Below are 57034 nucleotides of genomic sequence, written 5' to 3' on the forward strand. Positions count from 1 at the left end.
TCGCTGATCGGCATCGGCCCGGGGTGAAGGGTCGGCGCCACCAGCGTCCCGCCCGCCACGCGTGCCGGCAGGGCTCCCTGTGCCGTACGAGCGCCGAGGTCGACGCGGATCACCAGATCATTGACCTCCACGACGCAGGCGCGGGGTCCGTCGCCGATCGGTGTCATCCGGCCGGTGAGGCGCTCGGTGAACTCGACCTCTATCGGCGCGGGCATGTCTGGTCCAGCGTCGGGTCGGAACGGCTCGCTCCCCCGGTCAGCCCGTTCAGGAACGTCGTGGTGCGCGCGGCCACGGCCGGGCCGATCGGATAGGGCTCGTTGTCCAGCGAATGGCGGGCCTCGGGGCACTGGTAGACCTGGGCGGCGGGGTTCTGGTGGGCCCAGCGGATGACGGAACGCTCCTTGACGTAGAGGTCCTGGCGTTCGTCGGCGGCCAGGACGAGCGTGGGCAGGCCTTGCGGGAGGTCGGTGTGGCGTCCGGCGGCGGCCTCGGCGAGCAGGCGTACGGCGAAGACCGGATTGAGCAGCGGCGCGACGGGCCGGGGCGGACCGGCGACCGCCGGGTGGGGCGGATGGGTGAGGGTCGAGGCGCGGGCGATGCCGTCACCGCCGACGAACGGGAAGACGTCCACGGCCGGTGCGAGCAGGATCAGCCCGCGCACCGGGCGGGTGAAGCCCGCGAGCGCCTTGGGCGTCTGGGCGAGCCGGGTGACGACCAGGCCGCCGAACGACCAGCCCGCCAGGAACAGCGGCCGGTCGGGTCGCGCGACGGTCGTCCGTTCGACGAGCCGGACCAGCTTGTAGAGGTCGTCGAACGACCAGGCGTCGATCGCCTGGACGTGGGTGGACCCGTGTGAGGGCAGGTCGAAGGCAATGACGCGGAAGCCCGCCCGGACCCACGCGCCCATCAGCGCCGCGTGGTTGTCGAGGCGGTCGGCGTGCCCGTGCACGAAGACGATGTCGGCGCGGGGCGAGGGCGGAGCGACCGTGCCCATCCTGACCGTTCCGGGAGCACCGGGCTTGATCGATGCCACGTCCAGCCGGTGCACGACCAGCCCGGCGACCGGTCCCGGCTGGGGCGTCCCACCGGTGGCGGCCGAGCCCGCGGCGGGCTGGGCGGCGGGGGCGGGACGGCCGTAGATCAGGCCGAGGAGGAGCACCGACGCGCAGGCGGCGAGGCCCCATCGGCGGTCCACGGCGGTCATGCGGGACCCCATAGGAGTCCGGGGAGGTCGTCGGCGACGATACGTTCGGCGGCGCGTTCGGCGAGGGCGGCGATGGTCAGGGACGGGTTGGCACCGAGCGAGCCGTCGCAGGTCGAGCCGTCCGCCACGTACAGGCCGGGATGGACCGACCCGCCGGGCCGGTAGACGCGGCCGATGTGGTCGACGACGCCGTCCGCCGCCGAGTCGGCCATCCGGCAGCCGCCGAGGGGATGCACGGTGACGGGCGTTCCGGCGCGGCTTCGTGGGTTGTCGAGCACACGCGCCTTGGAGAGCCGGGCCAGGTGCGCGAAGACGGCGGCGGCTCCGCCGGGAAGGGCCCGGTCGGCGGACGGCCAGTGGACGCGCACGCGGCCCCTGCGATCCAGCCCCAGCTCGCCGAGCGAGTCGTCGTGGCCCACCACGAGCCAGACCGTGGAGCGTTGGAGGCGACGGGCACCGAGCACGGGGTTGAGCCCGAGCGTGACGATGGCGGGCAGCGCGCCGTCCTGGACGACGAAGCCCGCGCCACGCACGGCGCGCAGGTCGGCCATCGCGACGATCGTCGGCCCGGGCCTGCCTGCCGCCATGCGCTCCGTGCCGTCGTAGCCGATGGAGAACGCGTCGCCGTTGCCGGAGAAGCCCGCGCCCAGCGCGGCCGAGAACCGCAGCGGCCCTTCCCTCGCGGAGGTCATCAGGAGGCGCGCGGTGCCGAACGTGCCCGCCGCGACGACCAAGAGCCTGGTGTGGATCCGGACGGTCCGTTCGGTCACCCGCCCGCCGCGCCGCTCCCGGCTGATCGCCTTCAGCAGGTAGCGGTGGCCGGGCTTCGGCGAAGGCGTCACCTGAACGACCTCGACCTGCGCGAAGATCCGGGCGCCTCCGGCGCGGGCGAGCGGCAGGTAGTTGGTGGTCAGGTCGTTCTTGGCGCCCGCGTTGCAGCCGGTCACGCAGTCCCCGCACAGCGTGCACCTGGCCTGCGGGACGCCGTGGGCGTTCGGCTTGCCGTCGTAGCGGGTGAGGTTGACCGCGATCGGCACCTTGCGGAACGACGCGCCGCCGGGCTCCAGGTCGGCGGCGAGCCTGCGCAGCACCTCGACCCGCTTCAAAGGCGGCCGGTCCGCTTCGTCGGAGTACTTCTCGACCGCGAGCATCTGGCGGACCCGCTCGTAGTACGGCGCCAGCGCGGCATGCGTGATCGAGGTGGGCCAGCGTTCGAAGACCTCGGGCAAGGGCTCCAGCGCGACGTTGGCGTAGATCAGGGACCCGCCGCCCAGCCCGTTCGCGACCAGGTGGTCGAGGTCGGGCGAGAAGCCGATGTCGAAGAGCCCCAGCGGGCGGCGCGGCCCGCGCACCTCGTCGATCGCCGCCCGGCCGCCGTCCGGGAAGTCGCCGGGCATGAACTCCCGGCCGCGTTCCAGCACGGCCAGCCCGCCGCGAGGAACGTGCGGGGCCAGCCGCGCCGCCATCACCGCGCCGCCGAACCCGGATCCGACCACGACGCAGTCGAAGGACGCCTCGTCCTCAAGCCGCGCGGTATCGGCGAGCGCCTCCCGTTCGGTCACAGGGCAGCACCTCCGGCCGCTCCGGCCGCTACCGCCGCGTCCCGCAGGATGTCCTCGCTGGCCTTCTCCGCGATCATGTAGACGGCCAGAACGGGGAAGAGCCCGGGGATCGACGGGAACACCGAGGCGTCCACGACGCGCAGGCCCTGGACGCCGTGCACCCGGAACCGCGAGTCCACGACGGCGCGCCGGCTGCCGCGCGAGCCGATCGGGTTGGAGCAGGACGCGTGATGCCCCCACGCCTGCTTGCGGATGAACGCCTTCAACTCGTCCCGGCCGGTCCGCCCGGGTCCCGGGAACACCTCGGTCGCGCGGGCCGCGTCCGTCCAGCGAAGCGACGTCGCCCGCCCGTTGATGCGGCGCGCGAGCTCGACGCCCTCGCAGATCGCGTCCAGGTCGGCGTCCCCGGCCCGCCCGTCGCCGAAGTAGCGGAAGTTGATGTCGGGCACGGCGGCAGGGTCGGCCGAACGCAGCCGTACGGTCCCGAGGTCGTTGTGGGTGTAGCCGCGCAGCACCGCCCAGGTGAAGTAGTCGGGCTCGGCGACTCCCTTGGCCGCGAATCCGGGCGCGTAGCCCTCGAACCGGCTCGGCGACCCGAACACGAACAGCTCGGGATGCGCGCTCCCCCGGCTGAACCGCTTCTTGATCCCCGCGATGATGCCGTTGGAGTCGTAGCTCGGAAACCCGGTGCCGCGCCGCCACTGCCGCAGCAGCGGGTCGCCGGGATGCCCGAACGTCGCACCCTTGACGATCTCGAAGTCGCGGTCGAACCGGCTCACCACCGAGATCTCGTACCGGTCCTGAAGGTTGCCGCCCACGCCGGGCAGGTCGAGCGCCACCGGAACGCGTTTGGACCGCAGGTGGTCGGACGGCCCGATGCCCGACAGCATCAGCAGCTGCGGGCTGTTGAACGCCCCGCCCGCCACGATCACCTCGCGGCGGGCGCGCACCTGCCGCCGCTCCCCCGGGTGGCCGCCGCTCATCGGCGAGGCCTCGTACAGATGCCGGCCGCGCCGCAGCTCGATCCCGGTGGCGCGCAGCGTGCCGTCGTGTCCCCGATCCAGCGTGACGCGCTCGACGAGCGCGTCGGTCTGGAGCGCGAGCCGTCCGGGGTGGCCGGCCGCGACCTGGAGCAGGCGCGTTCTGGTGCTGTAGCGCCGCCCGTCCCGCGTGGACTGCGGGATCATGAACATGCCCTCGTGGAACGCGTCGACGTGGGCCGCGTCGTTCGGGTCGAGATCGAGCCCCGCCACCGCGAACCGGTTGAGGTCCACGCCCTGCCCGAGCCCCCGGGTCACGGTGCCCGTCTCCAGCGCCGCCGCCCCGACCAGCCTGGCCACCGTACGGTCCCGGAGCAGCAGCGCGGGCGGCGCGAACTCGATCGGCAGCCAGGACCGCACCCGCTCGAAGTGGCGCCGCATCGCGAAGCTGTTCCAGCTCGGGTCACCGGTGAGGGCCGCGATGTCGTCCCAGTCCTGGTTCTCCGGATACATCGTCAGCATCGCGTGGTGGGCGGTGCAGCCGCCGAGCGTGCTGGCACGCGGGTACAGGACGCCCTGCCGCTCCTTGACCCAGGTGGTGCCGTGCTGGGCGGTATCGGTGTAGTGCCGGACGTAGAAGTCCCAGCTGAGCGCCGGGTCCGAGGAGGCGAACAGGTGGAACGCCGGGACCGAGTAGGGGATCTCGGCGATCGTCCCGGGGCCCGCTTCGACGACGAGGACCTGGAATCCGCGTTCGGCGAGGTTGGCGGCCACCGGGGCGCCGCCCGCGCCCGACCCGATCACGATGTAGTCGTACTCGCGGCGGTCGGCCGTCGGGTCGGAGTCGGGGACGATCCAGTCCGGCCGTGGTTCGTCCGCGCGGCCGTCCGGTGGGTCGTGGCCGGCGTCGAAGGCCGTCGCGGCGGCCATCCCGGCGACCAGCGCCCCGGCGCCCGCCGAGGCGAGACCGCGCAGCACCTGTCTTCGATCGACGTCGTCGTCAGGCATTCCCGGCCTCCGAGGCGCGCAGCAGCGGGATCAGCCCGTCCTCCTCCAGCTCGGGGCCGGCCTCGGTGTCGGTGTCGTCGGCAAGGCCCCGGTTCCAGTCCCGTGCGACCTTCACCGTGAGGAGACCTGCGGCGACGAGGACCGGGGCCGCGGCCGGCGCGCCCCCACGCCAGAACACCAGCGCGGCCCCGGCCACGATCACCATGAGGAGCACGCCGGTCAGCACGCGGACGGGGTCGCCCCGGGTCGCGCCCCGCGCGGCGACCCGGTAAGCGACCAGTCCGAGCGCGGCCACCGCGAGCAGTGGCGCGACGTTGCCGAGCCCGGGCGGAACGTCGTACAACGCGCCCGCCAGAGCGAAGAACCTCACCACCGAACCGAAGAACACCAGCCGGTCGCCGGGAGAGGTCGGCGTGCTCCACATCAGGATCGCCGTGAACGCCAGCAGCGCGATCCCGGCCGTGAGCGGCGCCCCGGTGTGCTGGAAGCGGTCCTGGACCGCCTCCCAGAGCGGCCGGACGGCCACCAGGCCCAGGACCGCATGCCCGCAGGCCCGGACCGTCCCGCGCGAGGCCGAGATCACGGCGTCCCCGGCCCCGGCCGTTCCCTTCAGAGCGACGGCGACCGCCCAGAGCGCCCCGGCCGCTCCGACGGCCGCGAGGGCGAACAGCAGCTCGCCCGCGCCCGGCGCCAGCGGATAGTGGCCGGGCCTGACGATGTCGTGGACATAGGCGGTCGCGACGGTGACGGTCGCCAGCGTGAGCGCGCCGACGAACGGACGGGACACGGGTCGCCGCAACGCCGCCCAGAAGAGGGCGACCAGCGCCGCCACCGCCGCGACGTAGGGCCGGCCGAACAGGTAGGCCAGGGCCGTCCAGGCGATCACGCCCAGGCAGCTCACGGTCAGCAGCCGGGAGCCGGGCACGGCCAGCGCGAACGCCAGCACCCCGGCGAGCCAGACGAGGACGAGGTCGGGAACGAAGCCCGTCAGCCCCGCGAGCTGCGCTCCGGCGAAGACCACCAAAGCGAACGCCAGCGCGGCCCAGGCGAAGAGGCTGCCCGCCGCCCACGAGCCCTGCGCCGCCGCCCGCGTTCCGGCCAGCAACAGGTAGCAGCAGACCGCCACGAACGCGGCCACGAACAGCCCCGGCGGAATCGTGAACAGCAGGGCGGACACCACCGAGGCCAGCCCCGCCACGATCAGCACGGCGCCCAGATTGACGAGTGTCCCGTACAGGAGAGACCGCCGCTCCCCCGCGTCCTCGGCAGCAGCCTCAGGCGGTGCGGGGCGGCGGGCGCCCAGCGCCCACTGCGCCAGATCGACCGCCTTCATCGCCCCGATGGGGCCCAGCAGGTTGGCGCGCTTGCTCAGCGAGACTCCGTACCTGGACCCCATGCCACCCTCCCCCGGCCCGTCAGCGGGAGACACATGCACATGAACTGGACTCGCTCGCACCCATCACGTAAGGGCGGGGCACCCGGTTCAAGGACATCCCGTTCGGTCGCAGCGCGAGTTCCCCCGGCGCCCGAACGTGACGAACGGCGGGACTTTGGTCCGTTGGCGCCCTCGGCTGCGTACAGGAGCCTGAAACAGGACTCAGCGGGCGCTCGCCGCCCGGTGCGAAAGAGGGAGCGATGACTCTGGCGGACGACGTACGGGAGCATCACCGGCGGTGCGCCCCGCATCTGGCCCGGCTGCGGATCCTCGCGGCCGACGCCCACGGTGCGCGGGGCGCCGCCGAGCTGGTCCGGGAGATCGAGCGGGCGACAGGCGGCGTGCTGAGCGAGGCCGAGGCCGCTCAGCGGGACGTGGTGACCGCGCTGCGGGACGACGAGCGGCGGTCGACGGTCATCAGGTTTCTGTCGGCCCGTCTGATCAGGCTGCGCACCGCGGCCGACGACGTTCAGGCCGCTGCCGCCGAGGGCGACGCGCCCGCGCTCAGGCGGCGCCTGTGGCTGTTCAATTCCCTGACCCAGGCGATGTGGACCGTTCAGGCCAGCTTCTGCGCGACATCACGGACACTGCGCGCGATGGAACACGCCTCGCGGCGTTAGGAAAATTTCCGGCGCCCGGTAACTTTCCGGCGCCGGGAAGATTTCCGGCGGCGGTGAACGCCTCCCACGGCAAGCGCCTTCGCCCCACGTTCTCGCGGGGCGAAGGCGCACAAATGCGACCAGACGAGGTCAGTGAGCCGCGTCGTACTTCTCAATGACGTGGGCGGGAATGCGACCGCGGTCATTGACCTCGATACCGCTCTTGCGAGCCCATTCCCGGATCTCGGCGGAACGCTCACGGTTGCTCGGCGTCCGCACGCCACCGCGCCGCTTGCCCGACCGCGGCGCCTTGCGGGCACCGGTGACGTACGGCTCGATGTTCTTGCGAAGCTTTGCGGCGTTCTTCTTATTCAGGTCGATCTCATAGGCGACGCCGTCAAGTGAGAATCTCACCGTCTCGTCGGCGTTCCCGCCGTCCAGGTCATCGACCAGCAGCACTTCGACCTTCTGCGCCACGTGAGCCTCCTATGTCTCGGGCTTGGCATCCGGGTGATCTTCAATGAACGCGGCATAGATTTCATCGGGGATCTTACCGCGCTCGGGGGCTTCTACACCATTCTGCTTCGCCCATTCTCTCACTTCGGCGTTGGTATAGCCCTTCACCTTCGCCGCGCCGCCGGTTTTGCGACCGCGACCGGCCCGCTTCACCTCGGTGGAGTTCTCGATGAACACCGCGAGCGTCTCCAGCGCTTCGGTGACGCGCTTGTAATTATCATCGTTCAAGTCGATCGTGAACATCCGGTCCAAGATCTCGAAGTCGCGCTTGGCGACATCGCCACCTTCGGAACCGTCGATGTCGTCTACTCGAATGACCTTCTCGGCCATGTGCTCCCCGTCTTCCTTCCTTCAGCCCCCACGGCGCCCCTGACCTTAGCGGATTCCCTGCGGTACGCCGACCGCACACTGCCGGGCCTTGGCCAAACGGCACCCAAACGCCGGACATGGCGCCGACGGTCGGTAGTCAAATATGTGGAATTCCGTAGGGTGAGGGACATGACCGCCTCGGAAGCGTCCGCGGACCCCGATCTCGCGCGGGTCTCCTGGAATCTCGACGATCTCCTCACCGACGGCGGGCACACCGCCGATTCGCCCGCCGATCCGCCCGCCGCGATCGACGCACTCCTGGACGAGGCCTCCCGCCGCGCCGAGGCGTTCGCCGCCTCCCACACCGGAACGGTCGCCGATCTGGACGGGCCCGGCCTGGTCGCCGCGATGCGCGAGCTGGGCGAGATCAGGGACCGCGCGACGCGTGCCGTGACGTTCGCCAACCTGTCGTTCTCGGTCGACACCGCCGACCCGGCGCGCGGCGCGCTCAAGCAGCGCGTCGAGGAGCGCCGCACGGCCATCGACACGACGCTGGTGTTCTTCCAGCTCGAATGGGGCGCTCTGGACGACAAGAAGGCCGAGGACCTGCTAGGCGCCGAGGGCCTCGACTTCGCCCGGCACTACCTGCGGACGCTCCGGCGGCGCCGCCCGCACATGCTGAGCGAGCCCGAGGAACGGATCCTTTCCGAGAAGGCCGTCTCGGGGCGCGCCGCCTGGGTGCGCCTGTTCGAGGAGCAGACGTCGGCGATCCGGGTCGACCTGGACGACACGGCCGGGACGGTCTCGCTGGAGACCGCGCTCTCCCGCCTCCAGTCGCCGGACCGCGATGTGCGCAGCCGTGCGGCCGAACGCGTGTCGGCGGCCCTGGAGCCGGGTCTGCGTACGCGCGCCTACGCGTTCAACATGCTGCTGGCCGACAAGGCGACCGACGACCGGCTGCGCTCGTATCCGCACTGGCTGGCCTCCCGCAACGTCGCCAACGAGGCCCCCGACGACTCGGTGCGGGCGCTCATCGAGGCCGTGCGGGGGCGCTACGAGCTGCCCCGCCGCTGGTACCGGCTCAAGGCCCGGCGCCTCGGGCTGGAGAGGCTCGCCGACTACGACCGCATGGCCGCGGTCACCCAGGACCAGGAGACGGTGCCCTGGCGCGAGGCTCGCGACCTGGTGACCGAGACCTACACCGACTTCTCGCCTGAGCTGGGCTCGATCGTGACCCGCTTCCACGACGAACGCTGGATCGACGGGCCCGTACGGCCTGGGAAGCGCGGCGGCGCGTTCTGCTCCTACGCCACGCCCAGCGTGCATCCCTACCTGTTCCTCAACTACACCCACCAGCGCCGGGACGTGCTGACGCTCGCGCACGAGCTCGGCCACGGCGTGCACGCCTCGCTCGGGGCGGGCCAGGGCATCTTCCACATGGCGACGCCGCTGACCCTCGCCGAGACCGCTTCGGTCTTCGGCGAGACGCTGGTCTTCGGGCGGCTGCTGGAACGCGCGGCGACGCCCGAGTCGCGGCTGTCCCTGCTGGCGGCGTCGATCGAGGGTTCGATCATGACGGTGTTCCGGCAGGTCGCGATGAACCGCTTCGAGCACCTCGTGCACACCCATCGGCGCGAGGAGGGCGAGCTGTCGACCGGCCGGTTCGGCGAGCTGTGGGCCGATTCGCAGGCGGAGATGTTCGGCGACTCGGTCGAGGTCACCGACGGCTATCGGACCTGGTGGTCGTACGTGCCGCACTTCATCGGCACGCCCGGCTACGTGTACGCCTACGCCTACGGGCAGCTGCTCGCGCTGGCCGTCTACGCGCGCTATGAGCAGGAGGGCGCGGCGTTCGTGCCGCGCTACCTCGACCTGCTGCGCGCGGGCGGTTCGCGCGGTCCGGAGGAGCTCGGCGCGATCGTGGGCGTCGACCTCGCCGACCCCGGATTCTGGGATCGCGGCCTGGATCTGGTCGAGCGCAAGCTCGACGCGGCCGAGGCCGCGGTCCATGACGCGGGCGGCCTCACCCCCGGAAATTGACGCGACATTTGACCCGTTTTGGGTGTTCAGTGGGCAGCCGGATGCGTCCGCCCACGGACGCTCACTTACGGTGGTAGATATGAGTGATCTTGAGATCCGTTCGGTTCCGGAGTCCGAGCTGGAGCGCATGCTCGACATCACCGACCTGGTGTTCCACGTGCGCATCGAGGACGACGTGCGCGACCGGTTCCGCTGGGTGCCGCGGCGCGCCGAGCGGATCGGCGCCTACTCCGGCGGCACCCTGGTCGGGCAGCTGGCCGCGCTGCCGATGCGGCTCTCGGTACCCGGCGCGCTGCTGGACTGCTCGGCGGTCACGATGGTCGGCGTGCTGCCGACGCACCGGCGCCGCGGCGTGCTCACCGCGATGATCGAGCGCATGCACGCCGACGCGGTCGAGGCGGGCCGCCCGGTGGCCGCGCTGTGGGCCTCACAGGCGGGGATCTACGGCCGGTACGGGTTCGGCCAGGCCGATCGTTCCATCACGCTCGAGGTCGACACCTCACGGCCGCTGGGCCTGCGCGTCGAGCCCGACACGCGCCCGCTGCGCCTGATCGAACGGGACGAGATCCCTACGGTGCTCGGCCCGCTGCACGAACGGGCGATCGCGCGCCGGCCGGGCGGGCTGGCCAGGGACGACGAGTGGTGGACCGAGGGGATCGCGCCGCGCGTCGACCACTGGCACGACGAGTACTCCGAGGTCCGGATCGTCGTCCTAGAGGGCGATCCCGGCGGTTACGCGATCTACCGGACCCGAGGCGAGAACGAGGACACCCGTGCGCCCGGCATCGTGCGGCTGCAGGAGCTCGAGGCCGATGACACGGCGGTCGAGGCGGCGCTCTGGCGATATCTGGCCGAGATCGACCTCACCGGCAAGATCCAGGCGGCCGGCCGCCCGGTGGACGACCTGCTCCCGCTGCTGGCGTCCGACCCCGACCAGGTCACGATCGAGGGCGACTGGGGCGCGCTGTGGGTGCGTCTGGTGGACGTTCCGTTCGCGCTGCGGAAGCGTTCATGGGCGGGCGAGGACAGCCTGGTGATCGAGGTCAAGGACCGCAGGCTGCCCTCCAACGAGGAACGCTGGCGGTTGACCACGGGTGGCGACCCGCGCTGCGAGGCGACCGCCGACGCACCCGACCTCACCATGGACGTCGCCGAGCTCGGATCGGTCTACCTGGGCGGCACGCAGGTGCGCCGCCTGGTGCGCGCCGGGCTGGTCACCGAGCACACGCCCGGCGCCGCCGCACGGCTGGACAGGGCCTTGGAGGTCCCGCTGACCCCGCACACTAACGACGACTTCTAGAAAGCCTGGAGAGTTCAAGAGGCCTGGAGAACGGCCCGGGCCGCGTTGTGGCCCGGGATACCGCTGACGCCGCCGCCCCGCCGGGCGCCTGCACCGCAGAGCAGGATCCGGCGGTGCTCGGTCTCCACGCCCCACCGGCCGCGGTCGCCGGGATCCTCGGCGTACGGCCAGGACAGGTCGCGGTGGAAGATGTGCCCGCCCGGCAGCCCGGCGTCGTTCTCCAGGTCAACGGGAGACTTGGCCTCCAGGCAGAGAGCGCCGTCGGGCGTGCGCAGGAGACAGTCCTCGATGGGCTCGTCCAGCACCGAGTTCATCGAGGCGAGCGTGGCGCGCACCGCCTCCTCGCGCGCCCGGTCCGGATCCGAACGGAAGAGCCGCGCGGGCATGTGCAGGCCGAAGAGTGTCAGGGTCTGCGCTCCCGCCGCTCGCAGATCGGGTCCGAGGATCGACGGGTCGGTGAGCGAGTGGCAGTAGATCTCGGCCGGCGGAAGCGACGGGATTCTGCCCGAACTCGCCTCAGCATAGGCGGCGGCGAGTTTGTCCCGACCCTCGTTGATGTGGAACGTCCCGCCGAAGGCCTCGTCGGGCCGAATCGACGAATCGCGCAGCCGGGGCAGGCGCGACAGGACCATGTTGATTTTCAGCTGCGCGCCTTCTGGTCCTGGATCAAGACCCTGCCCGGGAAGGTTCTGCAGGATCCATTCCCCGCTCACCGCGTGCTCGGCGCCGCCGGAGTCGCGGAACGTCACCTCGCCGGACGGATCAATGTTCAGCACGTCCATTTCGGTGTGCAGTTCGGCGCCCGCCGCGCGCGCCGCGTCGGCCAGTGCCCGCGTCACGGCGCCCATTCCGCCGACGGGCACATTCCAGTCTCCTGTACCGTTCCCGATCACATGGTAGAGAAAGCACCGATTGGCGAGCATTGAAACGTCCGCCGGATCCGTGAACGTTCCAATCAGGGCGTCGGTGAGGACGACTCCGCGCACCTCGTCATCGGAGAATCGCTCGTCCACGACCGCGCCGATCGGGGTTTCGAAGAAATCGCGCCACGCCTCGTCGTCACCAACGATCCCGCGAAGCTCCCCGGCGTCACGGAGAGGCTCCAGCAGAGTGGGCGCCACCGTCCGTGCGATGTGCCCCGCCTGCCCGTAGAACCGGTTCCACGCCTCGAAATCCTTGTCGTTCCCGGTTATGGCGGCGAAAGAGGCCGCCGTGCGCGCGGAATCCTCGTCGTCGACCAGCAGACCGGCCGCGCCCACGGGCGTGTAGGAGGCGAATCGCCGGGGCCGGAGTTCGATCGGCAGGTTCAGATCCGTGATGACCCGCGTGGGCAGCAGGCTCACCAGATACGAGTAGCGCGACAAACGCGCGTCCACGCCGGGGAAGACCCGTTCCGATACCGCGAGGCCGCCGAGATGGTCCTGCCGTTCCAAAAGCAGGACGTTACGGCCGGCCTTGGCGAGATAGGCGGCGGCCACCAGGCCGTTGTGCCCTCCGCCCGCGATGACGACGTCGTACTTCATGCCTGCCACGTTACGCAGCGCGTTCAGCGCTCCTGCCGGGAGGTGGCCGCCAGGGAGCCGAGCAGCGTGAGGGCCTCGCTGCTCTGCGAGCCCGGCTCGGCGTGGTAGACGACGAGCTCCTGGCCGGGGCTGGAGCGGACGTCGAAGGTCTGCATGGTCAGCGTCAGGGGTCCGACCGCGTGGTGCTCGAAGCGCTTGCTCTCCAGGGCCTTTCCCCTGGCGTCGTGGTGGGACCAGAGCTCGGCGAACTCCGGGCTCAGGTCCAGGAGCTCGCGCAGGGTCTGGCGTACGCGCGGATCGTCGGGAGCCTGGCCGTGGCCGAGCCGGAATCCGGCCACCGAGTTGCGCGCCACCTCGTGCCAGTCCTTATAGAACGAACGGGCGGCGGGGTCGGTGAAGACGACGTGCATCAGGTTGCGCGAGTGCGACCAGTCGTGGAAGAGCGCGTCGGCCAGGGCGTTGGAGGCCAGCACGTCGTAGGCGCGGTTGTAGACGATCGCGGGGTTGTTCGGCCAGGCGTCCATCAGCTGCAGCAGGCTCGGATCGACGCGGCCGGGCACGGCGGCGGGGGCGAGCCGTGGGCTGAGACCGGCCAGGCGGAACAGGTGCCCGCGGCCGTCCTCGTCCAAGCGCAGCGCCGCCGAGAGCGCGTCCACGACCTGAGCCGACGGCGTGCGTTCGCGGCCCTGCTCCAGGCGCACGTAGTAGTCGGCGCTGACCCCGGCCAGCATCGCCACCTCCTCGCGCCGCAGGCCCGGGACCCGCCGGTGGCCCGTGCTGCGCAGGCCCACCTCGTCCGGGGTGACCTGCGCCCGCCGGGCACTGAGGTAAGCGCCGAGGTCAGAGCGTGTCATGTGGCCATCGTAGGTCGGCCGGCCAAGGGCTTCCTGGGTGCAGTACTCCCAGGAAGATCTCGCCCTGCCCCATCCCGCCGTGAGCGGCCAGTGTCGATGGCATGCAGACGAACGAGAGCAAGATCGTCCTCGTGACCGGCGCCAGCAGCGGCATCGGCGCGGCGGTCGCCGAGGGGCTGGCGAACGAGGGTCATCAGGTGGTCGCGGGGGCCCGCCGGATCGACCGTCTCCAGGAGCTGGCCGGGCGTACGGCCGGTGCCGTCCACCCGGTCCGCCTGGACGTCGCCGACCGCGCCTCGGTCGAGGCCTTCGTGAAGGACGCCCGGGAACGCTTCGGCCGCGTGGACGCCCTGATCAACAACGCCGGGGTGATGCCGCTGTCCCGCCTGGACTCCCTGCTGGTCGAGGAGTGGGACCGGATGATCGACGTCAACGTCCGGGGGCTCCTGCACGGGATCGCCGCCGCCCTCCCCCATTTCACCGCGCAGGGCGGCGGGCACTTCGTCACGATCGCGAGCGTCGGCGCGCACCAGGTCGTGCCGACCGGCGCCGTCTACTGCGCCACCAAGTACGCCGCGTGGGCGATCACCGAGGGCCTCCGGCAGGAGTCCGACCCCTCGATCCGCGTCACGACCATCTCGCCGGGCGTGGTCACCTCCGAGCTCGCCGACTCCATCACCGAGCCCGGCGCCACCGAGGCCATGCGCACCTACCGCGCGAACGCCATCGAGCCGTCCGCCATCGCGGACGCCGTCTCCTACGCCCTGTCCCAACCGGCCGACGTCGATGTCAACGAGATCGTCGTCCGCCCCGCCCGTCAGCGCTGAGCACCACCGGAAGGAACACTCCAATGAACACCAGCTGGGACCTCAACGGCCGGGTCGCCGTCGTCACCGGCGCCGCCCGCGGCATCGGCCTCGCCACCGCCGGGCTGCTGCGCGAACGCGGCGCCCGGCTCGTCGTCACCGACCGTTCCGACGCCGTCGAGAAGCTCGCCGCCGGCGACCCGGGCAACGTGGCCGCGCTCGTCGGCGACGTCGCCGACGAGGAGCTCGCCCGGGCGACCATGCGCCTGGCCACCGAACGCTTCGGGCGCCTGGACATCCTGGTCAACAACGCGGGCCGCACGCTGAACAAGCCCGTCACCGAGACCAGCGTCGAGGACTTCGAGTCCATCCTGCGCGTCAACGCGCGCGGCAACTTCGTCCAGGCGCGCGAGGCCTTCCGGGTGATGGAGGCCGCCGGTGGCGGCTCGATCGTCTCGGTGGCCTCGGTCTCCTCGGTCGCCGCGTTCGCGACCCAGACCGCCTACGCCGCGTCCAAGGGCGCCCTGGCCCAGATCACGCGCGTGCTGGCCATCGAGGGCGGCCCGAAGGGCATCCGTTCCAACGCCGTGCTCCCCGGCGTCATCGACACCGACATCATGGAGGGCGTCGTCGACAACGGCCGCGAGATGCTCGCCTCGTTCGGCGACGCCCACCCGATCGGGCGGATCGGGCGGCCGGAAGAGGTCGCCGAGGCGATCGCGTTCCTGGCCTCCGACGCAGCGAGCTTCATCACCGGCGCGCTCGTCGCGGTCGACGGCGGGTGGACGGCTCAATAGCCCCGGGCGCGGCGTCGCCGGAGTCCACACCGCGTACCGGTACCGTCACTCTGCGTGAATGTTCCGCTTCTCTTGGTAGACGGCAACAACCTGGTGTTCCGCGCCGCGCACGGGTTCCCGACGCCGATCCTCTCCCGCGACCAGACCCGCGACCTCACCGGAGTGTTCGGGTTCTTCGCGATCCTGCGCGCGGCCGTCCGCGACGAGCTGGGGGCCGCGCCCGAGGTGGTCGTGGTCTTCGACGGCCGGAACGGGTCGGCCGCGCGCAGGGCGGCCGACCCGGACTACAAGGCGAACCGGCCGGACGACGAGGAGGCGCGCAGGCCACTGCTCGCGCTCCCGGACGTCAAGCAGGGCCTGGAGCTGTACGGGCTCGACTGGATCGAGATCGACGACGCCGAGGCCGACGACGTGATCGCGACGCTGGTGCACGCGGCCGCCGGCCGGGACCGGCTGATCATGTCGATGGACAAGGACTTCTACCAGTTCCTCGACCTGCCGGGCGTGCGCGTGCTGAACACCGCGCGGCGGCCGGGCGAGCGCGTCATCGGCCCCGAGCAGGTGCGGGCGCGGCACGGTGTCGATCCCGCCCAGTGGGTGTGCTTCCGCGCACTGTCGGGCGACCCGTCCGACAACATCCCCGGCGTCATGGGCATCGGCCCGAAGACGGCGGCCAAGCTGCTCGCGGGCGGCCTGAGCGTCCACGATCTGCCGGCGTCCGGCCGCCTCACCGGGGCCAAGGGCCGCCGCGTTCAGGAGGACTTCGAGCAACTCCTGGCGTGGCGCGCGCTGATCGAGGCCCGCATCGACGTGCCGCTCCCGCGCGTGCTGACCGGCCTGCCGAGTCCCACACTGCCCTCCCCTGCGGAGATCATCGACAAGCTGGACCTGTGGTGACCCGCGGGTCACGCCGACGCCGGGGACGGGTGTGACCCCTGGGGCCATCCTTACTGGTCACCTGATGATCGCAGTCAGGACGAGGTCTGTTGATCTTGCCTGACCGCGCAGAAATCCCCAACGCGGGGGCTTGGCCGGGGATTTACCCACCTTGTCAAGAGTCAGGAAATTAATCCCTTGTTTGGTGTAGCAAGCTGCGCGCGGACGGGTGATCCTGGTGTCATAGGCCCCGGAACACGGCATGGAGAGGCCGGAGAGGAGCCCGGATGAGCATGGTCGGCTTGCGTGCGCATGCCGCATTCGACGTGGAGGCGCTGCGCGCGGACTTCCCGACCATCACTCCCGACCAGATCTATCTCGACAGCGTCGCCTCCTCGCTGACGCCGATCCCGGTCGTCGAGGCGATGAGCGAGTACTACCTGAAGTTCCGCGCCAACATCCACCGCGGGACCTATGACCTGTCGATGCGCGCCTCGGAGCGGTTCGACGAGGCGGTGCGCGCGGTCGCCGGCTTCCTCGGCGCCGCCCCCGAGGAGATCGTGTTCACGCAGAACACGACGCACTCGATCAACCTCGTCGCGCACACCCTGGACTTCGAGCCCGGCGACGAGATCATCCTGTCCAACCTCGAGCACACCTCCAACATGGCCCCCTGGGTGCACCTGGCCAAGGAGAAGGGCCTGGAGCTGCGCTGGTACGCGGCCGACCGGGACGGGTCGTTCGACGTCGAGGAGTTCGCGCGGCTGTTCTCGCCCCGGACCAAGCTGGTCACGCTGACCTACATCTCCAACGTGCTGGGCACCGTGGTCCCGGTCGAGGAGGTCGGCCGGCTCTGCCGCGAGCACGGGGTGCTGTTCCTGGTGGACGCCGCGCAGGCGGTCCCCCACATTCCCATCGACGTACGCCGGCTGGACTGCGACTTCCTGGCGTTCTCGGGCCACAAGATGCTCGGCCCGACCGGCATCGGCGTGCTCTACATCAAGCTGAAGCACGCGGTCGAGATGACGCCGGGCATGCTCGGCGGCGGGACGATCGACACGGCCAACTGCGAGTGCCCCTCCCTGGAGGAGTGCAGCATCGACTACTGCTCGTTCACCGACCTGCCGCACAAGTGGCAGGCGGGCACGCCGCCGATCGCCGAGGCGCTCGGCCTGCAGGCCGCCATCGGCTACCTGCAGGAGGTCGGGCTGGACCGGCTGGCCGCCTACGAGCACGGCCTCATGCAACGGCTGCTGCAGGGGCTGACCGAGATCCGCGGGGTCGACCTCTACGGACCGGCGGACGCCGACCAGCGGATCGGGATCGTCTCGTTCAACGTCGGCACGATCCCGCCCGAGGAGATCGGCCGCATCCTGAACGAACGCCACGGCATCGCGGTCCGCGCGGGGCAGCACTGCGCGGTCAACTACTTCAACTTCGACGACGTGCAGGGCGTCGGCCACGCGGCCGGCAACGTGCGCGCCGGGCTCTATCTCTACAACACCACCGCCGAGATCGAACGATTCCTGGAGGCCGTCGACGAGGTCGCCTCCGTTCTGGTCAGGTGACCCGCTCCCACGACAGAGGAGAGTTCATGCCGCGTCTCATCCAGTTCTTCGACCGCCCCTGCTGCGGAACCTCCAGCGCCCAGGCGCTGGCGGACTTCCTCAGTGCGCGACTGGACGACGAGGCCGAGATCCATTTCCACGATCTGAACGAGCCCGGAACGGCCTCGATCAGCGTGCCGACCGCATTGATCACACATCTGACGTCCGCGCCCGCCGGGCCCCTGCCGGTCATGCTCGTGGACGGCGAGCTGGTCGCGGCGGGGATGATGCCCAACTACTTCGACGCCCTTGAGTACGCCACGGGAGACAAGCCCCCCGCGCCCGTGCGTCTCCCGATGGCGGGGGCCGACGATCGGGGCGGCGGTAACGCCTGCTGCCCCTGAGCCTTCCGGTGACGGGCGATCTTGTGGGAGACCCCCATGACCCTGACCATCTATGTGGCCGACCCCGACCATGAGCAGCCGGCCCGCGGCGTCATCCGCGTCTACCAGGAGACCGCGCCCGACGACGTCAGCGCCGCACCCGGCGAGGTGGTGACCGTCGGCCGTTCCACGGGCGCTCAGGTCGAGCTTCCCGCGACGGTCTTGCAGGTCATGGTGCTGAAGGGCGCCCAGACCTTCCCCCTGACGCTGGTCGACGGCCAGCCGGTGAAGAGCGGGACGCTCCCCGAGCCGCAGGAGCTGGCGAGCTGGGTGACCGAGGGGGTCGAGGGCCCGGCCGTGCTGGTCACCGACGCCGACAGCGCGGTCGACTTCCCGACCGCGATGCGGGCCCACATCAGCCTCGACGTGGTCGATGTCGACGTGGCCCTGCCGTTCTACATGGTGCTGTTCGGCACCAGGCCGCTGAAGCGGCGCGACGACTACATCAAGTTCGAGCTGGAGGAGCCCCCGCTCAACCTGACGCTGAACCAGCACGACACGGCCTCGGCCTCCAGCGGGCACTACGGCATCCAGGTGAAGTCCAGCCGCGCTGTCGCGCAGGCCAAGGACCGGCTGGTCACGGCCGGGTTCGTCATCACCGAGGAGACCGAGACCGCCTGCTGCTACGCGGTGCAGACCAAGATCTGGGCCGCCGACCCCGACGGCAACCGCTGGGAGATCTTCGTGGTGACCGAGGAGGAGGCGGACGAGGGCTGCGGCCCTGACTGCATCTGCTATCAGGAGATGGAACGCAGCTTCATCTCCGGCGGCGCCGCCGCCAGCGCGACGGCGGTGGGCCAGTGACCAACGAGGCCGCCTTCGTCCAGCTGACCTACGACCAGCTGGCGCAGCTGGGCCGGAGCGATCTGTGCTGCTCCCCCTCCGACCTGTACGGCCCGGAAGAGCTGGCCGCGCTCCCCAAGGGCGTGCTGAGCCTGTCGTCGGGCTGCGGGCACCCCGTGGAGGGCGCCGACGTCCGTCCCGGCGAGACGGTGGTGGACATCGGCTCGGGCGCGGGCGCGGACTGCTTCCTCGCCGGACGGCTCACCGGCCCGGCCGGGCGCGTCGTGGGTGTCGACCCCTCCCCCGCCATGCGAGCCCGTGCCGAAGGCCACCGCGACGAGGTGGACATGCGGTGGGTGAGCTTCGTCGCGGGCGACGCGTCCTCGCTGCCGCTCCCCGACATGTTCACCGACGTCGTCATCAGCAACTGCGTCCTGTCGCTCGCTGTCGACGCCGCCGCCGCGTGGCGCGAGATCGCCCGTGTGCTGAAGCCCGGCGGGCGCTTCGTCGTCTCCGACATCGTGGGTGGCGACCCGGCCGCGCCCCCGGAGGAGCATCTGGCCGCCAAGGCCCGGTGCGAGAGCGGGCTGACCTGGGACGAGTACCGCACGATCCTGCGCGGCTGCGGCCTGCACGGCCTGCGCCTGATCCGGGTCGGCACGGCCACGTTCCGCGACGGCCACCGCGCGCAGAGTGTGACGATCGCGGGCGGCGACCGCACCGCCGGGGTACACTCCGTCGTCCTGCACCATCCCGGCCACGGCGACGCCGCGGCCGAGCTGGCCGGCCTGGTCGCGGCCGCCTGCCGGGACCTGGACCTCCGCCACACCGGCTACGCGCACTCGCGGGAGACCGCCTGGAGCGGCCGGCTCATCGAACTGCTCGGCGGCGCGGGCGACGCCGAGGATCTCACCCTGGTGCTGAACGGTGCCATCGCCCTCACCGCACACGCCACGCGTCTTCCCCCGCCTCAGTCGATCAAGGAGATCGTGACAGAGATGAGCGCTCGATGATCAAGTTCGTCACGCTCGGCGGCTTCCTCGGAGCCGGCAAGACCACCACGATGATCGCCGCCGCCCGGATGCTGGAGGAGGGTGGCCGCAGGGTCGCCGTCGTCACCAACGACCAGGGCACCGAACTGATCGACACCCGGCTCGTGCGCTCCCATCTGGACAGCGTTGGCGAGGTGACGGGCGGCTGTTTCTGCTGCCGCTTCGAGGACCTGATGACCGTCACCTCGCGCCTGCTGGCGAGCGGTGACGTCGACACCGTGATGGCCGAGGCGGTCGGCTCGTGCACCGACCTGCAGGCCACCGTGATCCGCCCGCTGCGCGCCTACTACCAGGACGACTTCTCTCCGGCGCCCCTCACCGTCATCGTTGACCCGCGTCGCTTCGCCGAGCTGAACTCCGCGCTGCCCTTCTTCGACCGCGACAACGACATGGCCTACCTGTTCGGCCACCAGCTGGCCGAGGCCGACATCATCGCGGTCAACAAGGCCGATCTGCTGAGCGACGAGGACCGCGAGAAGATCATCGCTGATCTGACCGCGAACCATCCGCACGCCACCGTGCTGGCCTATTCGGCCAAGACCGGTGAGGGGCTGGCCGAGCTTGTCGCCGCCTGGGACACCTCGCCGCCCCCGGCGCCGCACGTCGACATCGACTACGACCGGTACGCCGCCGCCGAGGCCGAGCTCGCCTGGTTCAACCAGACGGCCACGGTCACCGCGGACGAGCCGGGCTTCTCACCCGAGCAATGGGCGCGTACGGCCTTGGCGCACCTGTCGGAGGCGGCGCTGCGCAACGGCTGGGTGGTGGGCCATCTCAAGGTCGGCGTCGAGACGGCCTCGGGACTCACCAAGGCGAGCGTGACGAGCGCCGGTGAGGCGCCCGAGATGGACAGCGTCGTCGCCGAGCCCGCGCTGTCGGGAACGGTGAACATCAACGCGCGCGTCGCGTGCGCGCCCGAGGTCATGGACGCCGCGGCGGACGCGGCCCGTGCCGCCGCCGACGCGGACACCGGCGCGGCCAGCACCCCCGACACCGAGACGGCCATCGCGTTCCGGCCCGGCTATCCTCGGCCGATCCACCGCATCACCGACCCGGTCGGCTGACGCCGGCTCGTCGGCTAGAGGGTGTCCGGTGGGGTGGTGGGCAGCTCGCACCAGACGGCCTTGCCCCCGACCAGTGGGCGGGCGCCCCAGCGGCCGGCGAGCGTCTTGATCATGTTGAGCCCGCGGCCGTCCTCGGCCAGCGGCCCTGGCGTGCGTGCGACCGGCAGCGCCGTGGAGCGGTCGGCGACCTCGCACAGCAGCGCGTTGCCGCGCAGCAGCCGGATCTGGATCGGGCCCGTGCCGTGCTGGATCGCGTTGGCGACCATCTCGCCGACCAGCAGCTCGGCGGTCCAGCCCAGGTCCTGCAGGTCCCACCCGGTCAGCGTCTCGCGGACGAACCGCCGCGCGGCCCCCGCCGACGGCGCCGCGGCCTCCAGTTCGAGCATCGCGATGCTGTCGCCGCCGAGCGTGTGCACGCGGGCCAGCAGCAGCGCGATGTCGTCGCGGTCGTGGTTCGGCCGGAGCGCGTGGATGGCCCCTTCGCAGATGTCCTCCAGCTCGCGCACCGGACCGGACAGGTTCTCGCGCAGCGCCGCGATCCCCTCGTCGATGTCGCGGCCCCGGCTCTCCACCAGGCCGTCGGTGAGCAGCACGAGGGTGTCGCCGTCGGCGAGGACTGCCTCGCTGGTCTGGAAGAGCTCGCCGCCGATGCCGAGCGGCAGGCCCGGCGGCACCTCCAGGACCTCGGTCGTGCCGTCGGGGCGCAGGATGATCGGCGGGATGTGCCCGGCGCGGGAGACGACCACCGCCCGGTCGACCGGATCGTAGGTGGCGTAGAGACACGTCGCGTTCTGCATGCCGCCCATGTCCTGGATCATCTGGTCCAGGCGGTAGAGCACGTCCTCGGGCGGCAGGTCCAGGCCCGCGAGCGTGCGGACGGCCGTGCGGAGCTGGCCCATCGTCGCCGCGGCGGCGGTGCCGTGGCCCATCACGTCGCCGACCACCAGCGCGACCCGGCCGCCGGGCAGCGGGATGACGTCGTACCAGTCGCCGCCGACGCCGGTGAGGTCGCTGGCGGGCAGGTAGCGGTGCGCGATCTCCAGCCCGATCGGCCGCCGCAGCCCGGTCGGGAGCAGGCTGCTCTGCAGCGTCAGCGCGGTACGGCGCTCGCGGTTGTAGAGGCGGGCGTTGTCTATGCAGACGGCCGCCCGCGCCGCCAGCTCCTCGGCCAGCGTCACGTCCTGGTGGTCGAACGCGGGCCTGCCGGGTCCGCGCATCATCGCCACACAGCCCAGCACGTTGCCGCGGGCGCGCAGCGGCACCACCAGGCAGGAGCACGGGCGCTTGCCGAACGTGACGGGCTTGCCGGTCGCCATGCACTCGGCGTACGAGCTGGTGGCGGGGTAGACGACGAGCTTCTCCAGCTCGAACTCGGCGTTCCAGTCGTCCACCACCGGGCCGGTCACCCCGGAGGCGATGCCCCGGACCACGGCCTCGCCGTCGGTCGGCCGGTCGGGGAACTCGTCCTCGGCGAGCAGGCGCTCCTGCACGAGGATGCCGGCGGCGTCGGCCAGGCGTGGCACGGCGACGTCCATCAGCTCCGAGCCGGTCTGGCGCAGGTCGAGCGTGCTGCCGATCCGCATGCTCGCCTCGCTGAGCAGCGCCAGCCTGACACGCCCCGCGTCGGCCGTGCCGGCGTCGCCGAGGTCTGCGGTCGGGTTGGCGACCACCGCGACCAGCGGCTCGCGGCCCTCGACGATGAGCGGGTCCCAGCTGAGCTCGATGTCGCAGGCGGAATTGTTGCAACACATCAGCGCGACCACGCCGCGCCAGCGGCGGCCGGTGGCGACTTCGGCGAGCGCGGTCTTGATCTGCTCGTGCTCGTCGGCGCGGACCAGGTCGGTGATGGCCTTTCCGATGGCGCGCTCGGCGGAATACCCGAACAACTCGTCGGCGGCCGAACCCCACTGGACGATTGAGCCTTCAAGGTCGATGGCGAAGGTGGCAGGCGTGACGGGCCGGATCAGCCCGTCGTAGCACGTGCTGGCCGGGCCCTTGACCAGGAGCAGAGGCTTCACGTCACATCGTCCTCCGAGGCGGGGGTTCACTTCGCAAGCAAGAGGATCTCACCTCACGGTGCAAAGTAACCGCCTTCTCGGGAGGAATGTGAGGATTTACCACCTGGCGACGATGACGAGTACCTTAACTTCTGAGGCGCTGCCTGCATAGCTGCACTGTTTCTCGGTAGTCCCTATGTGCCCGTAAGGACGTCCGATGAATCAAAGAGTCATGTCCGATATGACGGATAGTCTCGAAATTTCGTCAAGCGCTCTCCCCTCGTTCATCGCCGTTCATCGCCGTTCGCGACAGGAGAGGCGCCACTAGCCGAGCAGTTGCGCCGCCAGAGTATCGGCCACCCACCGCTCGAACTTGTCGACACCCCAGCCCGATTCGTCGACGAGCTCGCGGTACACGCCGGGGGCGGCCAGCGCGCGGTAGAGCGCCTGGGCCTCGTCCACCGGCACCCGCAGGTGGCCCTCCAACGAGGCGATCATCGCGTCCATCACCTCGTTGCGGCCCGCCAGCTTCGAACGCAGCAGCGCACGCGTCTCGGGGCTCTCGTCGGTCGCCGCCTCGAAGATCAGGACCACGTCGAAGCCCGCCTCGTACAGCGTGCGCAGCCAGCGCGCGGCGCCGCGCAGGCGCGCCTCCGGGTCGTCCTCGGCGAACACCTTCTGCGCGTTCTCCATGGCGCCCGCCTCGGCCAGCCAGCGCTCGCAGATCAGCGACAGGATCTCCCGCTTGGTGCCGAACGCCGAGTAGACCGTGCGGGCGGCCACCCCGGCCTCGGCGGCGATGGCGTCGATGCTGGTCGAGCCGTAGCCGCCCGCGGCGAACAGCCGCCGCGCGGCGTCGGCGATGCGCTCCCGCGTCTTCTCGGCCTGAAGCTGCCGGTAGTTGGACGGGGTCTTGACAGGACGAGCCACCAGAGCACAGTATCAGTGCGCTGAATGCAGTAGTACTGCACCGAGTGCACCAAGACTGCACTCGGACGGATCCAAGGGGGATTCTCATGACCGCTCAGCCCGACACCGACCCTTCGGCCGCCTACAAGGCGATGCGGCGCATCTTCGACGAGGGCTTCGCCACCGGGGGCACCGCCGTGGTGGACGAGGTCTGCTCGCCCGACCTCGTCGAGCACCAGTTCGGCCTGGCCGGGACGGGCGCCGAGGCCATCGAGCACGTCAAGGCCGCGATCGCGAACGTGCACACCCTCGTCCCCGACGCGAAGATCACCATCGAGGACTCGGTCGAGAGCGGGGACACGATCTGGGTGCGCGTCCATGTTCAAGGGACGGCGACCGGCCCGTACTTCGGACCGCCGAGCGGCCGGCCGATCGACATCACCGTGATCGACATCGCCCGGGTCGTCGAGGGCCGCATCGTCGAGCACTGGGGTGTCCCGGACCGGTTCGCGATCCTCGCCCAGACCGGAGCCCTGGAACGGCTCGCGTAAAGCCCGACGAAGTCGGCCGGGGGGTGTGGGGGGTCGTCCCCCTCGAGCGATACGACCCCACGTGTTGCAGGATGGAGGGGATGCGCGCGCTACCGATCTCTCCCGAACACCTCGTCGAGGAACTGTCCAAGCGGATGGCGGCGACGCCCGATGACCGGTGGCTGCGGGTCGCCGTCGACGGCCCTCCCCCGGCGTTGCCGGGGGAGCTCGCCGACGCGCTGGTCGATCCATTGCGCGTACGGGGCCGGGACGTCGTGCGCGTCGCGGCGGCGGGATTCCTGCGCCCGGCCTCGCTGAGGCTGGAATTCGGGCGCGACGACCCCGACGTCTTCTACGACGAATGGCTCGACGAGGGCGGGCTGGTCCGCGAGGTCCTCGCGCCGCTCGCCCCGGGCGGCAGTGGCAAGGTGCTGCCGAGCCTGTGGGACAGCGTCCGCGACCGGGCGACGCGCGCCCAGTACCGGCAGGTCGCCGAGGGCGGCGTGCTGGTACTGGACGGCGCGCTGCTGCTCGGCCGCGGCCTCCCGTTCGATCTGACCGTTCACCTGAGCATGTCGAGCGGCGCCCTCGCGCGGCGGACGCCCGGTGACGAGGCCTGGACCCTGCCCGCGTACGCCAGGTACGAGGCTGAGGTCCGGCCGGTCGCCGCCGCGGACGTCGCCGTCAAGGTGGACGACCCGCGTCACCCGGCGCTGATCACCGGGTGACGCGGACGGATCAGATCAGCGGGCGCTGGGCCTTGCGGTCCTCCTCGTAGCGGGCGCGGGCGCCGGTGGTGGACTCCAGAGCCGAGACCTCGGCGACCGGGACGTCCCACCAGGCCTCGCTGTCGGGCGCCCCCACGGAGATGTCGGTCTCCACGTGCACGACCGTCGTGTTGTCGCTGTCGCGTGCCTTGATCAGCGCCGTGCGGAACTCCTCGGCGGTCGCCGCGCGCAGCACGTCGGCGCCGAGCGCGGCGGCGTTGGCGGCCAGGTCGGCGGGCAGGTCGAACCGCGTGCCGAGCCGTTCGGAGCCGACCGACTCCGACAGGTTGCCGATCGAGGCGAAGCCATGGTTCTGCACCAGGACGACGATCAGTTTGATCCCGTCGGCGACGGCGGTGACGAGCTCCTGCGCCATCATCAGGTACGAGCCGTCGCCGACCATGACGAAGACCTCGCGGTCGGGCGCCGCGAGCTTCACGCCGAGTCCTCCGGCGATCTCGTAGCCCATGCAGGAGTAGCCGTACTCCACGTGGTAGCCCTTGGGGTCGCGGGTGCGCCACAGCTTGTGCAGGTCGCCCGGCATCGATCCGGCGGCGCACACCACGACGTCGCGCGGGCCGCTGACCTCGTTGACGATGCCGATGACCTCCGGCTGGCCCGGGAGCCCGCCGTCGCCGGGCGCGTAGGCCCGGTCGACGGCCTCGTTCCAGCGGGCGGCGCGTTCGGCGATCTCGGCGCGGTAGGACGCGGCGACGGCGTGGCCGGTCATCGCCGACCGGAGCGCCACCAGACCTGCGTGCGCGTCGGCGGTCAGCGGCAGGCCCGCATGCTTGACGGCGTCCGGCACCGCGACGTTGAGGTTGACGAAACGGACACCCGGCCGGGCGAACACGCTGCGCGAGGCGGTGGTGAAGTCGCTGTAGCGGGTGCCGATGCCCAGCACGACGTCGGCCTCGCGTGCCAGGGCGTTGGCGGCGGTGGTCCCGGTCGCGCCGATCGCGCCCACCGAGCTCGGGTGGTCCCAGACCAGCGCGCCCTTGCCCGCCTGGGTCTCGGCCACCGGGATGCCGGTGGCCTCGGCGAACGCGCGCAGCGCCTCGGTCGCGCGCGAGTAGATCACGCCGCCGCCCGCCACGATGAGGGGACGCTCGGCGTTGCGCAGCAGCGCGGCGGCCTCCTCAATGAGGGCGGGCTCGGGCACCTGCCGGGCGATCCGCCAGACCCGTTCGGCGAACAGCTCCGCCGGCCAGTCGTAGGCCTCGGCCTGCACGTCCTGCGGCAGCGCGAGGGTGACCGCGCCGGTCTCGGCCGGGTCGGTGAGCACGCGCATCGCGGCCAGCAGCGCGCTCGGCAGTTGCTCGGGCCGGTTGATCCGGTCCCAGAACCGCGACACCGGCTTGAAGCAGTCGTTCACCGACACGTCGTAGGAACGCGGGTCCTCCAGCTCCTGCAGAACGGGGTTGGCCACGCGGGTGGCGAAGACGTCGCCGGGCAGGAGCAGCACCGGGATGCGGTTGATGGTCGCGAGGGCGGCGCCGGTGACCATGTTGGTCGCGCCCGGGCCGACCGAGGTCGTGCAGGCGTACGCGCGGAGCCGGTCGTGCGTGCGCGCGTAGCCGACCGCCGCGTGCACCATCGCCTGCTCGTTGCGGGCCGCGCGGTAGGGCAGCTCGTCGCCGTACTCCAGCAGCGCCTGCCCGAGACCCGCCACGTTGCCGTGGCCGAAGATGCCGAAGCAGCCCGCGAAGAAGCGCTGCCGCTCGCCGTCCCGCTCGGTCCACTGGCTGGCCAGGAAGCGGACGACCGCCTGCCCGACGGTCAGCCGCACGGTCTCGGTCATCGGTCCCCCTCGGGTCCGGCCGCCGAGCTCATCGGCAGCCTCGGGTCGGCCGGCAGGTCCGGCCAGGTGCTGCGGATCCAGGTGTGCGCCGGGTCGTCGCAGATCTTCCAGGCGCGTTCCTCGCCGGGTCCCGCCATCACGTTCAGGTAGTAGAGGTCGTGGCCGGGCGCCGCCATCGACGGGCCGTGCCAGCCGTGCGGGATCAGCACGGTGTCGCCGGTGCGGACCTCGGCCAGCACGTCGGTGCTGCCGTAGACCCGCTGGTAGCCCATGCCCGCACCACCGTGCGGCGCGTCGGCGACCTCGAAGTAGTAGATCTCCTCGAGCACCGACTCGTTCTCGGTGTGCTCGTCGTGCTTGTGCGGCGGGTAGGACGACCAGTTGCCGCCCGGCGTCAGCACCTCGCACGCGATCAGCTTGTCGGCCTCGAACGCCTCGGGCGTGCAGAAGTTGTTCACCTGGCGGCTCATCTGCCCGGCGCCGCGCAGCTCGACCGGCACCTTCTCGGCGGGCCCGTAGCGGGGCGGCAGCCGCCGCTCGCAGCGCGCGGCGGGCAGCGCGAACCGCCCGCCCTCGCGGGAGGACAGCACGATGGAAGAGTCGCGCGGCGCGTAGGCGAAGTCGGTCACGCGGGAGAAGACGTCGGGGCGGCCCTGGAGCTCGAACGTCACGGCGATCTCGTCGGCGGGGACGCCGATCGTCGCCACGCACGCTCCGGCCAGCGGCAGCACGAGCGTCTCCGACGCCCCGGTCTCCAGCGTGACCTCCTCCCCCGGGCCGAGGGTCACCACGCGCAGGCCCGAGTACGCCCAGCCCGCGCTCTCCGGTGTGATCTCCATGGGAACCTCTCCGTTCACAGCAGCTCCACGTTCACAGCAGCTCCACCGCGGCGTCGATGGCGCCCGCGACGTCGTCGCCGGGCGGGTACAGCACCGACCGGCCGACGATCAGGCCGCGCACGGTCGGCAGGTCGAGCGCGGCCTTCCAGCCGGCCAGGGCCGCCTCGGGGTCGTCGGGCACCTCGCCGCCCAGCAGCAGCGCGGGCAGCGTCGAGGCCTCCATGACCTCCTCCATCCGGTCGACGACGGGCACCTTCAGCCAGGTGTGCGCGGACGTGGCGCCGAGCCCGGAGGCGATCGAGATGACCTTGATCATCGCCTCCGGGGTGAGCACGTTCGCGATCTTCCCATCGTCGCGCCGGACGGACAGGAACGGCTCGACCATCGCCGGCAGGTCGTGCGCGGCGAGTTCGGTGACCGCGTTCCCGCAGGCCTCCAGCGTCGGGGCCGTCGCCGGGTCGCCCAGGTCGACGCGCAGCAGCATCTTGCCGCCGTCCAGGCCCGCGGCGGCGATGGCGGCCGCGGTGTAGGCGGTGAACCGGTCGTCGATCTCGAACGACGCCCCGGCCAGGCCGCCCCGGTTCATCGACCCGATCGCGAACCTGCCCTCCAGCTCACCGAGCAGGAGCAGGTCCTCCATGATGTCCGGGGTGGCCAGCACGCCGTGCACGCCCGGCCGGGCGAGCCCGGCGCAGATCCGCTCCAGCAGGTCGCGGCGGTTGCCCATGGCCTGCGGGTCGGCCCCGGCACGCAGCGCCCCGCGCGCGGGATGGTCGGCCGCGATGATCATCAGCCGGCCGGCGGCGCCGAGCGGGATGCCGGGCCGGGCGCGGCGGGCGGCGGCCTCGGCGATCGCGCCGGGCCGGGCCGCCCGCGTCTCGACCAGCTCCGCGTAGCGTTCGGCGAACGTGCCGGTGCTCAAACCGTCGTCTCCTTGTTGGTCGTATCAGCGGTTCCAGCGGTCTCGGCGAGCAGGCGTTCGACCTCGCCGGAGTCGGGCATCGCATCGGCGCAGGCGAGCCGGGAGGCGACGATCGCCCCGGCGGCCCCGGCGAAGCGGACGATCCGCTCCAGGTCCCAGCCGTTCAGCAGGCCGTGGCAGACGGCGCCGCCGAACGCGTCGCCCGCGCCCAGGCCGTTCACCACCTCCACCGGCGTCGGCGGGACCTCGACGATCCCGTCCGCCGAGGCGGCGAGCGTGCCGCGCGGCCCCTGCTTGACGATCGCGACGGACACGCCGCGGTCCAGGAGCGCGCGGGCGGCGGCGTGCGGCTCGCGCTCGCCGACCGCGACCTCGCACTCCTCCAGGTTGCCGACCGCGACGGTCGCGTTCTCCAGCGCGCGGGCGATCAGGTCCTTGGCCGCCTCGGGCGACTCCCAGAACATCGGCCGCCAGTCCAGATCCAGAACGGTCGTCCCTGGGTGCGCGGCGAGCGCGGTCAGCGTCGCCTCCCGGCTCGGCTCCTGGGACAGGCCGGTCACCGTCGCCCAGAAGATCCGGGCCTCGGCGATGGCCTCCAGATCGAGCTCCTCCGGGTAGATCTCCAGGTCGGGTGCCTTCGGGTAGCGGTAGAAGTAGAGCGGGAAGTCGTCGGGCGGGAAGATCTCGCAGAACGCCAGCGGCGTCGGCAGCCCCGGGACGTCGGTGACGAACCGGTCGTCCACCCCGTACTCCCCGAGCTTGCGGTGGATGAACCGGCCGAACGGGTCCGCGCCGGTCCTGGTGATCACCGCGGTCCGGTTGCCGTGCCGGGCCGCGGCGACCGCGACGTTGGTCGGGCTGCCGCCCAGGTACTTGCCGAACGACTCGACGTCCTCCAGCGCCACGCCGATCTGGAGCGGGTACACATCGACGCTCACCCGCCCCATCGTGATGAGGTCGAAGGTCACGGCGTCCTCCCGAGGAAGGCCAGGCTCGTGCGCACGTCGCCGCGCGGGCCCGCGTCCGGTGCGGGCTCAGAACCCAGGATGGTGTCCTGCTCCAGGACGTACCAGCCCCGGTAGCCCGCTCCTTCGAGCGAGCCGATGATGCCCGCGATGTCGATGTCGCCGTGACCGAGCGGCCGGTAGATGCCGTCGCGGACCGCATCGGTGTAGGTCGTGCGCCCGGCCTGGACGCTCTCGGCGAGCGCCGCGTCGACGTCCTTGAGGTGCACGTGCGAGATCCGGGTGGCGGCCGAGTGGGCCAGCTCCAGCGGGTCGGTGCCGCCGATCAGCAGGTGGCCGGTGTCCAGGCAGAGCGGGACGTCCGATCCGGCCAGCACCTGGTCGACCTCCTCGCGCCGCTCGACGACCGTGCCGACGTGCGGGTGCAGCGTGGCGCGGTGGCCGCGTTCGGCGGCGTAGGCGGCGGCGCGGTCGAGGTTGAAGAACAGTGTCTTCCAGTTCTCGGCGTTCAGCACGGGCCGCTCGTCGTAGCCGTCCAGGCCGGTGACGGCGGCCAGCACGGCGGTGGCGCCGGGGTCGCCGAACGAGTCGAGCGCGCGGGCCAGCTCCGGCATCGGGTCGCGGCCGGGCTCGTGCAGCACGAGCGGGACGAAGCCGCCGACCGGAGCCAGCCCGTACGTGCCGAGCAGCTCGGACCGGCCGCGGGGGTCGGCGGGCAGGAAGCCGTCCGGGCCGAACTCGGTGGCGCTGATGCCGAGGTCGCGCATCTCGGAGAGCACGCGGCCGGGCTCCATCTGGTGGCCCCAGCCGGGGACCTCGCAGACTCCCCACGAGATGGGGGCGGCGGCGACGCGTTCGGCGGCGATCGCGGTGTCGATGCTCATCGGCGTACCTCCTCGATGGCTACGGTGCGCCGCTCGCGGCGGGAGATCTCGCAGGCCTCGGCCACGTAGAACGCCTCCAGGCTCTCCTCGGGCGGGCACGGGCTCGCGGTGCCGCGCGCGACCATGTCGACGAAGGCGCGCAGCTCGGCCGCGTAGGCCTCGGCGAACCGTTCGAGGAACCCGCCGTGCGCCGGGCCGGACGGGGTGTAGCCGTCGCCGGCGGGGTGCAGCGGGGTCCGGTCGTCCAGCCCGGCGACGACGCCGTCGCGCGAGCCGAGGACCTCCAGCCGGACGTCGTAGCCGGCCGCGTTGTAGCGGGTCGCGGAGACGACGGCGATCGTTCCGTCGTCGAGCGCGAGCATGGCCGAGCCGGTGTCGACGTCGCCGGACCGCGCGAACGCCCCGGGCCCGTGGTTGGCGCCGGTGGCGGTCACCTCGGTGATCGAGCGGCCGGTGACGAACCGTACGGCGTCGAAGTCGTGGACCGAGCAGTCCCGGAAGAGACCGCCGGAGGTCGGGATGTACGCGTCCGGCGGCGGGACGCGGTCGAGGGTCAGCGAGCGCACGGTGTGCACCCAGCCGAGCCGTCCCGAGCGCACCGCGTCGCGCGCGGCGACGTGGCCGGGGTCGAAGCGCCGCTGGAAGCCGATCTGCACCGGCACGTCCGATCCGCGCAGCGCGGTCAGCGTTTGGATCGTTCCATCGAGGTCCGCGGCGAGCGGCTTCTCGACGAACACCGGCAGGCCGACCTTGACCGCCCTGATCACCAGGTCGGCGTGCGCGGCGGTCGGCGTGGTGACGACCATGGCGTCCAGGCCCGAGGAGAACAGCTCGTCCACCCCGTTCGCGGCCCCGGCGCCGAGCTTGGCGGCGACCTCCTGTGCCCGCCCGGCGTCGGCGTCGGCGATGACGACCTCGTCCGCCAGACCTCGCAACGTCTCGGCGTGCGCGGCTCCGATCCGTCCCGCCCCCGCCAGTCCGACTCTCATACGGTCCCCTCCCCCATGCCATCGCCGACGCCTTCGTCAACGTGATCGAGTCTCATGGAACGCTCCAATGGCTGTCAATACTTTGTCCTGACATACGGACTTAAGGACTAAGTTGCGGGCCGTCCGCTATCCTCCTCACGTGCGAGGACCCACTGTGACACTCGACCGGGGCAGTCCAGTCCCGCTCTATTTCCAGGTCGCCCAGCAGCTCGAGGCCGCAATTCGCGCGGGCGAGCTGCCCCCCGGCGCCCGCCTGGACAACGAACTGGACCTGGCGGCGAGCTACCGGCTCTCCCGGCCGACCGTGCGGCAGGCGATCCAGCATCTGGTCGACAAGGGCCTGCTGGTCCGCAAGCGGGGCGTCGGGACGCAGGTCGTCCAGTCCCAGGTGCGGCGGCCGATCGAGCTGTCCAGCCTCTACGACGACCTCACCGCCGACGGGCGCGAACCCCGCACGCAGGTCCTGGAGCTCGGCTGCGTCACCGTCGCCGCCGAGGCCGCCGAGCAACTCGGCGTGAAGCCCGGGACCGAGGTGCTGCGGATACGCCGGCTGCGGTTCACCGGAGGCGAGCCTCTCGCGCTGATGACCAACGTCGTCCCCCTCCGGCTGATCGATGTCACCGCCGCACATCTGGAGGAGCACGGCCTGTACGAGACGTTCCGCGGTGCGGGGGTCAACCTGCGGATCGCCCACCAGACCATCGGCGCGCGTGCGGCGACCGCCGCCGAGGCGCGGCTGCTGGACGAACGCCGTGGCACTCCCCTGCTCACCATGACCCGGACGGCCTTCGACGACAAGGGCACCGCCGTGGAGTACGGCACCCACGTCTACCGGGCCGACCGCTACTCGTTCTCGCACACGCTCGTGGGCAAGTAGTCCGCCGGGGCCGCCGGCCCGGGCCTCATCGAGGCTCCGGACCGGCGGCCGCGGCGTCACGTCAGCCGGTCAGCTGCGCGGCACTGCTCGCCGTGCCTCCCTTCTTGGCCTCGAAGGCGACGGTCAGCGAACCGCTCGCACCCGGAACCGTCACGGTCTGGACACCCGCCCGGCCGATCTCGACCTTCTTGGTGCCGAGCACCTTGCCGTCCCACACATGGACGTGCGCGGTGCCCGGGCCGGTCGCCAGCAGCTTGAAGGTGACCGAGCCACCCGAGACCTTCGGCTTGCCGACGATCCGCGCGGTGTCGGAGGCGGGCGCAGCGGCGGTCGCCGCCAGCGGGACGCCGGTGCGCACCGACTGCAGGATCGACTCCGGCGAGTTCACCGACGCGGCCGCGTCGGTCGGCATGACCGGCGGAGGCGGCGTGGTCGGCAGCCCCGACGGCGGGGTGTAGCCCGGCAGCGAGGTGAGGGCCCACCGGTACGGGTCGCCCTGCACGCCGCCCCAGGTGGACCAGCCGATGCGAGTCTGGCCGGTCTTGTCCTGGGTGTCGGAGTCGTACACGAAGATGTTCAGGCCCATCCGCGCCGGGTCCACGGCGGTCGGGAGGTCCTTGAACGGGATCTTCGCCTCGATGGTGTAGCCGTCGTAGGGCTTGTTCACGGTCGAGGCGACCTGCATGCCGGGGGCGGTGTCGGCGCCGGTGCCCTGGTGGGCGTCGGCGTCCCGCTCGAAGCAGGGCTTGCCGTCCGACATCTGCGGGAAGATCCCCGTCTTGAACGTGGTGGAGGTGTTCTCGGAGTCGCCGCGCGGGTCGATCGCGATCTCGACCGAGTCCGAACGCCAGTGACGCTTGCAGTCATCGGCTCCGAGGATGGTGCCCTGCTTGTCGTCGCGGACCTTGACGAGCACGTTCAGCGCGTCGTCGGTCCAGGAGACCTTGCCGGTCGCCGAGCAGTCGGCGGCCGAGTCGCAGGCTGTGCCCTCCCACAGGCGGGACAGGTCGATCTCCTGGCCCGGGTACTCACCGGCCGACTCCTTGCCGTCGATCGCCGGGGCGGTCGTCGCCTTGGACAGCTGCGCGGTGGGGACGAGCTCGAGCCCGCCCTTCTCCACGTCGGCGGCGCCCGAGGAGGGGGTCGTGGTGACGGTGAGGTCGTAGTCGCCGCCGGAGCCGCCCTCGTTCGAGGTCGGCAGGGAGGCGTCGGTGTTGGTGACGGTGAACGTCGCCTGCCCCTTGGCTCCGGACGCCAGCGTGAACGGCTTGGAGTCCGCGTCGGCCGAGAAACCCTTCGGCAGGCCCAGCTTCACCGTGCCCGACTGCGCGGACGAGGTGGTGTTGGTCAGGTCGATCGCCACCTTGCGCGACTTGCCGGACGCGAGCGTGAGCACGCGCTTCATCCGGCCGGTCAGCGCGGGCACGCCGTTCTTACCGGCCCAGGCGTCGAAGTCGGCCACGCGCGGCAGCGGTTCCTGCAGCCCGGTGACGGGCGGCTGGACCTCGACCATCGAGGAGGTCTGCCCCGAGGCCTTGCCCGCGGTCAGCTTCGCGGCGATCTGCAGGCGCCCGGTGGCGGCGTTCGCCGGGGGCGTCACGGTGAAGGTGGCCGTGCGCTCCCTGCCCGACACCGTGCCGAGCGAACCCGAACCTGTAACGTTCCAACCAGCGGGCACCGTGAGCGCGGCCTTCGCGCCGTGCAGCGCCCGCGGGGACGAGGCGTGCGCGGTCACCTTGAACGCGCGGCCGGGAGTCACCCCGAAATCGCTCGTCAGGGAGAACTGGCTGCCGAGCGGAAGCCCGCCCTTGGCCGGCTGCACCGCGCCTTCGAGCATCGCGGTCGGGTCAGTGTTGCCCAGCGTGTACGGCACCCGGCTGCTGATCTGCGTGAAGTAGTCACAACCGATCTTCGTCGGGTCCGTGGGCACGTCCGGGAAACCGCCCCAGCCCTGGCTCACGTACATCTTCTGCGCGTCGCGCTCGACCTGAGCCCAGGTCTTGCCGCCGTTGCGCGCCGACCCGCGGCCGCCCCACACCCCGTAGGACTGCGTGGCGGGGCTGGTCGTGGTCAGGCTGGTCGCGCAGGCCTGGCCGGTCGGGCCGGACGCGCCGCCCGTGCCGAACAGCCGCCCCGGCGACCAGGTCTTCAGCCTCTCCTTGCTCAGCTGCGAGGGGAACGCCTTGGGGTTGGCCGCGGCGAAGTAGGCCTCGGTCGCCAGGCGCGCCGCCTGCTGGTGGTTGCCGTGCTGGCCGGGCAGCGGGGCGGGCTCCATGGTCACGATGACCTTGGGCCGCGTCTCGCGCACGAGCCGCACGACCTTCTCCAGCGTGGCGTCGTGCCCCCACGTGTCGTCGGTCAGCGGTGCGCTGACGGTGTAGAAGAAGTCGACCTTGTCGAGATAGTGAATGTCGGTGACGCCGGCCTTGCCGACCGCGCGCCGTTCCTCGTTCTCACGGAGCAGCCCGAGGGGCGGGCCCTCCTCGTTGCCTGCGGCGTTGCCGCCGCCCTCGCCGCGGGTGACGGTGAGGACGCCGGTCCGTGCCTTGTCGAACTCGTTCCACTGGCCGAGGGTCGACAGCGTGCCGGCCTCGTCGTCGGGGTGCGCCCCGACGAAGAGCACGTCCAGCTGTCCCTTGTCCGGCCGGGCAGCCGGAGCCGCCGCCGCGTGGGCGGGCGGGCTGACCAGCGTGACGGCCGATGCGGCCAGGGCTGCGGACAGGACGGCGGGCAGGGTGAGTCTTCGCAAAATGAACTCTCCTGTTCGTTCCCTACTCCTTGATGGCCCCCGAGAGCATTCCTGCGATGAACTGGCGTTGCAGGAAGACATAAACGACGACGACGGGCGCGGCGATGATCAGCGCCCCCGCCATCAGCAGCGGGTAGTCGGTCTTGTGGGCGCCCTGGAAGAAGGACAGCCCGAGAGGTGCGGTGCGCAGCCCCTCGTCGGAGTTGACGATCACCAGTGGCAGCAGGAACTCGTTCCAGGTCCACATGGTGGTCAGCAGCACCATGGTGAGGATCGCCGGCTTGCCGATCGGGACCAGCACCCGCCAGAGCGTGGTCCAGCTGGACGCGCCGTCGATCCGGGCCGCCTCGAGCAGCGACGGCGGGATGCTGCGGAAGTAGGCGCGCATCCAGAACGTGCCGAACGCCACCGACATCGCCATCTGCGGCAGGATCAGCCCGGCGTAGCTGTTGTCCAGGCCCATCGACCGCAGGTCGAAGTAGAGCGGCACCACGATGGTCTCGGTGGGGATGGTGAGGCCGGCCAGGAACAGCAGGAACAGCGCCGAGGCGCCGCGGAACCGCATGGTGCCGAGCGCGAACCCGGCCATGATCGACAGCACCGCGGCGACGACCACCGTGATCGAGGTGACGATCACGCTGTTGCGCAGATAGGTGGCGAAGTGCCCGTCGCGCCACGCCGTGGAGAAGTTGCCGAAGTCCACGTCCGGCAGCTGGAGGGCCTTCACCACCACGCCGATCATCGGGAACAGCGCGATGACCGCGAAGAGCACCAGGATCGCGTGATTGAAGATCAGCTCTCGCCGCGAGTTCATGCTGTGCTCCCCGCTCGCCTCCGGGGCGCCTTATGGCGCCGCCTTCCCTCCTCGTTCGTTCCTCGCTCGTCAGTCCAGGCGACGCCGCGCCCCTCCGGCTCGCTCATGCGCCCTTCCCTTCCACCAGGCGCCCGATGCCGGCGGTGGCGGCGAACAGCAGCACCGCCATGGTGATGCCGATCGCGCAGCCGAGGCCGACCTCGCCGGTGTTGAACGTGCGGTTGTAGACCTCGTACGCGGGCACCTTGGTGGCGTTGCCCGGGCCGCCGCCGGTGGCCATGTAGATGAGGTCGAAGTTGCGGATGGACATCGTCGTGGTGAGCGTCAGCGCCACCGCGAGCTCGCGGCGCAGGCCCGGCAGCGTGACCGCGAAGAACTCGCGGATCGCGCCCGCCCCATCGATGCGCGCGGCCTCGTACAGCTCGCGCGGGATCTTCTGCACGCCCGCCATGAACAGCACGAGCGCGAGACCGATCTCGACCCAGGTGCCGACGAGGCCGACGGCGGGCAGCGCGAAGGTGAAGTCGCCCAGCCAGCCGTGCCGCCAGTCGGGCAGCCCGATGTCGTGCAGCCAGCCGAGCGTGGTGTTGACCGGGCCGTCGGCGGAGTAGACCCACTGCCAGGCGACGGCCACCGCGACCATCGCGATGACCTGCGGCAGGAACAGCACCGTGCGGAAGAACGTCATGCCGCGGATCTTCGTCCGCGACAGCGCCGCCACCAGCACGAACGCGATGACGCACGGCAGGATGGAATAGAACACGACCAGGATCAGCAGGTGGCCGAACGAGCCGCGCAGCGCCGGGTCGGTCCAGGTGCTGGTGTAGTTGGAGAAGCCCGCCCAGGTCGCGCTGCCGAGCCCGTCCCAGTTGTAGAACGAGAACTGGATGCCGCGCACCAGCGGCCACAGCAGGAACGCCCCGTACACCGCCAGCGCGGGCAGGACGTACAGCCAGCCGATGTTGCGGGACTCCCCGGGGGCACGGTTCTTCACCCGGCCCTCCGCGCGGCGTGCGGCGCGGGTGCCGGACGGCTTGTCCCCGGACTTGCGGGTCTTCTGCCGCGCGACGGTCGTCATGGACGGACTCCCTTGGCTCTTCCGATCAACTGGCGCAGCCGGTCAACCGACTCTGCCGATCACTCTTGATCTCGCCGCCGGGACGCCGGGTGGCTGTTCACGGCGTCCCGGCGGCGAAGCCGGTCGTTACTTCTTCTTCTGGAAGGCGGCGGCGTCGTCCTGCGCCGCCTTCATGGCGTCCTGGGCCGACTTCTTGCCGGCGACCAGTTCCTGCAGCGCCCCGCCGAACCCGTCGGTGAACGTCGGGCTGGTGTAGTCGATGTAGGGCGTGGTGCCGTCGTTCTTGCTCAGCTCGGTCCAGGCCGTCGACACCTCCTTCATCAACGGCAGCGACGGCTGCTTGGTCGGCGCGGCGAGCACGGGCAGGTTGCCCGTCTCGACCGAGACGTCCATGGCCTCCGGCGAGGTGATGAAGTTGATGTAGGCCGCCGCCACGTCCGCGTGCTTGGACTTGGAGGTGATCGACCATGGCAGGCTCTCGCCGCCCATCGTCGAGACCGGCTGACCGGCCTGCGCGGCCGGCGGCAGCACGAAGCCGACCTTGTCCTTCATGCGGTCGGCGAGGTCGGGTGCCCACCAGGTGCCGCCGAACATGAACACGCCCTGGCCCTTGGCGAAGTCGACGGGGGTGTCGTCCCACTTGCGGGAGTTGGGGTCCTTGGTGAGGTAGCCCGCCTTGGTCCAGTCGGCGAGCTTCTGCGCCGCCTGGACGTTCGGCCCGTCGGACCAGGAACCGCCGCTGCCGAAGACCAGCTTGCGGACCGACTCCTTGTCGGTCAGGCCGTCCTGGAGGATGCCGTAGAGCTGCATGGCGGGCAGCTTCTCCAGGTTGTTGAACGCGATCGGGAGCTCGCCCTTGCCCTTGGCGGTGGCGAGCGCCTGGTCGAACTCCGCCCAGGTCTTGGGCGGCTGGATGCCGAGCTTGGCGAGCTTCTCCTTGTTGTAGTAGAGCCCGACGATCTCACCGTTCAGCGAGACGCCGTAGAGGTTGCCCGACCCGATGAGCTTGCCGTCCTGGGTGACGCTGTTCAGGTCCATCAGGCCCTTCGGGTAGCGCTTCTTCCACCCGTAGACCTGGTCGTAGGAGTCCAGCGGGAGCAGCATCCCGGCCTTCACGTACTGGGCCATGTTCGCGTAGCCCTGGTTGGCCTCGACGACGTCGGGCGGGTTGCTGCCCGACAGCGCCAGCCGCAGCGTCTTCTGCAGGTCGCTGAACGACCGCGACACCCGGTTGATCTTCACGTTCGGGTATTTGGCCATGAACTGCTTGTTCAGCGTGTCGACCTGCTGCTTCAGCCCGCCCTGGACCTCCTGGTCCCAGACGGTGAGGGTGACGTTGCCGGCCTTGGCGACGTCGGTGCTGACGGCGTTCGGCGCCTTGCTGGCGGGCTTGTCGTTGGACGAGCCCGGAGCGCACGCGGCGGCGAACGTCATCGCGAGGGCCGCGGCCGTCGCGACCGCCCCCCGCGTGAATCGTGTCGGCATTTCAGCGGCTCCTTTCTGTGCTTGTACTGCTCTGCTGGATCAGGACGGTTGCAGTGGGTCGGCCCGAAGGGTGGGCTCGGCCCGGACCACGGTGTCGGTCGCCAGCTCGGGGATGTAGTCCACGACGAAGGCGTACGGTTCGAGCTCGGCCTCGGGGATCTCTCCCGATTCGCCGAACGCGGCGATCTCACCCCAGCAGGGCGCCCCCAGCGACCCGCTGCGGTGGCGGACCGACAGGCCCGCGCAAAGGTTGGCGAACTTCAGTCGTTCGGCCAGCGGGAGGCCCGCCAGCGTCCCGAACAGGAACCCGGCCCCGAAGACGTCGCCCGCGCCGGTCGCGTCGAGCGCCTCGACGGGCAGCGCGGTGGTCTCGGCGACCTCGCCGGTACGGGAGTCGATCGCGATCGCGCCGTCCCCGCCGCGCTTCACCACGACCACCGGCACACGCGCCGACAGGGCGCGCGCGGCGTCCTCGGGCGAGTTGGTGCGCGTGTAGGCCATCGCCTCGACGGCGTTCGGCATGAACACGTCCACGTCCCGCAGCCGGTCGATCACGTCGCTCGACCACGTCTCGGTCGCGTCCCAGCCCAGGTCGGCGAAGACAAGCGCGCCCCCGCGGCGCATCTCCTTCGCCCAGGCGGGCACGGGGCCGTCGATGTCGATGAAGCACGCCCGCGCGCTCGGCGGCGCCTCGCCCGCGCCGCCGGCGGCCGCGGCCCCCTCCGGCACGGGCTTCTCGTAGGTGACCATGCTGCGGTCGGAGTCGTAGGCCAGCGAGACCGTGACGGGCGTCGGCCACCCGGCCACCCGCTGCGCCCGGCTGAGGTCGACGCCCTCCTGCTCGGAGAGCGTGCGCCACAGGTAGTTGCCGAACAGGTCGTCGCCGAACGGCGCGGCGAGCCCGACGCGCAGGCCGAGCCGGCTCATCGCGACCGCGATGTTGGCGATCCCGCCGGGCGCCGAGCCGAGCCCCTCGGTGTACAGCTCGGTGCCGGGGGGCGGCAGGCCGGGCAGCCCGGTGAAGATCATGTCCATGAAGACCTGGCCGCTCAGGAAGACGTCCAGGTCGGGCACCTCACCGGCGTTCCGCTCGTCTCCCGCGCGGCGGAGCAGCGCCTCGCCGATGTCGCGCTCGGCACACGGGTCCGCGAGCGACGGCTCCGGCGGACGGCCGGCGGCCGCGCGCTCAGGGGTCTCCTGGGCGGGCTCCGTCCGCATGGCCCCGTTCAGGGTGTCTGCTGTCATGACGCCTCCTCTCGTGGGGGTGGGTTTGATGACAGGGATTTGACTGAATGTCAGGACAATGTCCGATCGAGCGGGATCCCGGGGCTGGTCGGGATCGGCGTTCGGTCAGAGGACGGAGACCAGCAACGACACCGCCGACGTCTGCCGGGAGATGTCCGCGCGGTCGAACGGTCCGGACCAGTTCAGTCCGTACTGGTCCTGCGCGTTCCGGTCGTGGGCGTACAGCGAGGTCGCCTGCTTGCGCAGGTAGCCGCGGTACGGGTGCCCGGGAACGACCTTGTCGAGCTCGGCCAGGTTGCGGGCGAAGATCCCCTTGAACGAGGCCTGGTCGGCGTTGCAGGTGCCGGCCGCCTCGCAGGGCTCGGTGAGGATCCCGTTCGGCGACAGCTGCGGGCTGTTCACGACGGCGTCGGCGATGCGGCGCGCCGAGACCAGCAGCGAGCGGTCGTGCGTCGCCTTGTAGAGCTCGCTGAGCCCGCCGAGGACGACGCCCTGGTTGTAGGTCCAGGTCGTGCCGCCGTTGTTGGCGCAGCCGCCGGACTGCGTGGTGAGCCCGTCGTTGACCAGGTTCTGGCCGTTGATCATGCCGCTGCGCTGGAACCAGGTCCACGCCTCGCGGGCCTTGGCCAGGTAGACGCGGTCACCGGGGATGCGGTTGTGGAGCGAGGCGAGCACGGAGAAGTAGAGCTCAAGGCTGATCGCGTTCTTGTAGCTCTTACCGGGGATGTCCCACCAGACTCCGCCGCCGCAGGTGCTGTCCCAGTACTTGCGGATGTAGGCCTCGTCGAGCTTGGCGATGTTCAGGTACTGCCTGTCGCGGGTGAGGTCGTACATCCGGACCATGGCCAGGGCCCACCAGCCGGTGTCGTCGGTCGAGTCCGCGCGGAACTCGCCCTCACCCTCCGGCCACCACGGCAGCGGCTTGCGCTGCTGGGTGATGGTGTTCTTCACCGCGCCCATGAGACGGCGGTCGCGGGTCTTGCCCATGTAGTCGAGCAAGGCCTGCAGGGCGTTGCCCGACTGCCACCACGGGGCCTCGGGGTCGAAGCGGCCCGACTCGCGGTCGTAGAAGCCCATCATGGCCTCCACCGCCGCGCTCGCCCGCGCACGGTCCTGGCGCCCGGAGTCGTGCCGGGTCGCGGCCTGGGCCGGTACGACGCCGGCGAGCAGCGTCATCACCAGCCCGGCGGCCAGCACGCCGAGCATCCGGAACCGAGATCGTCTGGTCACGTGGTCCGCTCCTTCGCGAAGACCGCGGCCACCTCGGGGATGCGGTCGATGTAACCGTCCAGCAGCTGGCGCCCGACCGAAGCCGAGTCGACCAGGGGGTGCAGCGCGAACGCCTTGGCGGCGTCGGCGCGCGAGCCAGTGCGCGCGGCGCTGATGATCAGCCGTTCCACGGCCTTGACCTGCTGCATGAGCCCGGTCTGGTGCAGGTCGGGCTGGGCGAGCGACAGCGGGTGCACGCCGTTGGCGTCGACCATGACGGGCACCTCGACGACCGCGTCGCCGGGCAGCGCGGCGACGGTCGAGCCGTTGCCCACGTTCAGGATCATCTGGGCGCGCTCGTTGCGGCTGATCGCGTTCATCACGTTCAGCGCGACCCCGGCGTAGCCCTGGTCGACCGGGTCGACGCCGGAGTGGTCCTCCAGCTCGTCGCCGGCGCTCGCGCCCTTCACCTCGGCCATGTAGCTGGCGCTGCGCGAGGCCACCGTCTCGCGCCACATCTCCAGGGCGGCGCCGCCGGCCGCGCCGGCGATCCGCTCGTAGAACGCGGCCTGCTGCTTGGCCAGGTACTCACCGCGGGTCTGGGGCGCGTCCAGCGTGGCCCGCACCGCCTCGCGGTTGAAGTAGTAGTAGTACAGGTACTCGTTCGGGATGACGCCGAGGTCGCGCAGCCACTCGTTCCCGAAGACCACGCCCTCCTCCAGCGAGCCGAGCACGTCGTCGTCGGCGAGCAGGGCGGGCATGATGTCGACGCCGTCGTGCAGGATCCGGCGCATCCAGCCGAGGTGGTTCAGGCCCACGTAGTCCAGCTGGAGGCGCGCGGGGTCCAGGCCGAACGCCGCGGCGACCCGCGTGCCCAGGCCGGACGGGGTGTCGCAGATGCCCATCACCCGGTCGCCGAGCACGTCCCGCATGGCCTCGGTGATCATCCCGGCCGGGTTGGTGAAGTTGATGACGTAGGCGTCGGGCGCGAGTTCCTTCACGCGCCGCGCGATGTCGAGCATCACCGGGATCGTGCGCAGGCCGTACGCCAGGCCGCCGGGGCCGGTGGTCTCCTGGCCGAGGACGTTCAGGTCGAGCGCGACCCGCTCGTCGCAGACGCGCCCGGCCAGGCCGCCGACCCGGATGGCGGCGAAGACGAAGTCCGCGCCCTCCAGCGCCTTGTCGAGGCCGGTGCTGGTGAACACCTGGGGCGCGTCCGCCACGCCGTCGGCGAACGTCGCGAGCACGGCCGCCATGGCCTCGAGGCGACCGGCGTCGGAGTCCTGCAGCCAGACCTCCTCGATGCGCGGAGAGCCTTGGTCGCGCAGCAGGGCCTGGTACACGTACGGCACCCGGAACCCGCCGCCGCCGAGAATGGCCAGCTTCATGCGATGATCACCTTTCCACCCGCCTGGCGGCAGAGCTCGAGAGTCTGGGGATCGGCACCGGCGGTCGTGATCAGCGTGTCGAGCTGCCCGAGGGAGCAGACGCGCAGCGACCCGGTGCCGGGGAACTTGGTCTCGGACGCGACCAGCACGACGCGGTCGGCGGCCTCGATCATCGCCCGCTTGATCTGGGTCTCCACCTCCATGTCGTCCACGACATGGCCGTTGGACCGCACCCCGGTGCAGCTGAGGAACACCAGGTCGGCGCTGACCTGGCGGAGCGCGGCCTCGGTGAGCGACCCGACGAGCGAGAGGTAGTTGCGCCGCACCACGCCGCCGACCAGCACCAGCCGGACGGCGTCGTCGTCGCGCAGTTCGTCGAACACCGCCAGGTTGGCGGTGATGACGGTGACCGGCCGGCCGCGCAGGTGGCGGGCGATGAGGCGGGTGCTGGTGCCGATGTCGAGCACGACGACCATGTCGTCCTCGACGAGGGCGGCGGCCCGCCGGGCCACCGCCTCCTTGCCCTCGCTGTCGCGTTCGGCCGAGGCGGCGAAGGAGATCTCCGGCGCCGCCTGCTGCGGGGAGGGAGCCGCCCCGCCGTAGGTCCGCACGAGCTCGCCGTTGCGGTCCAGCACGTCGAGATCACGACGGATCGTCGACTCGCTCACCTTGAGGCTCTCGGCCAGTTCCCTGACCGAGGCCGCCCCCTTCGTGCGGACCGACGAAACGATCTGCGCACGGCGCTTGCTCGATGTCACGCAGGTGAACGTAACACCCATGCGTGACTTCAGTCACCACCTGGGGAGGATTTGATCGAAGTCCGTCATCGACCCTTCTGACGTGCGCAGACTCAGTCAGGACGGCACTGGAGTCAGGCACTCCCGTCAACTTTGGGAACGTTCCAAGACACCCGCTGGTCACCGCCGCGCAATGCGGCGGCCCTGGCCACCACAAATCGGTCGAAACCTTGTCAGGACGGGCAGTCAGATCGCGCCGTGAGGTCGCCGGAAGTCAAGACACCTGGAGGTGTGTCAGTTGACGGACCGGGTGAGCGCCCGCCCGGCTCCACGGGGAGCCCGCCCGGCGTCATTGAGGCCTTCTCGGTCCCGATCTCCGCGGTTATCCTGAGCGTGCTCAACCCCCGCCGGTCGCGTGGCTCTGCGCGGATTGTCGCCGCGCCGGCTCCTCCGCTGTTCCCTTTTGCCGAGGAGTCTCTCGATGATCTCCAAGCACCAGCACTGGCTCGCGGCCGTCGCGGCCGCGGCGATGGCGGCGATCCTGTCGCTCGGCGTCATGGTCGCGTTCTCCGGCCCCGCCCGGTCCGCGCGCGCCGCCGCGATCGCGTGCGCCTCGTTCCCCGCGTGGGCCGAGGGCAACACCTACACCGCCGGAACGAAGGTGACCTACAACGGGCACGGATACCAGGCCCTGGTCACCCACACCGCCTACGCGGGCGCGGGCTGGAACCCCGCCGCCACCCCGACGCTCTGGACCGACCTGGGCGCCTGCGACTCGGTCCCGCCGACCACTCCCCCGACGACACCGCCCACCACTCCCCCGACCACCCCTCCGACGACGCCGCCTTCAGGTGACACCTGCGCGGTGAAGTCGCGCCCAGCCGGCAAGGTCCTCCAGGGCTACTGGGAGAACTGGGACGGCGCCGGCAACGGCGTGCACCCGCCGTTCGGCTGGGTCCCGATCAACGACGCCCGGATCAAGCAGCACGGCTACAACGTCATCAACGCCGCGTTCCCGGTCATCCGCTCCGACGGCACGGTGCTGTGGGAGGACGGGATGGACGCGACGGTGAAGGTCTCGACGCCCGCCGAGATGTGCGCGGCCAAGGAGTCCGGCGCCACCATCCTGATGTCGATCGGCGGCGCCGCCGCGGGCATCGACCTGAGCTCCAGCACGGTCGCCGACAAGTTCGTCTCGACCGTGGTGCCGATCCTGAAGAAGTACAACTTCGACGGGATCGACATCGACATCGAGACCGGACTCACCGGCAGCGGCAACATCGGCCAGCTGTCGGCCTCGCAGTCCAACCTGATCCGCATCATCGACGGCGTGCTCGCCCAGATGCCGTCCAACTTCGGCCTGACCATGGCGCCTGAGACCGCCTACGTCACCGGCGGCAGCGTCACCTACGGCTCGATCTGGGGCGCGTACCTGCCGATCGTCAAGAAGTACGCCGACAACGGGCGGCTGTGGTGGCTGAACATGCAGTACTACAACGGCAGCATGTACGGCTGCTCGGGTGACTCCTACTCCGCGGGCACCGTGCAGGGCTTCACGGCCCAGACCGACTGCCTCAACACCGGCCTCGTCGTGCAGGGCACCACGATCCGCGTCCCGTACGACAAGCAGGTCCCGGGCCTGCCCGCACAGCCGGGCGCGGGCGGCGGCTACATGTCGCCCAGCCTGGTCTCCCAGGCCTGGAGCCACTACGGCAACGGCCTCAAGGGCCTGATGACCTGGTCCATCAACTGGGACGGCTCCAAGAGCTGGACCTTCGGCGACAACGTCAAGGCCCTCCAGGGCCGCTGACCGATGGGCGGGCCATGGTGGTACTGGATACAGCCTTGATCCGGATAGTGCCGCCATGGCCCGGCCCGTGCCGCGCATCCTAGTCTTCGGGCATGCGCCTCCCCCATCCGCTGCGGCCGCTCCGGCGCGCCGCCAGGCCGGCCGCAGCGGCGGCGGTCGCGTGCCTGATATGGGCGGTCACGCCCATCGTGCTGTTCCGGTACGGCATGCCATGGCTGACGACCGTCCACAAGGAACGCCTCCGGGCGATCATGCGGGTGGAGATACCGGACGCGCCGATGGAGCCGAGATCGCGGGGCCTGCGCACGCGGGCCGCACGATGGCAGGCCGTCTATCACCTGGTCGCCGGGCCGCCGATCGTCCTGGGCCAGATCCTGTCGGCCGGGCTCGGGGTCGTCTCGCTGGCGGCCCTGCTCTTCTACGCCTGGATGCCGCTGGTGTGGGACATGGGAAATCCGGTCTCGGGTCCGGTCTTCGACGGGGCGAATCCCAAGCTGCTCATCGACGCCGTCGGGCTGCCGGCCACGATCGGTGGCGTGACCGGGCTCTACGTCACGGCTTGGCTCTTTCGCGGCCTCGGACGGCTCGACGTGCGGGCGGCGACGGTCCTTCTAGGCCCCAGCCGGGAACAGTTGCTCACGAGGCGGCTCGAGAGCGTCACCGAGAGCCGCGCGGGCGTCGTGGACGCCGCCGACGCCGAGCGGCGCAGGATCGAGCGTGACCTGCACGACGGCGCGCAGCAGCGGCTGGTGTCGCTCGCGGTCGGCCTGGGGGTGGCCAAGGCGACGCTCGCCGACCTGTCCGACGACGCGCGGCTGGTGATCGACAAGGCGCACGGGGAGGCCAAGGCGGCCATCGACGAGCTGAACGAACTCGTCCGCGGCCTGCATCCGGCCGTGCTCGAAGACCGGGGGCTCGACGCGGCCCTGTCCGGGGTCGTCGCACGGGCACCGATCCCGGTACGGCTGAACGTGGACCTGGCCACGCGCCCCGCCGCCGCCGTCGAGGCGGTCGCCTACTTCGTGGTGTCGGAGGCGCTGGCCAACGTGGTCAAGCACGCGCAGGCGTCGCGGGCCGACGTCACGGTCGAGCGGCACGGCGGCACGCTGCTGATCGTGGTCGCCGACGACGGCCTGGGTGGAGCGGACCCGGGCGCGGGGACGGGGCTGGCGGGACTGGCGAAGCGGGTCGCGTCCGTGGACGGGAAGTTCGCGCTGTCCAGCCCGTCCGGCGGCCCGACCGTCCTGACCGCGGAGCTGCCGTGCGCGCGGTGATCGCCGAGGACTCCGTCCTGCTGCGGGTCGGGCTCGTCCAGGTCGTCGAGATGGCCGGGTTCACGGTGGTCGCCGAGGTCGGCGACGCAGACGGCGCGCTGGCCGCGATCGAAGCGCACCGGCCCGAGATCGCGCTCCTGGACGTTCGGATGCCGCCGGGTTTCAGCGACGAGGGGGTCCGGGCGGCGCTCGTCGTCCGGCGGAGATGGCCGGACACCGCCGTGCTGCTCCTGTCGCAGTACGTCGAGGAGCGCTACGCCACCGATTTGCTGGCGACCGCGACGGGCGGCATCGGCTACCTGCTCAAGCAGCGGGTCGCCGACGTCGAGGAGTTCATCGAGGCGCTGCGGAGGGTCGCCGCCGGGGGCACCGCCCTGGATCCGCAGGTGGTCTCACAGCTGCTCGTGCGCCGTGACCGCGACCCGCTCGAACGGCTCACCCCGCGTGAACGCGACGTCCTGGCCCTGATGGCCGAGGGTCGTTCCAACGCGGGGATCGCCGAGCGGCTGGTGGTGAGCGAGAGCGCGGTCGCCAAGCACGTGAACGGCATCCTCACCAAGCTGGACCTGCCGCAGGCCGAGGCCGACCACCGCCGGGTGCTGGCGGTGCTGCAGTTCATCGACGCCTCGACCTGAGTCGGGGCCCTAGTCGGTGCCGACCTCCATGGCGGCCTGGTCGAGCAGCTCGTCGTTCGGCACCGTGCCCCGGGAGGCGATCGCCTCGGCGCCGCCCTCGGGCATCGCGCCGATCAGGCCGCTGGTGGCCTGCACGCCGAGCATGCCGAGCCGGGTGTACTGCTCCAGCTTGGAGCGCGAGTCGGCGATGTCGAGGTTGCGCATGGTCAGCTGGCCGATCCGGTCGACCGGGCCGAACGCGGAGTCCTCGGTGCGCTCCATCGACAGCTTGTCCGGGTGGTAGCTGAACGCCGGGCCGGTCGTGTCGAGGATCGAGTAGTCCTCGCCGCGCCGCAGCCGCAGGGTGACCTCGCCGGTCACGGCGGTCCCGATCCAGCGCTGGAGGGACTCGCGGATCATCATGGCCTGCGGGTCGAGCCAGCGGCCCTCGTAGAGGAGCCGGCCGAGCCGCCGGCCCTCGTTGTGGTAGTTGGCGACGGTGTCCTCGTTGTGGATGGCGTTGACCAGCCGTTCGTACGCCGCGAACAGCAGCGCCATGCCCGGGGCCTCGTACACGCCCCGGCTCTTGGCCTCGATGACGCGGTTCTCGATCTGGTCGGACATGCCCAGGCCGTGCCGGCCGCCGATGGCGTTGGCCTCCAGCACCAGGTCGACGGCGGAGGCGAACTCCTTCCCGTTGATCGTGACCGGGCGGCCCTGCTCGAAGCCGATGGAGACGTCCTCGGTCGGGATCTCGATGGAGGTGTCCCAGAACTTCACACCCATGATCGGCTCGACGCTCTCGACGCCCGCGTCCAGGTGCTCCAGGGCCTTGGCCTCATGAGTGGCGCCCCAGAGGTTGGCGTCGGTCGAGTAGGCCTTCTCGGTGCTGTCCCGGTAGGGCAGGCCGTGCGCGAGCAGCCACTCCGACATCTCGGTCCGGCCGCCGAGCTCGCGGACGAACTGGGCGTCCAGCCACGGCTTGTAGATCCGCAGGTTCGGGTTGGCGAGCAGCCCGTACCGGTAGAACCGCTCGATGTCGTTGCCCTTGAACGTGGAGCCGTCGCCCCAGATCTGCACGTCGTCGTCGAGCATGGCACGCACGAGCAGGGTGCCGGTCACGGCCCGGCCGAGGGGGGTGGTGTTGAAGTAGGCGCGGCCGCCCGAGCGGACGTGGAACGCGCCGCAGGCCAGGGCCGCCAGGCCCTCCTCCACCAGTGCCTCGCGGCAGTCGACCAGGCGCGCGATCTCCGCGCCGTAGGCGGTCGCGCGGCTCGGCACCGAGGCGATGTCGGGCTCGTCGTACTGGCCGATGTCGGCGGTGTAGGTGCAGGGCACGGCACCCTTGTCGCGCATCCACGCGACCGCCACGGAGGTGTCGAGGCCACCGGAGAAAGCGATCCCGACTCGTTCGCCGACTGGGAGGGAGGAGAGCACCTTGGACATGAGAAGAAGTATGCATCTCTCTGCATGGTCATGCAACGGCATTCGGGTAACCCGCGAGAAGTTCCTTCCCGACCAGCGTGGACAAAAATATGTAGACCGGTCTATTTTGAACCCATGACCGGAACCAAGGGAGCTCAGACCAGCGCGCGGCTGGTCGAGTCGATGCTCGAGCTGATCCAGGCTCGCGGCTACAGCGGCACGGGCCTCGCCACCGTGACCGAGCACGCCCAGGCCCCCAAGGGGTCGCTGTACTTCCACTTTCCTGAGGGCAAGGAAGCTCTCGGTTTGAAGGCGATCGAGCTAGCAGCCGACCGATTCCGCAGTCTGATAGCCGATTCAGCAATGGAATCGGAGCGCCCTTCCGAGGTGATCGGCCGGGTGATCGACGTGCTGGCCGGGCTGCTGACCGACAGCGACTTCCAGCTCGGCTGCCCGGTCTCGGTCATGACCCTGGAGATGGGCGCCCAGAGTGAGCGCCTCCGGGACGCCTGCGCGAACGCCTTCGACTCGTGGATCACGCCGGTGGCCGAGTACCTGACCGCCCTGGGCCGTACGCCGGACGCGGCTCGCACGCTGGCGACGGCCGTCGTGAGCATGGTGGAGGGCGCGGTGATCGTGTCCCGGGCCCAGCGATCGGTGGAGCCCCTGCGCTGCGCCGCCCGCACCCTGACCGGACTGCTGGAGGCGGAGGCGGCATGAACGAGCGGCACGCAGTGATCTTTGGAGCGACCGGCCTGATCGGGCGGCACGTCACCCTGGAGCTGATCAGGTCCGGCGTACGGGTGACCACGGCGACCCGCAGCGAGGACTCCTACGAGCGCCTGAGCAAGTGGATCATCGAGCACGGCGAGCAGCCGCCCGCCGACCTCAGGGACTCCCCCGCCACCGGCGGCGTCACCGAGGTCTACCACTGCGCGGGCGCGTACCGCTTCGGGATGCCCGCGGACGAGGCCCGCCGCGCCAACGTCGACGGCACCGCCACGATCGTGGAGTTCGCCGCGAGCCTCCCCCGGCTGCGACGCCTCGTCTACGTCTCGGGCTACCGCGTCGGCGGCCAGGACCCGTCCCAGATCCCCTGGAGCGCCGAGCAGCGCCGCAAGACCTACGCGGCGCTCGGCGGGTACGAGGCCTCGAAGGTGGAGGCGGACGCCGTCTTCCAGGCCACCGCGAACCGCCTGAACGTGCCGTGGACGATCGTCAACCCGTGCAGCGTGATCGGCGACAGCGCCACCGGGGAGTCCGACCAGTACGTCGGCCTGGCCACGAACGTGAAGGAGATCCACCAGGGCACGATGCCCGCGCTGCCCGGCAACTCCACGACCTTCGTACCGGTGGTCACGGTCGACTACCTGGCGCGCTTCATGACCTTGCTCCCGCTGGACGAGGCGACCGCCGGCAACTCCTACTGGGTCCTGGACGACGCCACTCCCCCGCTGCCGGAGCTGCTCGCGCTCATCGCCCGGCACTACGGGGTCAAGGTGCCCCGCCTGCGCGTCCCCGTGCCCGTTCTGCGCCGTCTGCCCCGCTGGCTGACCAAGGCCGACCCGGAGACCCTCACGTTCCTGTCCAGCGACCGCTACCCCACGGGCCCGGCGAACGCCTTCGCCGCACGTCACGGCCTCGCGATGCCCGACGTCGAGACCTCGCTTCTGCGCTGGGCCGACCACATGGCCGCCCACCGATTCGGGGAGGTCAAGGACGTGACGTACGCGACCTGATCACCTCAGGGTTGAACCGGACAAGGCGGGTAGGGGCCTTGGTGAGGAGGCGATAGCAATGCTCGCTCAGGCTTCTCACCTGGGAAACAATCCTTTGCTGATCATCGGACCGATCATCATCGCGCTGGCCCTGATCACCTGGCTGGCCATGACCGTGTACGGCTGGCGCAAGCGCCCCCGCCCTGACCGGATCCACGGCGAGTCGTCGCATCGCGGCGCCGTCCAGGGCGGCATCATCGAGGGCGACCCCGGCCAGCGCAACCGCCGCGACGAGGCCCCTCGCATCAGCTGACGGCCTTTAGCCGGGCTCTGGGGAACGCTGACTCTGGACGACGTATTTGGGGTCGGCCGCCGAAGCGCGGCCAGCCTCGAACACGGCGAAACGAGTCGCCGCCGAGCCCGCGAGCAGGGCGGCACCTGCGACGGTGGCGAGACTGCGGCTGCGTCCGCCAGCGAGCAGCCCTGCGACGGCGCCCGTGCCGGTGAGGACCTCCGCGGCCCGCATGAGCCGCGCGGCTTTGCCCTGCTCGTACGGCTCGGCCAGCGGTCCGAGGCGGCGGCGCATCACGATGCCCGTGCCCAGGTCGAGCGCGGCTCCGAAGGCCGCGGTCGACCGGGCCGGGCCGTTCTCCGCCGTCGGCGCGGTGAGCAGGCCGAGGCCGCCGGCTGAGGCCGCCGCCGAGCCCGCGAACAGGAACGGCATCTCGCGGTACGCGCCGTGCCACACGGGAATGGCGGTGTCGGCGATCAGCACGCCGGTGTAGGTCACCACGGCCGGTCCGGTGAGCGCCGCCCAGCCGGTGGCGGCGCGGCCGATGCGGGGGAAGAGCCCGGTCGCCCCGGTGACGGCGGCCACCCCGGCGGCTGGCCCGTACGCGGCCAGGATCCACGAGCCGACGCTCATCGGCGAGGTCGGCTTCATCACCCGCAGCATGTTCGCGAAGCGGCCGGGCCGGCCGAGGTCATGGATCAGCGCGGCGGTCGACAGCGAGATCGCCCCGAGCGCGCCGATCTTGCAAGGGCGGGCCAGCCCGGGGCGCCCGCTGGCCTGCGCGGCGGCGGCGAGCAGGGACGAGGCTCCGGCGAGCCCGCCGAGGAACAGGTAGCCCGCGATGTCGAGGGCCTTCCAGGTCGGCTGCTTGAGGATCGGGCGCCCGTAGTAGCTGGTGAACTCGGCGTCCGGGACCATCGTGCGCTCGCCGCGCCCCTTCCGCCCGTTCCGCCGCCTGCGGCCCCCGCCCCGGCCCCGGCTGCCGCCCCGGCCGCCGGGAACGGCCTCGCGTCCGGGGCGCCGGTGCCGTACGCCGTCGCGGGTGACCTCGGCCTCGCTCATCGCCGCCTCCCTCGCAGTCCGGTCGCCACGGCGATGGCGGTCAGCCCGCCGATCAGGGTGGCCGCGGCCGCTCCGGCGTGCCGCCACATCGACGGCAGGTCCCGGGTGGTGACCACGGGGTCGGGCGGCAGGCCGTACACCTCGGGCTCGTCCAGGAGCAGGAAGAACGCACCGTTGCCGCCGACGCCGTCGTCGGGGTCGGCGCCGTACAGCCGGGCGTCGGTCACCCCGCCCTCGTGCAGCTGCTCGACGCGCTCGGCGGCCCGCTCGCGCAGCTCGTCGAGCGGGCCGTACTGGATGGAGTCGGTCGGGCAGGCCTTGGCGCAGGCGGGCTGGAGCCCGTCGCCGAGCCGGTCGTAGCACATCGTGCACTTCCAGACCCGGCCGTCCTCCTCGCGCTTGTCGATCACGCCGTACGGGCAGGCGGGCACGCAGTAGCCGCAGCCGTTGCAGATGTCCTGCTGGACGACGACCGTGCCGAACTCGGTGCGGAACAGCGCGCCGGTCGGGCAGACGTCCAGGCAGGCGGAGTGCGTGCAGTGCTTGCACACGTCGGAGGCCATCAGCCAGCGCAGCCCATCCCTGCCCTGCGACGCGTCCGAAGCCATGCCGAGCACGTCCAGCCCTTCGTAGGCGTCGTGCTCGACCTCGGCGTCCTGCAGGCCGACCGGCTTGCGCTGCTCGATGAACGCGACGTGCCGCCAGGTGTCGGCGCCGAGCCCGCCGGTGTTGTCGTAGGACATGCCGGTGAACGTCAGGCCGTCCTCGGGAATGGCGTTCCACTCCTTGCACGCGACCTCGCAGGCCTTGCAGCCGATGCAGACCGAGGTGTCGGTGAAGAAGCCCATCCGTTCCGTCGTCGTCGCCATGGTCACACCCCCATCCCGGTGTGCTCGGTGATGCCCGCGCGCCGCCGGTACTCGCGCACCAGCTCGGGCCGGTCCGCGCCGCGCGGGCGCCTGCCCGGGCGGATGTCGGCGGTCAGCGCCTTGACCTCCTGGATGTGCACGTTCGGATCGAGCGCGATCGACGCGAGCTCGTTGGCCGCGTCACCGCGGCTGTAGCCGTTCGGCCCCCAGTGGAACGGCAGCCCGATCTGGTAGACGGTCTTGCCGCCGACGCGCAGCGGCCCCATCCGGTCGGTCACCATCACGCGGGCCTCGATGGCGTTGCGCGCGCTGATGATCGTGGCCCAGCCGCCGTGGGTGAGGCCCCGTTCCGCGGCCAGTTCCGGCGACACCTCGCAGAAGAACTCCGGCTGGAGCTCGGCGAGGTAGGGCGACCAGCGGGTCATGCCGCCCGCGGTGAAGTGCTCGGTCAGCCGGTAGGTGCTGACGATGTACGGGTAGACCTCCGCGCCGGGCTCCGAGCCGCTCGGGTGGAAGCGGTTGTGCTCGCGCGAGAACAGCTGCCGGACCGGGTTGCGCGGATGCGCGGCGTACAGCGGGTTGTCGACCGGCGACTCCTGCGGCTCGTAGTGCGTCGGCATCGGCCCGTCGACCAGCCCGGCCGGCGCGAACAGCCAGCCCCTGCCGTCCGCCTGGAGGATGAACGGCTCGGCTCCCGAGATCGCGTCCGGCCCCTTGGCGTCCGGCTCGGGCCGGTACGAGGGCGCCTTGGCCGGCTGGAAGTCCGGCACGTCGTGACCGGTCCACTTGCCCTGCTGCTCGTCCCACCAGACGAGCGCCTTGCGTTCGCTCCACGGACGGCCGTCGGGGTCGGCGGAGGCACGGTTGTACAGGACGCGGCGGTTGGCCGGCCATGCCCACGCCCACTCGGCGGCGATCCAGTCCTGCTCCGAGCCGGGCTTGCGGCGGGCGGCCTGGTTGACGCCGTCAGCGTAGACGCCGCAGTAGATCCAGCAGCCGCAGCTGGTGGATCCGTCGGCGGCGAGCTCCTCGTAGGAGGACAGATGGCCGCCGTCAGACCCGTAACCGTTGATCTCCGCGAGTACCGCCTCCGCGCTCGGCTCGTCCAGCTCGCCCTCGACCGGATAGTCCCAGACCAGATCCAGGACCGGACGGTCGCGCCGGTCGCGCGAGCCCGCGAGTTCGGCGCGGATGATCCGGCCCAGGTGGTACATGAACCACAGGTCGCTGCGCGCGTCGCCCTCCGGCTCGACCGCCGCGTGATGCCACTGCAGCATCCGGTTGGTGTTGGTGAAGCTGCCGGACTTCTCGGTGTGCGCGGCGGCGGGGAAGAAGAACACCTCGGTGCCGATGTCCTCGGTCCGCATCTCACCGGTCTCGATCTCCGGGCCGTCCTTCCACCACGTGGCGCTCTCGATCAGCGAGAAGTCCCGTACGACCAGCCAGTCGAGGTTGGCCATGCCGAGCCGCTGCACCTTGGCGTTGGCCGACCCGACCGCCGGGTTCTCCCCCATCAGGAAGTAGCCCTTGCAGGTGCCGTCCATCTGCGCCATGGCCGTCTCGTACGTGCTGTGGCTGCCGGTCAGGCGAGGCAGATGGCCGAAGCAGAAGTCGTTGTCGGCCGTCGCGGCGTCGCCCCACCACGCTTTGAGGAGGCTCACCACGTACGAGCGCATGTTGCCCCAGTAGCCCTTCTCGGCCGCGTCCGCCGCGATGAACGTGTCGAGGTCCTCGTGCTCGTGCGCGTGCGGCATCGGGATGTAGCCGGGCAGCAGGTCGAACAGCGTCGGGATGTCGCTGGAGCCCTGGATGCTGGCGTGGCCGCGCAGCGCCTGGATGCCGCCGCCCGGCCGGCCGATGTTGCCCAGCAGAAGCTGCAGGATGCTGGCGGCGCGGATGTACTGCGCGCCGACCGAGTGCTGCGTCCAGCCGACGGCGTAGGCGAACGCGCTGGTCCGGTCGCGGCCGGAGTTGCTCACGAGCGCGTCGCACACCTTGGCGAACTGTTCCGGCGGAACGCCGCAGACCTCCTGGACGACCTCGGGCGTGTAGCGGGCGTAGTGGCGCTTGAGGATCTGGAAGACGCAGCGCGGATGCTGAAGCGTCTCGTCCCGTTCCGGCTCGCCCCGGGGCAGGGACGCGCCGCCCGCGCCGTGGCTCTCGCCGCGCCCCGACTCGCTGATCGACTTGGCCCGCTCGTCGTAGCCCTCGTCGCGTTCACCGGCGGCGGCGACCACCTCGGTGCCCTCGTACCGCCAGGTGTCGATGTCGTAGTGCCGGGTCTCCTCGTTCAGCCCGGAGAACAGGCCGTCGAGGTCCTCGGTGTCGCGGAAGTCCTCGTTGATGATCGTGGCGGCGTTGGTGTAGTTCACCACGTAGTCGCGGAAGTACGACTCGGTCGACAGCACGTGGTTGATGATCGCGCCCAGGAAGGCGATGTCCGAGCCCGCCCTGATCGGCACGTACAGGTCGGCGACCGCGCTCGTCCGCGTGTACCTCGGGTCGACGTGGATGACGGTCGCCCCGCGCGCCTTGGCCTCCATCACCCACTGGAACCCCACCGGGTGCGCCTCGGCGTAGTTGGACCCCTGGATGACGATGCAGTCGGAGTTCTGCAGATCCTGCATGAACGTCGTCGCGCCGCCCCGCCCGAACGAGGGCCCGAGCCCCGTCACGGTCGAGCTGTGGCAGACCCGCGCCTGGTTCTCCACCTGCACCACGCCGAGCGCGGTGAGGAGCTTCTTGATGAGGTAGTTCTCCTCGTTGTCCAGCGTCGCCCCGCCCAGGCTCGCGATACCGAGCGTCCGGTTGACCCTGGACCCGTCGGCCTCGTCCTGCCAGTTGTCCCGGCGCGTGGACAGCACCCGGTCGGCGACCATGCGCATGGCCGTGTCGAGGTCGAGCTCCTCCCAGTCCTTCCCGTACGGACGCCGGTAGAGGACCTTGTGCAGCCTCGCGGACCCGGTCGTGAGCTGGAGCGTCGCCGACCCTTTGGGGCACAGCCGCCCCCGGCTCACCGGCGAGTCCGGATCGCCCTCGATCTGGACGACCTGATCATCTTTGACGTAGACGTTCTGGCCGCAGCCGACCGCGCAGTACGGGCAGACCGACTTCACCACCCGGTCGGCGGTGGCGGTCCGGGCCCTCAAGGCGGCCGTCCGGGCCGACTTGGCGGCCTCCCCCCGCCCCAGCGGGTCGTCGCCCGTGAACTGCCGGTAGACCGGCCATCCCTGAAGCCAGCTGCGTACGCCCATCAAGCCACCCCACGGCCCCACGACACCAGGTAACGGCGTTATCCCAGGTCAGGACAGCGCCGATACCCTCCCCCTGCCCGAGTTCAGGGCATATATGCACGTGGGGCGGCCGGATGAGATCAGCCGTTCAGGCCCTGCTCCACCGCCTTGATGATCTGCGGGCGCAGCTCGGCGGCGCTGATGATGGCGTCGACGGAGCCGACCTCCACGGCGCGCTGGATGCTGTGCACCCGGTCGAACTCGGTGGCGACCTCGCCGAGCTTCTCGGCCCGTACCGCCGACTGGACCTCGGCGAGGTGGGCGTTCAGCTCGGCCCGGTCGGCGCCGCTGGCGGCGGCGAGCCGCGCCTGGACCTCGGTGACGCGCGGGTCGTTGGCGGTGCGGTTGTTGACCTCGCCGGAGAAGACCACGGCCGCGGCGGGCGCTCCGCCGAGCACCGAGGCGAACGAGCCCTCCAGGGCCAGTACGGTCATGTTCGGGTTGAGCGCCTTGGAGAACACCACGAACGCGCCGCCGTGGTAGCGGGAGATGACGCAGAAGACGATCGGGCCCTCGAAGTTGACGATCGCCCGGCCGATCTCCGCGCCGTACTCCAGCTGGAGCTTGCGCATCGACTCCGGCGAGCCGTCGAAGCCCGACAGGTTGGCGAGGACGACCAGCGGGCGGTTGCCCGAGGCCGCGTTGATGGCGCGGGCCGTCTTCTTCGACGAACGCGGGAAGAGCGTTCCGGCGGAGTAGGCGTCCGGGCCGTCGGTCGGCGGGAAGCCGCGCCGGGGCAGCGAACGGGACTCGATGCCGACCAGGCAGACCGGCCAGCCGCCGAGGTGCACGTCCTGCACAGCTGAGGTGTCGGCGTCGGCCATGCCCGCCCAGCGCTCCAGAACGGGGTGGTCCTGGTCGGCGAGGGCGCGCATCACCGTGCGGATGTCGAACGGCTTCTTGCGGTCGGGGTTGTGCTCGGCGGAGAAGATCTGCCCGACCGTGGTGAAGTCGCTGCCGGCGACCGTGTGCGGGTAGTCCGACACGTCGCGGTCGATCGGGTCGGTGGTCGGCGCCTGCCGCGGTCCCGACTCGCCGGGAACGATGTAGGTGTGGTCGTAGTGCGCCATCAGCACTTCGCGCGCGGCCTGCAGGTTCGGCGCCCAGTACTGCGCCTGGCCGTTCGGGCCCATCACGCGGTCGTAGCCGCCGATGCCGAAGTTGTCCTCGGCCGACACGCCGCCGGAGAAGTCCAGCGCCTGCTTGCCGGTCAGCACCATCGCCGAGTCGGGCGTCATCACCAGGATGCCCTTGGTGTGCATGAGCATCGTCGCCTCGGCGTTCCAGTACGGCTGGGCTCCGACGTTGATCCCCGCGACCACGATGTTGATCTCGCCGCCGGCCTGGGTGAAGGTGACGATCCGCTTCAGCGCGGCGGCGACCCAGTCCATGTTCTCGGTGCCGGAGCTCATCGAGATCCGGGCGCCCGACGACAGCGCGATCCACTCGACCGGCACGCGCAGCCGCTCGGCCAGGTCCAGCGCGGCGATCACGCGGGCGCACTCGGGCTCCGACAGCGCGCCGAGCGACTTGGTCGGGTCGCCGAGCAGCACCACGCGGGTGACGCCCTCGGGGTGACGCGGAGTCGGGGTCGTGACGACGCCCGCAACGATCGCGGCGGAGTTGCCGCCCTTGGGCCTGTCCACCGGAACGAGCGCGCCGTGCTCGTCCAGGTCGTGCTCGACGAAGCCACCGTCCGGGCCGGCCAGCATGCCGGTCAGCTCGTAGGGGTAGATGTTGCCGCGGCGGGCCGCGCGCAGCACCTTCTGGCGGTAGCCGTCCAGCGGCTTCACC

At 71.1% G+C, this 57034-nt stretch carries 50 protein-coding genes (2 of these 50 only partly in view); 20 read left to right on the forward strand and 30 right to left on the reverse strand.

Going from position 1 to position 57034, the window contains the following annotated elements; genetic code table 11:
* The 5 genes in view from J4573_RS40160 to J4573_RS40180 are tightly spaced (each overlapping or abutting the next) and all read right to left on the reverse strand, a layout consistent with a single transcriptional unit that may run on beyond the window.
* Positions 1-215 carry the start of a hypothetical protein gene (locus tag J4573_RS40160; protein WP_208261388.1) on the reverse strand. The gene continues 370 nt to the left of window position 1, outside the view, so only the first 215 of its 585 coding nucleotides appear in the window; it begins with the start codon at positions 213-215; its stop codon lies off the left edge, out of view.
* On the reverse strand, positions 200-1204 hold the full coding sequence (locus J4573_RS40165; protein WP_208261389.1) for an alpha/beta hydrolase: 1005 nt from the start codon (positions 1202-1204) through the stop codon (positions 200-202). Before J4573_RS40165 ends, J4573_RS40160 begins: the two co-directional genes overlap by 16 nt.
* Complete coding sequence (locus J4573_RS56405; protein ID WP_208261390.1) at positions 1201-2766, reverse strand: GMC oxidoreductase; 1566 nt, start codon at positions 2764-2766, stop codon at positions 1201-1203. Before J4573_RS56405 ends, J4573_RS40165 begins: the two co-directional genes overlap by 4 nt.
* A complete protein-coding gene (locus J4573_RS40175) occupies positions 2763-4754 on the reverse strand; it encodes a GMC family oxidoreductase (protein WP_208261391.1) in 1992 nt (663 codons plus the stop codon). Before J4573_RS40175 ends, J4573_RS56405 begins: the two co-directional genes overlap by 4 nt.
* The gene (locus tag J4573_RS40180) at positions 4747-6150 is read right to left on the reverse strand and encodes a hypothetical protein (RefSeq protein ID WP_208261392.1); all 1404 of its coding nucleotides are present in this window, start codon (positions 6148-6150) and stop codon (positions 4747-4749) included. Before J4573_RS40180 ends, J4573_RS40175 begins: the two co-directional genes overlap by 8 nt.
* A 239-nt stretch (positions 6151-6389) precedes the next feature.
* On the opposite strand from J4573_RS40180, the gene J4573_RS40185 reads away from it, so the two are divergent.
* A complete protein-coding gene (locus J4573_RS40185) occupies positions 6390-6809 on the forward strand; it encodes a hypothetical protein (RefSeq protein WP_208261393.1) in 420 nt (139 codons plus the stop codon).
* Between the two features lie 129 nt (positions 6810-6938).
* On the opposite strand, the gene J4573_RS40190 is transcribed toward J4573_RS40185, so the two are convergent.
* The gene (locus J4573_RS40190; RefSeq protein WP_208261394.1) at positions 6939-7265 is read right to left on the reverse strand and encodes a histone-like nucleoid-structuring protein Lsr2; all 327 of its coding nucleotides are present in this window, start codon (positions 7263-7265) and stop codon (positions 6939-6941) included.
* A gap of 9 nt (positions 7266-7274) precedes the next feature.
* The gene (locus J4573_RS40195) at positions 7275-7634 is read right to left on the reverse strand and encodes an Lsr2 dimerization domain-containing protein (RefSeq protein ID WP_208261395.1); all 360 of its coding nucleotides are present in this window, start codon (positions 7632-7634) and stop codon (positions 7275-7277) included.
* Positions 7635-7802: 168 nt separating this feature from the next.
* On the opposite strand from J4573_RS40195, the gene J4573_RS40200 reads away from it, so the two are divergent.
* On the forward strand, positions 7803-9653 hold the full coding sequence (locus J4573_RS40200) for a M3 family oligoendopeptidase (protein ID WP_208261396.1): 1851 nt from the start codon (positions 7803-7805) through the stop codon (positions 9651-9653).
* Positions 9654-9732: 79 nt separating this feature from the next.
* Positions 9733-10953, forward strand: a complete 1221-nt coding sequence (locus tag J4573_RS40205; protein ID WP_208261397.1) for a GNAT family N-acetyltransferase — start codon at positions 9733-9735, stop codon at positions 10951-10953.
* 14 nt (positions 10954-10967) lie between these two features.
* Here J4573_RS40205 and J4573_RS55655 read toward each other — a convergent pair whose 3' ends face one another.
* Both J4573_RS55655 and J4573_RS40215 read right to left on the reverse strand, forming a co-directional pair.
* On the reverse strand, positions 10968-12476 hold the full coding sequence (locus tag J4573_RS55655; RefSeq protein WP_208261398.1) for a phytoene desaturase family protein: 1509 nt from the start codon (positions 12474-12476) through the stop codon (positions 10968-10970).
* Positions 12477-12499: 23 nt separating this feature from the next.
* Positions 12500-13330: a helix-turn-helix domain-containing protein gene (locus J4573_RS40215; RefSeq protein WP_208261399.1), complete on the reverse strand. Its 831-nt coding sequence runs from the start codon at positions 13328-13330 to the stop codon at positions 12500-12502.
* Positions 13331-13431: 101 nt separating this feature from the next.
* Between J4573_RS40215 and J4573_RS40220 the strand changes: the two genes are divergently transcribed.
* The 8 genes from J4573_RS40220 to J4573_RS40255 all read left to right on the forward strand — a co-directional run bounded on the left by J4573_RS40220 (position 13432) and on the right by J4573_RS40255 (position 20698).
* A complete protein-coding gene (locus J4573_RS40220) occupies positions 13432-14157 on the forward strand; it encodes an SDR family oxidoreductase (RefSeq protein ID WP_208261400.1) in 726 nt (241 codons plus the stop codon).
* A gap of 23 nt (positions 14158-14180) precedes the next feature.
* The gene (locus J4573_RS40225; RefSeq protein ID WP_208261401.1) at positions 14181-14933 is read left to right on the forward strand and encodes an SDR family NAD(P)-dependent oxidoreductase; all 753 of its coding nucleotides are present in this window, start codon (positions 14181-14183) and stop codon (positions 14931-14933) included.
* Positions 14934-14987: 54 nt separating this feature from the next.
* Complete coding sequence (locus tag J4573_RS40230; RefSeq protein ID WP_208261402.1) at positions 14988-15830, forward strand: 5'-3' exonuclease; 843 nt, start codon at positions 14988-14990, stop codon at positions 15828-15830.
* 266 nt (positions 15831-16096) lie between these two features.
* Positions 16097-17377 carry an aminotransferase class V-fold PLP-dependent enzyme gene (locus J4573_RS40235; RefSeq protein WP_208261403.1) on the forward strand — a complete coding sequence of 427 codons (1281 nt, stop codon included), beginning with the start codon at positions 16097-16099 and terminating at the stop codon, positions 17375-17377.
* Positions 17378-17403: 26 nt separating this feature from the next.
* Positions 17404-17760 (forward strand): hypothetical protein, encoded by a 357-nt coding sequence (locus J4573_RS40240; protein ID WP_208261404.1) that lies wholly within the window; start codon positions 17404-17406, stop codon positions 17758-17760.
* Positions 17761-17796: 36 nt separating this feature from the next.
* The gene (locus J4573_RS40245) at positions 17797-18603 is read left to right on the forward strand and encodes an ArsI/CadI family heavy metal resistance metalloenzyme (RefSeq protein ID WP_208261405.1); all 807 of its coding nucleotides are present in this window, start codon (positions 17797-17799) and stop codon (positions 18601-18603) included.
* Positions 18600-19595, forward strand: a complete 996-nt coding sequence (locus J4573_RS40250) for a methyltransferase domain-containing protein (protein ID WP_208261406.1) — start codon at positions 18600-18602, stop codon at positions 19593-19595. The genes J4573_RS40245 and J4573_RS40250 overlap by 4 nt, the downstream gene beginning before the upstream one ends.
* Positions 19592-20698 carry a GTP-binding protein gene (locus tag J4573_RS40255; protein WP_208261407.1) on the forward strand — a complete coding sequence of 369 codons (1107 nt, stop codon included), beginning with the start codon at positions 19592-19594 and terminating at the stop codon, positions 20696-20698. The genes J4573_RS40250 and J4573_RS40255 overlap by 4 nt, the downstream gene beginning before the upstream one ends.
* Before the next feature lie 14 nt (positions 20699-20712).
* Here J4573_RS40255 and J4573_RS40260 read toward each other — a convergent pair whose 3' ends face one another.
* A complete protein-coding gene (locus J4573_RS40260; protein ID WP_307797286.1) occupies positions 20713-22716 on the reverse strand; it encodes a SpoIIE family protein phosphatase in 2004 nt (667 codons plus the stop codon).
* Positions 22717-23019: 303 nt separating this feature from the next.
* Positions 23020-23625: a TetR/AcrR family transcriptional regulator gene (locus J4573_RS40265; RefSeq protein ID WP_208261408.1), complete on the reverse strand. Its 606-nt coding sequence runs from the start codon at positions 23623-23625 to the stop codon at positions 23020-23022.
* Between the two features lie 86 nt (positions 23626-23711).
* Between J4573_RS40265 and J4573_RS40270 the strand changes: the two genes are divergently transcribed.
* A complete protein-coding gene (locus J4573_RS40270; RefSeq protein ID WP_208261409.1) occupies positions 23712-24155 on the forward strand; it encodes an ester cyclase in 444 nt (147 codons plus the stop codon).
* A gap of 80 nt (positions 24156-24235) precedes the next feature.
* The gene (locus J4573_RS40275) at positions 24236-24862 is read left to right on the forward strand and encodes a nucleoside/nucleotide kinase family protein (RefSeq protein WP_208261410.1); all 627 of its coding nucleotides are present in this window, start codon (positions 24236-24238) and stop codon (positions 24860-24862) included.
* Positions 24863-24872: 10 nt separating this feature from the next.
* On the opposite strand, the gene iolD is transcribed toward J4573_RS40275, so the two are convergent.
* Genes iolD through J4573_RS40305 form a run of 6 tightly spaced genes read right to left on the reverse strand, consistent with a single transcriptional unit; the run spans position 24873 to position 31301 of the window.
* Positions 24873-26702 (reverse strand): 3D-(3,5/4)-trihydroxycyclohexane-1,2-dione acylhydrolase (decyclizing), encoded by a 1830-nt coding sequence (gene iolD / locus J4573_RS40280; protein WP_208261411.1) that lies wholly within the window; start codon positions 26700-26702, stop codon positions 24873-24875.
* Positions 26699-27559, reverse strand: coding sequence for a 5-deoxy-glucuronate isomerase (gene iolB / locus J4573_RS40285; RefSeq protein WP_307797288.1), 861 nt, complete (start codon positions 27557-27559; stop codon positions 26699-26701). Before iolB ends, iolD begins: the two co-directional genes overlap by 4 nt.
* A gap of 13 nt (positions 27560-27572) precedes the next feature.
* Positions 27573-28463 (reverse strand): Cgl0159 family (beta/alpha)8-fold protein, encoded by an 891-nt coding sequence (locus tag J4573_RS40290; RefSeq protein WP_208261413.1) that lies wholly within the window; start codon positions 28461-28463, stop codon positions 27573-27575.
* Complete coding sequence (iolC, locus tag J4573_RS40295) at positions 28460-29431, reverse strand: 5-dehydro-2-deoxygluconokinase (RefSeq protein WP_307797289.1); 972 nt, start codon at positions 29429-29431, stop codon at positions 28460-28462. The genes J4573_RS40290 and iolC overlap by 4 nt, the downstream gene beginning before the upstream one ends.
* Positions 29428-30312, reverse strand: a complete 885-nt coding sequence (locus J4573_RS40300) for a TIM barrel protein (protein ID WP_208261414.1) — start codon at positions 30310-30312, stop codon at positions 29428-29430. Before J4573_RS40300 ends, iolC begins: the two co-directional genes overlap by 4 nt.
* Positions 30309-31301 carry a Gfo/Idh/MocA family protein gene (locus tag J4573_RS40305; protein ID WP_208261415.1) on the reverse strand — a complete coding sequence of 331 codons (993 nt, stop codon included), beginning with the start codon at positions 31299-31301 and terminating at the stop codon, positions 30309-30311. The genes J4573_RS40300 and J4573_RS40305 overlap by 4 nt, the downstream gene beginning before the upstream one ends.
* A 139-nt stretch (positions 31302-31440) precedes the next feature.
* Between J4573_RS40305 and J4573_RS40310 the strand changes: the two genes are divergently transcribed.
* Positions 31441-32178, forward strand: coding sequence for a GntR family transcriptional regulator (locus J4573_RS40310; protein WP_307797290.1), 738 nt, complete (start codon positions 31441-31443; stop codon positions 32176-32178).
* Between the two features lie 61 nt (positions 32179-32239).
* On the opposite strand, the gene J4573_RS40315 is transcribed toward J4573_RS40310, so the two are convergent.
* The 8 genes from J4573_RS40315 to J4573_RS40350 form a co-directional block, all read right to left on the reverse strand.
* Positions 32240-34927, reverse strand: coding sequence for a sugar-binding protein (locus tag J4573_RS40315; protein ID WP_208261416.1), 2688 nt, complete (start codon positions 34925-34927; stop codon positions 32240-32242).
* A gap of 22 nt (positions 34928-34949) precedes the next feature.
* Positions 34950-35741, reverse strand: coding sequence for a carbohydrate ABC transporter permease (locus J4573_RS40320; protein WP_208261417.1), 792 nt, complete (start codon positions 35739-35741; stop codon positions 34950-34952).
* 103 nt (positions 35742-35844) lie between these two features.
* Positions 35845-36819 carry a carbohydrate ABC transporter permease gene (locus J4573_RS40325; RefSeq protein WP_208261418.1) on the reverse strand — a complete coding sequence of 325 codons (975 nt, stop codon included), beginning with the start codon at positions 36817-36819 and terminating at the stop codon, positions 35845-35847.
* Between the two features lie 126 nt (positions 36820-36945).
* A complete protein-coding gene (locus J4573_RS40330; protein ID WP_208261419.1) occupies positions 36946-38304 on the reverse strand; it encodes an extracellular solute-binding protein in 1359 nt (452 codons plus the stop codon).
* 39 nt (positions 38305-38343) lie between these two features.
* Positions 38344-39549: a carbohydrate kinase family protein gene (locus J4573_RS40335; RefSeq protein WP_243774345.1), complete on the reverse strand. Its 1206-nt coding sequence runs from the start codon at positions 39547-39549 to the stop codon at positions 38344-38346.
* A gap of 105 nt (positions 39550-39654) precedes the next feature.
* A complete protein-coding gene (locus J4573_RS40340; RefSeq protein WP_208261420.1) occupies positions 39655-40779 on the reverse strand; it encodes a glycoside hydrolase family 76 protein in 1125 nt (374 codons plus the stop codon).
* On the reverse strand, positions 40776-42146 hold the full coding sequence (locus J4573_RS40345; protein WP_208261421.1) for a 6-phospho-beta-glucosidase: 1371 nt from the start codon (positions 42144-42146) through the stop codon (positions 40776-40778). Before J4573_RS40345 ends, J4573_RS40340 begins: the two co-directional genes overlap by 4 nt.
* Positions 42143-42904 (reverse strand): DeoR/GlpR family DNA-binding transcription regulator, encoded by a 762-nt coding sequence (locus J4573_RS40350; RefSeq protein ID WP_307797292.1) that lies wholly within the window; start codon positions 42902-42904, stop codon positions 42143-42145. Before J4573_RS40350 ends, J4573_RS40345 begins: the two co-directional genes overlap by 4 nt.
* A gap of 460 nt (positions 42905-43364) precedes the next feature.
* On the opposite strand from J4573_RS40350, the gene J4573_RS40355 reads away from it, so the two are divergent.
* The 3 genes from J4573_RS40355 (at position 43365) to J4573_RS40365 (ending at position 46602) form a co-directional block, all read left to right on the forward strand.
* A complete protein-coding gene (locus tag J4573_RS40355) occupies positions 43365-44693 on the forward strand; it encodes a carbohydrate-binding protein (RefSeq protein WP_243774346.1) in 1329 nt (442 codons plus the stop codon).
* A gap of 92 nt (positions 44694-44785) precedes the next feature.
* Positions 44786-45967 carry a sensor histidine kinase gene (locus J4573_RS40360; RefSeq protein WP_208261423.1) on the forward strand — a complete coding sequence of 394 codons (1182 nt, stop codon included), beginning with the start codon at positions 44786-44788 and terminating at the stop codon, positions 45965-45967.
* Positions 45955-46602 carry a response regulator gene (locus J4573_RS40365; protein ID WP_208261424.1) on the forward strand — a complete coding sequence of 216 codons (648 nt, stop codon included), beginning with the start codon at positions 45955-45957 and terminating at the stop codon, positions 46600-46602. Before J4573_RS40360 ends, J4573_RS40365 begins: the two co-directional genes overlap by 13 nt.
* A 9-nt stretch (positions 46603-46611) precedes the next feature.
* Here the strand turns inward: J4573_RS40365 and argG are convergent, their stop codons facing one another.
* Positions 46612-48027: an argininosuccinate synthase gene (gene argG / locus J4573_RS40370; protein ID WP_208261425.1), complete on the reverse strand. Its 1416-nt coding sequence runs from the start codon at positions 48025-48027 to the stop codon at positions 46612-46614.
* 114 nt (positions 48028-48141) lie between these two features.
* On the opposite strand from argG, the gene J4573_RS40375 reads away from it, so the two are divergent.
* From J4573_RS40375 to J4573_RS40385, 3 genes are all read left to right on the forward strand, one after another.
* Positions 48142-48726 carry a TetR/AcrR family transcriptional regulator gene (locus tag J4573_RS40375; protein ID WP_243774347.1) on the forward strand — a complete coding sequence of 195 codons (585 nt, stop codon included), beginning with the start codon at positions 48142-48144 and terminating at the stop codon, positions 48724-48726.
* Positions 48723-49745 (forward strand): SDR family oxidoreductase, encoded by a 1023-nt coding sequence (locus J4573_RS40380; protein ID WP_208261426.1) that lies wholly within the window; start codon positions 48723-48725, stop codon positions 49743-49745. Before J4573_RS40375 ends, J4573_RS40380 begins: the two co-directional genes overlap by 4 nt.
* 94 nt (positions 49746-49839) lie before the next feature.
* The gene (locus tag J4573_RS40385) at positions 49840-50037 is read left to right on the forward strand and encodes a hypothetical protein (RefSeq protein ID WP_208261427.1); all 198 of its coding nucleotides are present in this window, start codon (positions 49840-49842) and stop codon (positions 50035-50037) included.
* 6 nt (positions 50038-50043) lie between these two features.
* Here the strand turns inward: J4573_RS40385 and nrfD are convergent, their stop codons facing one another.
* The 4 genes from nrfD to J4573_RS40405 all read right to left on the reverse strand — a co-directional run.
* Positions 50044-51078: an NrfD/PsrC family molybdoenzyme membrane anchor subunit gene (gene nrfD, locus J4573_RS40390; protein ID WP_208261428.1), complete on the reverse strand. Its 1035-nt coding sequence runs from the start codon at positions 51076-51078 to the stop codon at positions 50044-50046.
* Positions 51075-51947: a 4Fe-4S dicluster domain-containing protein gene (locus tag J4573_RS40395; protein WP_208261429.1), complete on the reverse strand. Its 873-nt coding sequence runs from the start codon at positions 51945-51947 to the stop codon at positions 51075-51077. Before J4573_RS40395 ends, nrfD begins: the two co-directional genes overlap by 4 nt.
* Before the next feature lie 2 nt (positions 51948-51949).
* Complete coding sequence (fdh, locus tag J4573_RS40400; RefSeq protein WP_208261430.1) at positions 51950-55201, reverse strand: formate dehydrogenase; 3252 nt, start codon at positions 55199-55201, stop codon at positions 51950-51952.
* Between the two features lie 119 nt (positions 55202-55320).
* Positions 55321-57034: the final stretch of an ATP-binding protein gene (locus tag J4573_RS40405; protein ID WP_208261431.1), read on the reverse strand. 3785 nt of this gene lie beyond the right edge of the window; only the last 1714 of its 5499 coding nucleotides appear in the window; its start codon lies beyond the right edge, outside the window; the stop codon is at positions 55321-55323.

Origin of the sequence: Actinomadura barringtoniae (assembly GCF_017573505.1) — a bacterium.
Taxonomy (GTDB): domain Bacteria; phylum Actinomycetota; class Actinomycetes; order Streptosporangiales; family Streptosporangiaceae; genus Spirillospora; species Spirillospora barringtoniae.

What these genes read in the sequence shown, in the direction of transcription:
- J4573_RS40320 (WP_208261417.1), bottom strand. Translation starts at nt 35,741, where the DNA reads ATGAACTCGCGGCGAGAGCTGATCTTCAATCACGCGATCCTGGTGCTC.
- J4573_RS40345 (WP_208261421.1), bottom strand. Translation starts at nt 42,146, where the DNA reads ATGAAGCTGGCCATTCTCGGCGGCGGCGGGTTCCGGGTGCCGTACGTG.
- J4573_RS40175 (WP_208261391.1), bottom strand. Translation starts at nt 4,754, where the DNA reads ATGCCTGACGACGACGTCGATCGAAGACAGGTGCTGCGCGGTCTCGCC.
- J4573_RS55655 (WP_208261398.1), bottom strand. Translation starts at nt 12,476, where the DNA reads ATGAAGTACGACGTCGTCATCGCGGGCGGAGGGCACAACGGCCTGGTG.
- J4573_RS40330 (WP_208261419.1), bottom strand. Translation starts at nt 38,304, where the DNA reads ATGCCGACACGATTCACGCGGGGGGCGGTCGCGACGGCCGCGGCCCTC.
- J4573_RS40380 (WP_208261426.1), top strand. Translation starts at nt 48,723, where the DNA reads ATGAACGAGCGGCACGCAGTGATCTTTGGAGCGACCGGCCTGATCGGG.
- J4573_RS40270 (WP_208261409.1), top strand. Translation starts at nt 23,712, where the DNA reads ATGACCGCTCAGCCCGACACCGACCCTTCGGCCGCCTACAAGGCGATG.
- J4573_RS40215 (WP_208261399.1), bottom strand. Translation starts at nt 13,330, where the DNA reads ATGACACGCTCTGACCTCGGCGCTTACCTCAGTGCCCGGCGGGCGCAG.
- J4573_RS40225 (WP_208261401.1), top strand. Translation starts at nt 14,181, where the DNA reads ATGAACACCAGCTGGGACCTCAACGGCCGGGTCGCCGTCGTCACCGGC.
- argG (WP_208261425.1), bottom strand. Translation starts at nt 48,027, where the DNA reads ATGTCCAAGGTGCTCTCCTCCCTCCCAGTCGGCGAACGAGTCGGGATC.
- fdh (WP_208261430.1), bottom strand. Translation starts at nt 55,201, where the DNA reads ATGGGCGTACGCAGCTGGCTTCAGGGATGGCCGGTCTACCGGCAGTTC.
- J4573_RS40325 (WP_208261418.1), bottom strand. Translation starts at nt 36,819, where the DNA reads ATGACGACCGTCGCGCGGCAGAAGACCCGCAAGTCCGGGGACAAGCCG.
- J4573_RS40245 (WP_208261405.1), top strand. Translation starts at nt 17,797, where the DNA reads ATGACCCTGACCATCTATGTGGCCGACCCCGACCATGAGCAGCCGGCC.
- J4573_RS40395 (WP_208261429.1), bottom strand. Translation starts at nt 51,947, where the DNA reads ATGGCGACGACGACGGAACGGATGGGCTTCTTCACCGACACCTCGGTC.
- J4573_RS40355 (WP_243774346.1), top strand. Translation starts at nt 43,365, where the DNA reads ATGATCTCCAAGCACCAGCACTGGCTCGCGGCCGTCGCGGCCGCGGCG.
- J4573_RS40300 (WP_208261414.1), bottom strand. Translation starts at nt 30,312, where the DNA reads ATGAGCATCGACACCGCGATCGCCGCCGAACGCGTCGCCGCCGCCCCC.
- J4573_RS40195 (WP_208261395.1), bottom strand. Translation starts at nt 7,634, where the DNA reads ATGGCCGAGAAGGTCATTCGAGTAGACGACATCGACGGTTCCGAAGGT.
- J4573_RS40185 (WP_208261393.1), top strand. Translation starts at nt 6,390, where the DNA reads ATGACTCTGGCGGACGACGTACGGGAGCATCACCGGCGGTGCGCCCCG.
- J4573_RS40360 (WP_208261423.1), top strand. Translation starts at nt 44,786, where the DNA reads ATGCGCCTCCCCCATCCGCTGCGGCCGCTCCGGCGCGCCGCCAGGCCG.
- J4573_RS40305 (WP_208261415.1), bottom strand. Translation starts at nt 31,301, where the DNA reads ATGAGAGTCGGACTGGCGGGGGCGGGACGGATCGGAGCCGCGCACGCC.
- J4573_RS40180 (WP_208261392.1), bottom strand. Translation starts at nt 6,150, where the DNA reads ATGGGGTCCAGGTACGGAGTCTCGCTGAGCAAGCGCGCCAACCTGCTG.
- J4573_RS40375 (WP_243774347.1), top strand. Translation starts at nt 48,142, where the DNA reads ATGACCGGAACCAAGGGAGCTCAGACCAGCGCGCGGCTGGTCGAGTCG.
- J4573_RS40200 (WP_208261396.1), top strand. Translation starts at nt 7,803, where the DNA reads ATGACCGCCTCGGAAGCGTCCGCGGACCCCGATCTCGCGCGGGTCTCC.
- J4573_RS40240 (WP_208261404.1), top strand. Translation starts at nt 17,404, where the DNA reads ATGCCGCGTCTCATCCAGTTCTTCGACCGCCCCTGCTGCGGAACCTCC.
- J4573_RS40220 (WP_208261400.1), top strand. Translation starts at nt 13,432, where the DNA reads ATGCAGACGAACGAGAGCAAGATCGTCCTCGTGACCGGCGCCAGCAGC.
- J4573_RS40205 (WP_208261397.1), top strand. Translation starts at nt 9,733, where the DNA reads ATGAGTGATCTTGAGATCCGTTCGGTTCCGGAGTCCGAGCTGGAGCGC.
- J4573_RS40235 (WP_208261403.1), top strand. Translation starts at nt 16,097, where the DNA reads ATGAGCATGGTCGGCTTGCGTGCGCATGCCGCATTCGACGTGGAGGCG.
- J4573_RS40335 (WP_243774345.1), bottom strand. Translation starts at nt 39,549, where the DNA reads ATGACAGCAGACACCCTGAACGGGGCCATGCGGACGGAGCCCGCCCAG.
- J4573_RS40165 (WP_208261389.1), bottom strand. Translation starts at nt 1,204, where the DNA reads ATGACCGCCGTGGACCGCCGATGGGGCCTCGCCGCCTGCGCGTCGGTG.
- nrfD (WP_208261428.1), bottom strand. Translation starts at nt 51,078, where the DNA reads ATGAGCGAGGCCGAGGTCACCCGCGACGGCGTACGGCACCGGCGCCCC.
- J4573_RS40255 (WP_208261407.1), top strand. Translation starts at nt 19,592, where the DNA reads ATGATCAAGTTCGTCACGCTCGGCGGCTTCCTCGGAGCCGGCAAGACC.
- J4573_RS40275 (WP_208261410.1), top strand. Translation starts at nt 24,236, where the DNA reads ATGCGCGCGCTACCGATCTCTCCCGAACACCTCGTCGAGGAACTGTCC.
- iolD (WP_208261411.1), bottom strand. Translation starts at nt 26,702, where the DNA reads ATGACCGAGACCGTGCGGCTGACCGTCGGGCAGGCGGTCGTCCGCTTC.